At 47.0% G+C, this 57,033-nt stretch carries 56 protein-coding genes and 1 pseudogene (1 of these 57 running past the window's edge); 31 read left to right on the top strand and 26 right to left on the bottom strand.

Annotated elements, in window-relative coordinates; translation table 11 throughout:
* Positions 1-442 precede the first annotated feature (442 nt).
* From QZ367_RS09230 to QZ367_RS09220, 3 genes are read left to right on the top strand one after another with little or no spacing between them, the layout of a single operon-like run.
* Positions 443-649 carry a DUF4492 domain-containing protein gene (locus tag QZ367_RS09230; protein WP_291940147.1) on the top strand — a complete coding sequence of 69 codons (207 nt, stop codon included), beginning with the start codon at positions 443-445 and terminating at the stop codon, positions 647-649.
* Between the two features lie 2 nt (positions 650-651).
* Positions 652-2,175 (top strand): cytochrome ubiquinol oxidase subunit I, encoded by a 1,524-nt coding sequence (locus tag QZ367_RS09225; protein WP_291939976.1) that lies wholly within the window; start codon positions 652-654, stop codon positions 2,173-2,175.
* A 1-nt stretch (position 2,176) separates the two neighbouring features.
* Positions 2,177-3,283, top strand: coding sequence for a cytochrome d ubiquinol oxidase subunit II (locus QZ367_RS09220; RefSeq protein WP_291939974.1), 1,107 nt, complete (start codon positions 2,177-2,179; stop codon positions 3,281-3,283).
* Between the two features lie 344 nt (positions 3,284-3,627).
* On the opposite strand, the gene QZ367_RS09215 is transcribed toward QZ367_RS09220, so the two are convergent.
* The 3 genes from QZ367_RS09215 to QZ367_RS09205 all read right to left on the bottom strand — a co-directional run bounded on the left by QZ367_RS09215 (position 3,628) and on the right by QZ367_RS09205 (position 8,250).
* Positions 3,628-4,596, bottom strand: a complete 969-nt coding sequence (locus tag QZ367_RS09215) for a putative transporter (RefSeq protein WP_291939972.1) — start codon at positions 4,594-4,596, stop codon at positions 3,628-3,630.
* Positions 4,596-7,337 (bottom strand): pitrilysin family protein, encoded by a 2,742-nt coding sequence (locus QZ367_RS09210; RefSeq protein ID WP_291939970.1) that lies wholly within the window; start codon positions 7,335-7,337, stop codon positions 4,596-4,598. Before QZ367_RS09210 ends, QZ367_RS09215 begins: the two co-directional genes overlap by 1 nt.
* Positions 7,338-7,653: 316 nt before the next feature.
* Positions 7,654-8,250, bottom strand: a complete 597-nt coding sequence (locus QZ367_RS09205; RefSeq protein ID WP_291939968.1) for a peroxiredoxin — start codon at positions 8,248-8,250, stop codon at positions 7,654-7,656.
* Between the two features lie 179 nt (positions 8,251-8,429).
* On the opposite strand from QZ367_RS09205, the gene QZ367_RS09200 reads away from it, so the two are divergent.
* From QZ367_RS09200 to QZ367_RS09175, 6 genes are all read left to right on the top strand, one after another.
* Positions 8,430-8,714, top strand: a complete 285-nt coding sequence (locus QZ367_RS09200) for a DUF362 domain-containing protein (protein ID WP_005871245.1) — start codon at positions 8,430-8,432, stop codon at positions 8,712-8,714.
* A gap of 107 nt (positions 8,715-8,821) precedes the next feature.
* Positions 8,822-9,235, top strand: a complete 414-nt coding sequence (gene ndk, locus QZ367_RS09195) for a nucleoside-diphosphate kinase (RefSeq protein ID WP_177388469.1) — start codon at positions 8,822-8,824, stop codon at positions 9,233-9,235.
* A gap of 9 nt (positions 9,236-9,244) precedes the next feature.
* Positions 9,245-9,598 carry a hypothetical protein gene (locus QZ367_RS09190; RefSeq protein ID WP_291939964.1) on the top strand — a complete coding sequence of 118 codons (354 nt, stop codon included), beginning with the start codon at positions 9,245-9,247 and terminating at the stop codon, positions 9,596-9,598.
* Positions 9,599-9,616: 18 nt separating this feature from the next.
* Positions 9,617-9,763, top strand: coding sequence for a 50S ribosomal protein L32 (gene rpmF, locus QZ367_RS09185; RefSeq protein ID WP_005871250.1), 147 nt, complete (start codon positions 9,617-9,619; stop codon positions 9,761-9,763).
* Between the two features lie 4 nt (positions 9,764-9,767).
* A complete protein-coding gene (gene plsX, locus QZ367_RS09180) occupies positions 9,768-10,760 on the top strand; it encodes a phosphate acyltransferase PlsX (RefSeq protein ID WP_291939962.1) in 993 nt (330 codons plus the stop codon).
* Positions 10,761-10,768: 8 nt separating this feature from the next.
* Positions 10,769-11,767, top strand: a complete 999-nt coding sequence (locus QZ367_RS09175) for a beta-ketoacyl-ACP synthase III (RefSeq protein WP_291939960.1) — start codon at positions 10,769-10,771, stop codon at positions 11,765-11,767.
* A 973-nt stretch (positions 11,768-12,740) separates the two neighbouring features.
* Here the strand turns inward: QZ367_RS09175 and QZ367_RS09170 are convergent.
* Entirely contained in the window at positions 12,741-13,664 is a 924-nt protein-coding gene (locus QZ367_RS09170) for a methylenetetrahydrofolate reductase (RefSeq protein ID WP_291939958.1), read from the bottom strand.
* A gap of 94 nt (positions 13,665-13,758) precedes the next feature.
* Between QZ367_RS09170 and QZ367_RS09165 the strand changes: the two genes are divergently transcribed.
* The 7 genes from QZ367_RS09165 (at position 13,759) to QZ367_RS09135 (ending at position 20,892) form a co-directional block, all read left to right on the top strand.
* The gene (locus QZ367_RS09165; protein WP_291939957.1) at positions 13,759-16,050 is read left to right on the top strand and encodes a DUF87 domain-containing protein; all 2,292 of its coding nucleotides are present in this window, start codon (positions 13,759-13,761) and stop codon (positions 16,048-16,050) included.
* Positions 16,051-16,062: 12 nt separating this feature from the next.
* On the top strand, positions 16,063-16,806 hold the full coding sequence (plsY, locus tag QZ367_RS09160; protein WP_291939956.1) for a glycerol-3-phosphate 1-O-acyltransferase PlsY: 744 nt from the start codon (positions 16,063-16,065) through the stop codon (positions 16,804-16,806).
* A complete protein-coding gene (locus QZ367_RS09155) occupies positions 16,803-17,120 on the top strand; it encodes a dihydroneopterin aldolase (RefSeq protein ID WP_291939954.1) in 318 nt (105 codons plus the stop codon). Before plsY ends, QZ367_RS09155 begins: the two co-directional genes overlap by 4 nt.
* Before the next feature lie 76 nt (positions 17,121-17,196).
* Entirely contained in the window at positions 17,197-17,868 is a 672-nt protein-coding gene (hsrA, locus tag QZ367_RS09150; RefSeq protein ID WP_005871260.1) for a homeostatic response regulator transcription factor HsrA, read from the top strand.
* Between the two features lie 77 nt (positions 17,869-17,945).
* Positions 17,946-19,154, top strand: a complete 1,209-nt coding sequence (locus QZ367_RS09145) for a sensor histidine kinase (protein ID WP_367116689.1) — start codon at positions 17,946-17,948, stop codon at positions 19,152-19,154.
* A 49-nt stretch (positions 19,155-19,203) separates the two neighbouring features.
* Positions 19,204-19,449 carry a YfhL family 4Fe-4S dicluster ferredoxin gene (locus QZ367_RS09140; protein WP_005871264.1) on the top strand — a complete coding sequence of 82 codons (246 nt, stop codon included), beginning with the start codon at positions 19,204-19,206 and terminating at the stop codon, positions 19,447-19,449.
* Positions 19,450-20,892, top strand: coding sequence for a Ppx/GppA phosphatase family protein (locus QZ367_RS09135; RefSeq protein ID WP_291939948.1), 1,443 nt, complete (start codon positions 19,450-19,452; stop codon positions 20,890-20,892).
* A gap of 62 nt (positions 20,893-20,954) precedes the next feature.
* Here the strand turns inward: QZ367_RS09135 and QZ367_RS09130 are convergent, their stop codons facing one another.
* The 4 genes from QZ367_RS09130 to QZ367_RS09115 all read right to left on the bottom strand — a co-directional run bounded on the left by QZ367_RS09130 (position 20,955) and on the right by QZ367_RS09115 (position 23,958).
* Positions 20,955-22,043 carry a hypothetical protein gene (locus tag QZ367_RS09130; RefSeq protein WP_291939946.1) on the bottom strand — a complete coding sequence of 363 codons (1,089 nt, stop codon included), beginning with the start codon at positions 22,041-22,043 and terminating at the stop codon, positions 20,955-20,957.
* Between the two features lie 75 nt (positions 22,044-22,118).
* Positions 22,119-22,424: a metal-sulfur cluster assembly factor gene (locus QZ367_RS09125; protein ID WP_291939944.1), complete on the bottom strand. Its 306-nt coding sequence runs from the start codon at positions 22,422-22,424 to the stop codon at positions 22,119-22,121.
* Positions 22,421-23,596, bottom strand: coding sequence for a peptidase M50 (locus tag QZ367_RS09120; protein ID WP_291939942.1), 1,176 nt, complete (start codon positions 23,594-23,596; stop codon positions 22,421-22,423). The genes QZ367_RS09125 and QZ367_RS09120 overlap by 4 nt, the downstream gene beginning before the upstream one ends.
* A 17-nt stretch (positions 23,597-23,613) precedes the next feature.
* Entirely contained in the window at positions 23,614-23,958 is a 345-nt protein-coding gene (locus QZ367_RS09115) for a hypothetical protein (RefSeq protein ID WP_291939940.1), read from the bottom strand.
* A 144-nt stretch (positions 23,959-24,102) separates the two neighbouring features.
* Here QZ367_RS09115 and polA point away from each other — a divergent pair, with 144 nt between their 5' ends.
* The 4 genes from polA (at position 24,103) to QZ367_RS09095 (ending at position 29,917) form a co-directional block, all read left to right on the top strand.
* Positions 24,103-26,919, top strand: coding sequence for a DNA polymerase I (gene polA / locus QZ367_RS09110; RefSeq protein WP_291939938.1), 2,817 nt, complete (start codon positions 24,103-24,105; stop codon positions 26,917-26,919).
* 96 nt (positions 26,920-27,015) lie between these two features.
* The gene (locus QZ367_RS09105; RefSeq protein ID WP_291939935.1) at positions 27,016-27,807 is read left to right on the top strand and encodes a DNA methyltransferase; all 792 of its coding nucleotides are present in this window, start codon (positions 27,016-27,018) and stop codon (positions 27,805-27,807) included.
* Positions 27,807-28,928, top strand: a complete 1,122-nt coding sequence (locus QZ367_RS09100) for a DUF91 domain-containing protein (RefSeq protein WP_291939932.1) — start codon at positions 27,807-27,809, stop codon at positions 28,926-28,928. The genes QZ367_RS09105 and QZ367_RS09100 overlap by 1 nt, the downstream gene beginning before the upstream one ends.
* Positions 28,928-29,917, top strand: coding sequence for a DNA adenine methylase (locus tag QZ367_RS09095; protein WP_291939927.1), 990 nt, complete (start codon positions 28,928-28,930; stop codon positions 29,915-29,917). Before QZ367_RS09100 ends, QZ367_RS09095 begins: the two co-directional genes overlap by 1 nt.
* Positions 29,918-30,265: 348 nt before the next feature.
* On the opposite strand, the gene QZ367_RS09090 is transcribed toward QZ367_RS09095, so the two are convergent.
* The 13 genes from QZ367_RS09090 to QZ367_RS09030 all read right to left on the bottom strand — a co-directional run bounded on the left by QZ367_RS09090 (position 30,266) and on the right by QZ367_RS09030 (position 42,229).
* Entirely contained in the window at positions 30,266-31,402 is a 1,137-nt protein-coding gene (locus QZ367_RS09090; RefSeq protein ID WP_291939925.1) for a PLP-dependent aspartate aminotransferase family protein, read from the bottom strand.
* A gap of 25 nt (positions 31,403-31,427) precedes the next feature.
* A complete protein-coding gene (locus QZ367_RS09085) occupies positions 31,428-32,162 on the bottom strand; it encodes an amino acid ABC transporter ATP-binding protein (RefSeq protein ID WP_291939922.1) in 735 nt (244 codons plus the stop codon).
* Positions 32,162-32,830 carry an amino acid ABC transporter permease gene (locus QZ367_RS09080; protein ID WP_291939919.1) on the bottom strand — a complete coding sequence of 223 codons (669 nt, stop codon included), beginning with the start codon at positions 32,828-32,830 and terminating at the stop codon, positions 32,162-32,164. Before QZ367_RS09080 ends, QZ367_RS09085 begins: the two co-directional genes overlap by 1 nt.
* Positions 32,827-33,576, bottom strand: a complete 750-nt coding sequence (locus QZ367_RS09075; protein ID WP_291939916.1) for an amino acid ABC transporter substrate-binding protein — start codon at positions 33,574-33,576, stop codon at positions 32,827-32,829. The genes QZ367_RS09080 and QZ367_RS09075 overlap by 4 nt, the downstream gene beginning before the upstream one ends.
* A 93-nt stretch (positions 33,577-33,669) precedes the next feature.
* On the bottom strand, positions 33,670-34,413 hold the full coding sequence (locus QZ367_RS09070; protein ID WP_291939914.1) for an amino acid ABC transporter substrate-binding protein: 744 nt from the start codon (positions 34,411-34,413) through the stop codon (positions 33,670-33,672).
* A gap of 662 nt (positions 34,414-35,075) precedes the next feature.
* A complete protein-coding gene (locus QZ367_RS09065) occupies positions 35,076-36,626 on the bottom strand; it encodes a flavocytochrome c (protein ID WP_291939912.1) in 1,551 nt (516 codons plus the stop codon).
* A gap of 261 nt (positions 36,627-36,887) precedes the next feature.
* Positions 36,888-37,715: a radical SAM protein gene (locus QZ367_RS09060; protein WP_291940146.1), complete on the bottom strand. Its 828-nt coding sequence runs from the start codon at positions 37,713-37,715 to the stop codon at positions 36,888-36,890.
* Positions 37,715-38,488, bottom strand: coding sequence for a 4Fe-4S binding protein (locus QZ367_RS09055; protein WP_291939909.1), 774 nt, complete (start codon positions 38,486-38,488; stop codon positions 37,715-37,717). The genes QZ367_RS09060 and QZ367_RS09055 overlap by 1 nt, the downstream gene beginning before the upstream one ends.
* Positions 38,481-39,341 carry a substrate-binding domain-containing protein gene (locus QZ367_RS09050; protein WP_291939906.1) on the bottom strand — a complete coding sequence of 287 codons (861 nt, stop codon included), beginning with the start codon at positions 39,339-39,341 and terminating at the stop codon, positions 38,481-38,483. The genes QZ367_RS09055 and QZ367_RS09050 overlap by 8 nt, the downstream gene beginning before the upstream one ends.
* A 72-nt stretch (positions 39,342-39,413) precedes the next feature.
* Positions 39,414-39,716 carry a 2-hydroxyacyl-CoA dehydratase family protein gene (locus QZ367_RS09045; RefSeq protein ID WP_291939901.1) on the bottom strand — a complete coding sequence of 101 codons (303 nt, stop codon included), beginning with the start codon at positions 39,714-39,716 and terminating at the stop codon, positions 39,414-39,416.
* Between the two features lie 15 nt (positions 39,717-39,731).
* Complete coding sequence (locus QZ367_RS09040; RefSeq protein WP_291939898.1) at positions 39,732-40,223, bottom strand: BadF/BadG/BcrA/BcrD ATPase family protein; 492 nt, start codon at positions 40,221-40,223, stop codon at positions 39,732-39,734.
* A gap of 161 nt (positions 40,224-40,384) precedes the next feature.
* Entirely contained in the window at positions 40,385-41,317 is a 933-nt protein-coding gene (locus QZ367_RS09035; protein ID WP_291939895.1) for a DMT family transporter, read from the bottom strand.
* Between the two features lie 6 nt (positions 41,318-41,323).
* Positions 41,324-42,229, bottom strand: a complete 906-nt coding sequence (locus tag QZ367_RS09030) for a DMT family transporter (protein WP_291939892.1) — start codon at positions 42,227-42,229, stop codon at positions 41,324-41,326.
* Positions 42,230-42,697: 468 nt separating this feature from the next.
* Here QZ367_RS09030 and der point away from each other — a divergent pair, with 468 nt between their 5' ends.
* The 8 genes and pseudogenes from der to QZ367_RS08990 all read left to right on the top strand — a co-directional run bounded on the left by der (position 42,698) and on the right by QZ367_RS08990 (position 49,578).
* Entirely contained in the window at positions 42,698-44,083 is a 1,386-nt protein-coding gene (gene der / locus QZ367_RS09025) for a ribosome biogenesis GTPase Der (protein WP_291939889.1), read from the top strand.
* Positions 44,070-44,564: pseudogene (locus tag QZ367_RS09020) on the top strand (shikimate kinase); the annotation flags it as partial. The gene der and the pseudogene QZ367_RS09020, both read left to right, overlap by 14 nt.
* A 487-nt stretch (positions 44,565-45,051) precedes the next feature.
* Complete coding sequence (gene trpS / locus QZ367_RS09015; RefSeq protein ID WP_291939886.1) at positions 45,052-46,023, top strand: tryptophan--tRNA ligase; 972 nt, start codon at positions 45,052-45,054, stop codon at positions 46,021-46,023.
* Between the two features lie 10 nt (positions 46,024-46,033).
* On the top strand, positions 46,034-46,531 hold the full coding sequence (locus QZ367_RS09010; protein WP_291939882.1) for a DUF2628 domain-containing protein: 498 nt from the start codon (positions 46,034-46,036) through the stop codon (positions 46,529-46,531).
* Positions 46,532-46,589: 58 nt separating this feature from the next.
* Positions 46,590-46,856, top strand: coding sequence for an ACT domain-containing protein (locus QZ367_RS09005; RefSeq protein ID WP_005871308.1), 267 nt, complete (start codon positions 46,590-46,592; stop codon positions 46,854-46,856).
* Between the two features lie 9 nt (positions 46,857-46,865).
* Positions 46,866-48,203: a PFL family protein gene (locus QZ367_RS09000; RefSeq protein ID WP_291939878.1), complete on the top strand. Its 1,338-nt coding sequence runs from the start codon at positions 46,866-46,868 to the stop codon at positions 48,201-48,203.
* Between the two features lie 24 nt (positions 48,204-48,227).
* The gene (locus QZ367_RS08995; RefSeq protein ID WP_291939876.1) at positions 48,228-48,641 is read left to right on the top strand and encodes a hypothetical protein; all 414 of its coding nucleotides are present in this window, start codon (positions 48,228-48,230) and stop codon (positions 48,639-48,641) included.
* Positions 48,642-49,116: 475 nt separating this feature from the next.
* Positions 49,117-49,578, top strand: coding sequence for a hypothetical protein (locus tag QZ367_RS08990; protein WP_291939874.1), 462 nt, complete (start codon positions 49,117-49,119; stop codon positions 49,576-49,578).
* A gap of 1,219 nt (positions 49,579-50,797) precedes the next feature.
* Here QZ367_RS08990 and uvrB read toward each other — a convergent pair.
* Positions 50,798-52,816: an excinuclease ABC subunit UvrB gene (gene uvrB, locus QZ367_RS08985; protein ID WP_291939872.1), complete on the bottom strand. Its 2,019-nt coding sequence runs from the start codon at positions 52,814-52,816 to the stop codon at positions 50,798-50,800.
* 27 nt (positions 52,817-52,843) lie between these two features.
* On the opposite strand from uvrB, the gene QZ367_RS08980 reads away from it, so the two are divergent.
* The 3 genes from QZ367_RS08980 to QZ367_RS08970 are packed head-to-tail and all read left to right on the top strand — an operon-like array spanning position 52,844 to position 53,801.
* Complete coding sequence (locus QZ367_RS08980; protein ID WP_005871316.1) at positions 52,844-53,104, top strand: hypothetical protein; 261 nt, start codon at positions 52,844-52,846, stop codon at positions 53,102-53,104.
* Complete coding sequence (locus QZ367_RS08975) at positions 53,101-53,337, top strand: hypothetical protein (RefSeq protein ID WP_005871317.1); 237 nt, start codon at positions 53,101-53,103, stop codon at positions 53,335-53,337. The genes QZ367_RS08980 and QZ367_RS08975 overlap by 4 nt, the downstream gene beginning before the upstream one ends.
* Complete coding sequence (locus QZ367_RS08970) at positions 53,334-53,801, top strand: hypothetical protein (RefSeq protein WP_291939866.1); 468 nt, start codon at positions 53,334-53,336, stop codon at positions 53,799-53,801. The genes QZ367_RS08975 and QZ367_RS08970 overlap by 4 nt, the downstream gene beginning before the upstream one ends.
* A 476-nt stretch (positions 53,802-54,277) precedes the next feature.
* On the opposite strand, the gene QZ367_RS08965 is transcribed toward QZ367_RS08970, so the two are convergent.
* From QZ367_RS08965 to QZ367_RS08950, 4 genes are all read right to left on the bottom strand, one after another.
* Positions 54,278-54,490 carry a hypothetical protein gene (locus tag QZ367_RS08965; RefSeq protein ID WP_291939863.1) on the bottom strand — a complete coding sequence of 71 codons (213 nt, stop codon included), beginning with the start codon at positions 54,488-54,490 and terminating at the stop codon, positions 54,278-54,280.
* A complete protein-coding gene (locus QZ367_RS08960; RefSeq protein WP_291939860.1) occupies positions 54,487-54,984 on the bottom strand; it encodes an alpha/beta hydrolase in 498 nt (165 codons plus the stop codon). The genes QZ367_RS08965 and QZ367_RS08960 overlap by 4 nt, the downstream gene beginning before the upstream one ends.
* A gap of 600 nt (positions 54,985-55,584) precedes the next feature.
* Positions 55,585-56,121, bottom strand: coding sequence for a phosphatidylglycerophosphatase A (locus QZ367_RS08955; RefSeq protein WP_291939857.1), 537 nt, complete (start codon positions 56,119-56,121; stop codon positions 55,585-55,587).
* A gap of 643 nt (positions 56,122-56,764) precedes the next feature.
* Positions 56,765-57,033: the 3' end of a hypothetical protein gene (locus QZ367_RS08950; RefSeq protein ID WP_291939855.1), read on the bottom strand. Its footprint extends 1,639 nt past the window's final position; only the last 269 of its 1,908 coding nucleotides appear in the window; the start codon falls outside the window, past its right edge — the gene reads right to left on this strand; its stop codon occupies positions 56,765-56,767.

The following is a 57,033-nucleotide window of genomic DNA, read 5'->3' as shown; positions in this document are numbered from 1 at the left end:
CTTTTCAATTATCCGCCCAGCCCAACGAAATGCTTTAAATTTTGCGTCGAGTTAATTATCCGTTCTTAAATTTTATATCGTGTAGCTTTGGGCGTTTGATTTTAAAATTCTTACGTCTGCTTTCAGCCGAGCCGTGTTAATTTGCCTACAAAAAATTCTATTAAAAATCGCTACGAATTAGGCACAAAGATGCTTGGCAAAACCTCGCATATTTTTCTACTTGCTTCTTGATATGTTCTATTCTAAAATTTTGTGCAGTTTAAGTAAAATGTGATTGTTTGTGAATTATACCATAAAACTTACTTGAGCAAGATCGCGCAAGACCGAGGCGTTTATTAAAAAGATAAAATTGCTACCAAAATTTCAAAATTTAAAGCTAAATTTTAATTAATTATTATACAATAAAAAATATAAACTAATAATTGCTAAAGGTTAAAATTTGATGTTTTTCGGCAAAATTTTAAAATTTTACGCGCAGGGATTTGCTTCGATGAAGCTTGGTAAAACGCTATGGGCGGTGATTTTGATCAAGCTATTTATAATTTTTGTGCTACTGAAATTTTTCATTTTCGACGAAAACTTGGATTCTAAATTTAAAACCGATCAAGAAAAAATCGATTTCATCTATAAAAATTTGACTAAGGAGTAGGAATGCAAGAGCTTGCTAGCGTGGATTGGTCGAGGGCGCAGTTTGCGCTCACGGCGCTTTATCACTTTCTTTTCGTGCCCCTAACGCTGGGGCTTAGCTTTATCGTGGCGTTTATGGAGAGCCTGTATGTCGCGACCGGTAAGCAGGAGTGGCTCAAGATCACTAAATTTTGGCTGCGCCTTTTCGGTATAAATTTTGCCATCGGCGTCGCGACCGGCATCATAATGGAGTTTGAATTCGGCACCAACTGGGCGAATTACAGCTGGTTCGTAGGCGACATCTTCGGCGCGCCGCTTGCGATCGAGGGCTTGCTCGCGTTTTTCTTAGAAGCTACCTTCTTTGCGGTAATGTTCTTCGGCTGGGGCCGCGTAAGCAAGAAATTTCATCTTCTTTCAACCTGGCTCGTGGCGATCGGATCAAATTTAAGCGCGTATTGGATCTTAATTGCGAACGCTTGGATGCAAAACCCGGTGGGTACGAGCTTTAATCCCGATACGATGCGCAACGAGATGAGTAATTTTTTAGATATCGCGCTATCTCACTTCGGAGTGGCTAAATTTTTGCATACCGTCGGCGGCGGTTATATTACGGCGGCGCTTTTCGTACTTGGAATTTCGGCGTTTTATATGCTAAAAGACAAAGACTTCGCGCTTGCTAAAAAAAGCTTCATAGTAGCGGCAAGCTTCGGTATGCTAAGCTCGCTTTTCGTGCTATTTAGCGGCGATGAGAGCGCCTATCAGGTTGCGCAAAAGCAGCCGATGAAGCTTGCGGCGATGGAGGGTCTGTATAAAGGCAAAGTAAATGCAGGCATCGTCGCGGCGGGAGTTTTAAATCCGAGCAAAACCCCGGGAGACGATAAACAGCCGTTTTTGTTTGAGATTAAAGCGCCTTATGCGCTAGGGCTGATGGCTACGAGAGGACTTAATAATTTCACTCCGGGCATCGATGATCTGGTATTCGGAAATGAAAAATTCGGTATCGAAGGCGCGGATAAAAAGATCGAAAAAGGCAAAATCGCTCTGCAAGCGTTAAAGGATTATAAGACCGCCAAAGACGCCAATAATACCGCAGCGATGCAGCAGGCGCGCGAAATTTTATTCGGCGATCAAAATATGCAAAATTTAGGCTACGGCTACCTTGACGACGCGAAGCAGATCGTCCCTCCCGTGGCGCTTACCTTTTACAGCTTCCACGTGATGGTGGCTTTGGGAAGCTATTTTATCTTGCTATTTTTCGTGACGCTATTTTTGGCGATGCGAAAAAACCTCGCCGAATACAAGAAAATTCTGTGGCTTTGCGTCTTTAGCATTCCTCTGGGATACGTCGCGTGCGAGGCGGGCTGGATCGTAGCCGAAGTAGGGCGCCAGCCGTGGGCGATACAAGATCTTATGCCGGTGGGCGTCGCGGCTACGAGCCTGGCGGGAACGAACATAATGATCTCGTTTGCGCTCTTTGCGGTTTTATTTACGGTTTTATTCATAGCCGAGATAAAGATCATGCTAAAACAGATAAAGATAGGATTTTAAGATGCACGAAATTTTTCAAATTTATTGGTGGTGTGTGGTTTCGCTTCTGGGCGGAATTTTAGTTTTTATGCTCTTCGTGCAGGGCGGTCAGACGCTGCTTTTTACGCTGGCGAAAAATGAGACCGAGAAGGATTTTATAATAAATTCCATCGGCAAGAAATGGGAGCTTACGTTTACTACGCTCGTTATGTTCGGCGGAGCGTGCTTTGCGGCGTTTCCGCTATTTTATGCGACCAGCTTCGGCGGTGCGTATTGGGCGTGGATGGCTCTGCTTTTTTGCTTCATAATCCAAGCCGTCGCTTACGAATACAGAAAAAAGCCCGATAATTTCTTGGGCGCTAAAACTTATGAAGCCTTTCTTTTCATAAACGGCTCGCTGGGCACGATCCTGCTTGGCATCATCGTCTCGACGCTTTTTAGCGGCAGCGAGTTTGCGCTGGGGCAGAATAATTTCGTGCAGTGGAAAAACCCGGCTCGCGGACTTGAGGCGCTAGCAAATCCGTTTAATTACATCTTGGGAATTGCGCTATTTTTCTGCGCCAGAACTGGAGCGAGCTTATATTTGATGAACAATATCGCCGAGCCTGAAATGATCGCCAAGCTCAAAGCCTCGCTTAAATTTAACGCTAGCGCGTTTTTGGTTTTTTTCATCGCGTTTTTGGCGTGGGTCTTGCTAAAGCAGGGCTACGCGATCGGCGCCGGCGGCGTAGTAAGCCTTGAGAGCTTTAAGTATCTGCATAACTACCTAAGCCTGCCTGCGGCGCTAGTCTTGCTGCTGCTGGGCGTCGTGCTGGTGCTGGTGGGGATATTCAAAGGCGCATTTACAAGCAGCGTGCGCGGGATATTTTTCTACGGCGTAGGCATCGTATGCGCGGTAACGAGCGTATTTTTGATCCTAGGGCTAAACAATACGGCGTTTTATCCGTCAAATTTCGACCTGCAAAGCTCGCTTTCGATAAGTAACGCAAGCTCGAGCCTCTATACGCTTAAGACGATGTTTTACGTGTCGTTTCTAGTGCCTTTCGTGCTGGGTTATATCAGCTATGTTTGGCGCGCGATGGATGCTAAGAAGCTTGATAAAGATGGGCTTTCAAACGAGCATTATTAGGCGCGCCCGCTCTAGCGCGGCTTCCGCGCGCCGTGTGGCGGCGAGGCTGTACTTTTTTGCTCGGCACTGCGTGCTTTTGCGCTTAGTTAAATTTCATATCGGCGGCGCTTTTTATGCGACGCATTATAAAAATTTTAAGGATTAAAAATGATCAAATCTTTAGTTTTCATCGCGATTTGGATGATCTTGCTAGTCGCGAGCTATAAATTTATAAAGCTAAACATTACTCATCAAGAAAAAAGAGAGCAGTAAAAGCGTAGAAATTTTAAAAGCTAGCGGCCCGGGATTTTGTTTTAAATTTATAAAGCGAAATCTAGAGCCGCAAGATGCGGGCGAAATTTTATCTAGCCCTTGTAATCGATATTTTTTTCAAACTCTTTAAGTCGCATATGGATTGAGCGCAGCTCCGTAATCGTCGTCCAGTTATCGATAAAAACGCTAAAGCTGCCGCGTACTTGGTTAAAAGCATTACCCACTTGAATCATCACTCCAAGCGTAATCGCCTTAGTAAAAAGCCCCGGTCCCATTATGAGATAAGGCACGATAACCAGGATTTGCGAGAAAGAATTTAGCCATAAATCAAAGTAGCAGTAGTGCAAAAATAGCCTGTAATAGTTGTGCTTTAGTTTGCCAAATAGCGTCTTTGTGGTCTCTTCGCTCGCATATTCCGCCTTATTCTCCTCGGCATAAACCAGCTCTTTGCGAAACGCAGCTTCCGCCTTTTGATTGTTGTATTCAAGCCTAGGCAGAAACCAACCTACTAGCCAAGAAATTATCAGTCCGCCGATGCTTACTGCAAGTGCGATCCACACGAGAGAGCCGGGAATTTTTTTGAGCGCCTCAAAAGGTACTTTCTCGCTAAGGCTCCACAAAACAGGGATAAACGCAAAAAGAATCATCGCCGCCGAAAGTACGCGCGTGCCGATATCTTCGATGATTTTTGAGAAGCGGTAGATGTCTTCTTGGATACGCTGCGAGCTTCCTTCGATATCTTTACTTACCTTTTTCCAGTATGAAAAATAGGAAAAGGTCATCGCCTCTCGCCATTTAAACGCCCAAATTCGCGCCACGTATCGCTCCGAAATCGCCGCCGCTACGGCAGGCATCGCTATCCATAAAAAGACCCTCATCTGCGCGTAAAAATCGTTTAACGTATGACGATCTACGTTTTGACACAAATCATAAAATACGCGATACCATTCGTTGAAACGCACGCTCAGCGTAGTTTGATACCAATTAATCGCGATCAAAAATACTAGCCCTGTATATGCTAAAAGTGCCCATTTTTTGCTTTTAAAAAATGAAACGAACATTAGCGTTTCTCGGAGCTTTTTGGATTTAAAATCGCCGTAAATAGCCTATCGCTTAGCATTTGCGCGGCTTCTTGCACATCCGCGCTTTTTACCGCATTTATGCTTGCCGCGTAGCTTTTTTCGTCATAGAGCGGATAGCCGTAAAGCTCGTGCGCAGTGATATTAGCAAGCCAAAAATCATTCGTCTGTGCAGCTCTTTTGGTCGATAAAATTTGCGCTTTTTTGAAATTTGCCAGCTCGCTATCTTTTGCGCCGGAGCTTTCGATCTGTTTTAAAATTTCACTCACGCTTGCTGCAACCGCACGGGCGTCTTTCGGCTCGGTAGAAAACGATACATTCAAGCTCGCTGCGATTTGTGGCTCACGCACATAGGCGCTATGCACCATCGCCGAGTAAATTTGTCCGCGCGCCTCGCGAATCTGCTCGACGATGCGATTGCTTAGTACGCTTTTTAACGCTTGAAATTTATAAGTGTCTGCAAAGTCGAAATTTTGCAGCTCATAGTTTGAAAAAATCATCCGAACTTCGCTTTTATCACTATCGCCGTAATCTTGCACAATCTCTCCGCTAGAAGTATTTAGCATCAAAGTTTTAGGCGTAGCGCTGCTTGTGCCGGGCTTTAGATTGCCGATATATTTGGCTAGAATTTGTTTTGCGCGCGCAGGCTCGAAATCGCCGCTAAGCACAAAGATAAAATTTCCAGCACCTGAAAAAATTTCATCCGCATCGCGCTGCAAATCGGCAAGATTTGCGCTCTTTACGTCATCTACGCTAAGCGGCTGCTTGCGAGCCGTATCTCCCGAATATAGAGATTTTAAAATTTGCTCGCCGAATTTAAATTCCGCCGTCTCGTCTCGTAGCGCAATCGCCGAAAGCGCGTCGGTTTTGTATTTTGTAAGCGAGCTTGCATGAATTAGCGGCTCGCTAAATCTTGCGTAAAGCTCGTGTGTCATCGCCTCCAGATCCGCTCCTGCGCCTCTAAAACCGCAGTCTGCGTCGTCCATCCTAAATCTTAGCTTATAATCAAATTTTGAGGTCAAGCGTCCCGCCTCATATTCGTTTAGCTCGCCTATGGTGCCTGAGTTGAGCAGCGCAGTTAAAATTTCGCCACGAGCCTTGCCAAAATGTGCGTAGCCGCCTTTTTTAACGGCTGCGAGGGCGATTTTATTTTTCTCGCTTTTAAGGGGTTTTAAAATTACGCGAGCGCCGTTTTTAAACTCCAAAATTTCAGTGCCGCTAGCGCCTTTTTGCGTTTTAAATTCCGTCTCTTTTAAATCTGCTCCCGCAAGCTGCTTGGAAGCAAGCTTCGAAGCAGCGAAATTAAACGGCAGCGCTTTTTCGTAGAGCAGCTTCGCGTCTTTTTGGCTAATGCCCAAATCCTTTGCCGAGATAATCTCCGTAAATCTCGCTCCATCCGTTATCTGAGAGAAAAATTTATTAACATCTGCTAGCGTTATTTCTTCTAACGCCTTGAGGCTTAGATCGTGCTCGTCTTGCTTACTAAGCTTTACATTGCCGTTTTGTACGAAATCAAGTAGTGCCCCTATTTGCGCACTTTGTGTATCGTTTTTAAGCAGATCGGCTTGCACTTGATGTTTAAATTCCGCCTTAACGCTATCAAAATCGTCATTGTTAAATCCGTGTTCGCGTACCCCTTTGATCGCGCTAAAAAGACTATTTAATGTGGCGTTGGCGTCGAAATTAAAAATATTCGCGCTTATGCTGTATAGTCTGCGGTTTTTAAACAAATCGTCCGAGCCGAAATAGGCTTTAAGCGGAATTTTGGCATTTACATTCATCGCGTCGTATCCAAGCTCCATCAGCCTCGATACGTAGGCTTGCAGCCACTCATTTTTAAGCGCACTGTAGCTTCTTAGCGGCTCATATTTGCCTGCGTAAAGCACGCTAGCGACATTGGCGCCGAGCTCGGGCTCTACGGTGCTTGCTAGCCCGCCTTCAAATGGGCGTAGACTAAGATCGCGCGGGATTTTTTCGCCGTGCGCAGAAAGAGAGCTAAAATTTTGCTTGATTAGGTTTTTAATCTGCTCAATGTTTACGTCGCCCACGACTATGATGCTAATGGCGCTAGGAAGGTAGTTGCGCGCATAGAATTTTTTTAGTTGCTCGCCGGTGGCGCCTTTGATGATTTCATTTTGTCCGATCGGAAAGCGTCTGGAAAATATGGAATTAGGGTATAAATATGTGGCGCGCTTTTCATAAAAGCGCCTCTCAAAGCCTTTTTTTGCTTCCTCTAAGATGACGCCTTTTTCCTTTTGTGTTTCGTTCTCGTCAAATTTTACGCCGCCTGCATAGTCGCGCAATACCAAAAATACGTCCTTCAGCGTCTCGTCGCTTACTTGGGACTGGATGTTGTAGGTGGTATTTTCAAAGCCTGTTTGCGCATTGAGATCCGCGCCGAATTTTACTCCCAAGCGCTGCAGGGTATGGACTAGTTCGTTTTTATCAAAATGTTCGCTGCCATTGAACGCCATGTGTTCAACGAAGTGCGCTAAGCCCTGCTCGTCATCATTTTCATCGACACTGCCCGCAGCTACGTTGAGGTAAAAAAGCGCGCTATTTTTCGGCACATCGTTTTTGAGGATATAAAATTTCACGCCATTTGCCAGCTCGCCGTGCACGACGCTAGGATCGAGCTTAAGCGGCGCGTCCGGGTTAGCGTCTGCGGAGTAAAGGCTCAAAGAGCAAAGCAGGGCGGAGATAAAAAATATAAGCTTTTTCATAATTGTCCTTGGATTTAAAAACTTGCGATTGTAACAAAAGCTAGTTTAAAGTATGATTTTGCGAGCTTTGTTACAGATGGAATTTTACCAAGGATTTGGGATTTTACTTGCGGTTTTGAAATTTTACTTGTAGAATTTCAAGAAACGGAATTTTTGGGATTTTTGGGATTTTTGGGATTTTTGGGATTCCGCCGCCGCGACTCAAAATTTTGGCAGCGGAATTTAGAAAGCTTTGCTAGCTTTAATAGCCCGTGCAAGGCTAAATTTAAACCTTACGCGGTTAGAATTTGTACGCCAGCGCGAAGAATTTCACGAATTATAGTTTGCTCGCGTTTTTGTCTAGATACTCTGCGACGCCCTTAGGATCTGCTTTCATCCCTGCGTCACCTTTGTGCCAGCCTGCAGGGCAGACCTCGCCGTGCTCGTTTGTAAATAGCATCGTATCGACCATTCTTAACATCTCGTCGATATTTCTGCCAAGCGGTAGGTCGTTGATGACGGCGTGGCGGACTGTGCCGTCTTTGTCAAGTAGGAAGCTGCCGCGAAGCGCTACGGCGTTGCCGAACAGCACGTCGAAGCTGCGCGCGATGTCTTTCGTGATGTCTGAGACGAGTGGGAACTGCACTTTGCCGATACCGCCTGCGTTTACCGGAGTATTTTTCCATGCAAGGTGGGTAAACTCGCTATCGCAGCTAACGCCGATAACTTCGATACCCTTAGATTTGAAATCTTGATATCTGTGATCGAATGCGATGATCTCGCTCGGGCAGACGAAGGTAAAATCTTTTGGATAAAAGAATACGACCGCGCCTTTTTCGCCGATATTTTTATAGAGGTTGAAATCCTCGACTATTTCGTTGTTGCCTAAAACCGCAGTTGCCGTAAAATCAACGGCTTTGTTGGTTACTATCATTTGTTTCTCCTTGTTAATAAAATTTATGGTGGCGATTATACATTTTAAAACTTTAGATTTGCTGAAATTTGATGAAAATTTTTATATAATAAATTTTATTTATCAAATAATATTACTTTTATCATTTTTTAAATTTAGTATGTTATCATCGCGCTTCATTTTTTGATAAAGGAGAAACAATGGCTGTAAAAATCACCGATATTTGCATCAGCTGCGGCTCATGCATCGACGAATGCCCGGTAAATGCGATCGTGGACGATAGCGATAACCCAAGCGGCGAGGATAGCTACTACGTATATGCTGATAAATGCGTCGAGTGTGTCGGTTACAACGACGAGCCTGCGTGCGCTAGTGCCTGTCCGACTGATGGCTGTATCGTCTGGAGCGACATCGTAGCGGGCCAACCTAGTAGGGATAGTATAGGCGCGGATCTACGCAGCGGAGATACCCCGGTATTTGCTTAGCAGATAAAATTCCGCGATCAAATGCGCGGAATTTTAATTCATTTAATCCTTAAATAAATTTTAACCTATTTTTCGATACAATCCGCCTTTCACTTTAAGGAGATTATATGCAGCAAACGCTTTCTATTATTAAGCCTGATGCCGTTAAAAAGGGCGTTATCGGCAAAATTATCGATCGTTTCGAAAGCCACGGACTAAGAATCGCAGCGGCTAAAAAATTATGCCTAAGCGCCGAAGATGCGGGTAAATTTTATGAAATTCACAAGGATCGCCCTTTTTATAAGGATCTGATTGAGTTTATGACTAGCGGTCCGGTGGTCGTAATGGTGCTAGAAGGCGATGATGCCGTAGCTAAAAATCGCGCGCTAATGGGCGCTACCGATCCGAAAAAAGCCGATAAAGGCACGATCAGAGCGGACTTTGCAGACAGCATCGACGCTAACGCCGTTCACGGTAGCGACAGCCTAGAAAACGCAAAAACCGAGATCGCATTTTTCTTTGCAAAAAGAGAAATTTGCTAAGAGTGCCGCGTGAAGATCGCTTTTGCTAAAATTTCCGCATCGCCCGTGCCGTTTGAAATTTCTAGGGATGGACTTAAGCTTAGCGGAAATTTAAAACGAAAGGACTCTAAGTTTGTAGAGTGCAAGGGCGAAATTAAAGGCAAAATTCCATACATTTGCGACCGCTGCGGCAAAGAATTTGATCTTGACGTAAACGAGAGCGTAAATTTGCTTTTAAGCGAAGGCGTTTTTAACGACGAAAGGCACGAGAGCTTGGACGTTATGGAGTTTTTCGGCACCGAAGTTGATCTGGATGAAATTTTAAGAAGCGAAACGGAAGCTTTCAAAAGCGACTATTTTTATTGCGAAGAATGCAAGAACTAAATTTATAAAGGAGAAAAAATGGCAGTTCCAAAGCGAAGAGTTAGTAAAACTCGTGCGGCAAAAAGACGCACTCACTACAAAGTGACCCTTCCGATCCCCGTCAAAGATAAAGACGGAAGCTGGAAAATTCCGCATAGAATAAACAAAACTACGGGCGAATATTAATCCGATGATTTCCGTTGCTATAGACGCGATGGGCGGTGATTTCGGCTGCGAGCCGATAATAAACGGAGTCGTAGATGCGCTGCGAGAGCGTAAATTTAATGCGTTTTTGGTAGGCGACGAAGCGCAAATCAAGCCTTTTATTCCACAAGATCAAGGCTTTGAGAAATATATCACTTACGTAGCTGCAAGCGAAGTTTTCGAGATGAAAGAGGGCGCAACCGACGCTCTCAAACGCAAAGAGAGTAGTATCTTTAAAGCGGTCGATCTGGTAAAAAGCGGCACATGCAAAGCCGTGGTATCGGCAGGACATAGCGGCGCTACGATGAGCCTTGCTACGCTTCGTATAGGAAGGCTCAAAGGCATTTTACGCCCGGCGATTGCTACGCTGATGCCAAATTCCATAGGCGGTCGCACGCTGGTGCTGGATGTGGGCGCTTATGTGGATTGTAAGCCAGAGAATTTGTTTCAATTCGCGATTATGGGCGAAGCATATGCCAAGGAGATTATGGGTTTAAACGCGCCACGCATCGGCTTATTATCCAACGGCGAGGAGGATAGTAAAGGCAACGAGGTAACAAAAGAAACCTTTCATATGCTTAAGAAGATGCAAAATTTTATCGGTAATGTAGAAGGCAATCAAATTTTTGACGGCTCGGTAGACGTGGTCGTGTGCGACGGATTTATCGGTAACATTATGCTAAAATCCAGCGAAGGCGTCGCGAGCGCTATCGGCAAACTTATTAAAAACGAAACTAAAAAATCTCCGATTGCTATCGCTGGCTCCATTTTGATGAAGCGCGTCTTTAAAATTATCAAAAAAAGCACGGACTACGACGAATACGGCGGCGCGCCGCTTTTGGGCGTCAAAGAGTGCGTCATCATAAGCCACGGCAAAAGTACCCCGAAAGCCGTTAAAAACGCGATCTTTCAAGCGCTTAAATTTGCAGACTCCAAAATCAACTCCGCGATAGAAAGCGAAATTTCTTCAAACGAATAGGAAAACGAATGCAAAAAGCCTCGATGATCTCAATCGCAGCATACGCGCCGAGCGAAATTTTAACCAATTTCGATCTTGAAAAGATGGTTGAAACGAGCGATGAATGGATCGTCAAGCGAACGGGCATTCATGAGCGCCGTATCGCGAAGGGCGAGAGTACTAGTGATCTAGGCGCGAAAGCGGCGTTAAAGGCGATCGAGCGTAGCGGCTTACAAAAAAATGAGATCGATGCGATAATTTGCGCCACGATCTCGCCCGATTATTTCTGCATGCCCTCGACTGCGTGTGTCATCGCAGATAAACTGGGCTTAAATTTCGGCATCACGGCATTTGATATAAATGCCGCCTGTACGGGCTTTATTTATCTTTTGGAGCTCGCAAAATCCCTCATCGAAAGCGGTGCCAAAAAACACGTGCTGATAATCGGCACGGAAAAACTAAGCTCGATAGTCGATTGGAGTGACCGTGCTACGTGCATACTTTTCGGCGACGGCGCGGGCGCTGCGGTTATCGCGGCGCGTGACGATAACGAAATCATCGACATTCATACCGCTAGCGACGGCAGCAAGGGTGATCTTCTCATTACCGCAGCCCCAGGCAGCGTCAATCCACTCAGCCAAAAAATTATCGACGAAAAGCTAGGCTTCATGCAGATGGCCGGGCGCGAGGTCTTTAAAATCGCGGTACCGACGCTTAGTAACGACGTCGTGGAGATTTTGGCGAAAAATAAAATTTTGCCCGAGCAGATCGATCTTTTCATCCCGCATCAGGCAAATTTACGCATCATCGAGGCGGTTAAGGCGAGACTAGAATTTAGCGACGAGCAGTGCGTGCTTACGATCGGCAAATACGGCAACACGAGCTCGGCGTCGATTCCGATGGCAATAAATGACGCTTACGAGAGTGGCAGGCTCAAAAACGGCTCGCTTATGCTACTTGATGCGTTCGGCGGCGGTTTTACGTGGGGTAGTGCGCTTTTGAAATTCGGTGGTAAGAACACAAACTAGCGCTTTTTAAATTTTATTATCTTTGAATTTCGCTATATTTAAGAGTTAAAATTTCAAGCTTATTTATAAAACTAATTTCAAATTTATATTTATTCCGAGTTAGGTTTCAAAATTTTAAAATGAAGCGTTTGCGATTGAAAGCATATTATAATTTTGCGCAGTTTGCATATCGGCTTCTGCGTGAGATAGTAAAACGACGTTAGTCTTAGGTCTGCTGCTTTTTGGTGGCGGGCTTTTAGAATATAAAAGAAATCAAATATGCAATAGCTTAAATGGGTGTTAATTTCAGCTGATTCTATACATTAACGGCTTGTAATTAGCTGCGAAGCTCGGCAAGTATTTTTACGGCGGCGTATGGTGGATCTTTTTAGCGACTTACATATAGGCTGTAGAATAAAATTCAAATACCAAAACGCTTACAACAGCAAGCAACAAATTGCCTTAGATTTGAAATTTAGCATAAATGCTGGTAAATTTAAATCAAATACTACGAATGGAGCAATAAAGGACGCTATGTTATGAGTGCAGGAGCGTCGTATCTATATTGGGTTCGTTAAAACCTCCAGCTATCCCATCTCTCCGCTATACAATATGCTCTAAAAAAGGATAGGATATTAAAATTATCCCTGTGTAGATAGCGGCAAGCCGGAAGGTGCGGTCGCGTCGGCTGCAGACTAAAGGCGGTTAATGCACTTAGTTTTAGTGCGAAAACTACAGCGATTTATAGGTTTGATGATATGCCTAACTCAATGCCATTGCAAGCATTTAAAAATTTTAGCACGAAATATCATCTTGCAGTTATGGACGACAGTTATTAAAGCATATTATTGGGGCAATTTTTTATAAATTTTAAGTTCAAATTCCATTCGGATAAAATTTCGATTTATTTTTCAGAAAGCGATCTAAAATTATTTAAAATTCCTCCGCTAGCTTGGACTATCTAGCGTTTTGTTCGTGCGCCCGGTTTAAAATTTTAAATAACGTAAAATCCCAAATTCTCGTGCTTAAGGATAATTTTTCTGATCTCTTTTAGTAAGCTGAGCGAGGCTTCGATTTCGACGCGGCGGGTGCTGACACTCTCGACGTTTGCGCCCACGCTCACCCCTTTTGCGAGGGCGTATTTGTAGATGAAATCAAACATCTCTGCGCACAGTGCTGTTGAACTTTGCAAGATATCGACGCTGCTTTGCAGTCGCTGCTGCAGAAAATCTGGCACCGAGATGCCAAGCCATTTCATAAACTCAAGCGTCTTTAGGCTACCGCACGGCGTAAAAGTAAAGATTATCGGCACCTTTTTGCACTCCAAAGCGGCGTAATCGTCGATGAAATCTTTGGCATTTTGCACATTATAAACCGCCTGAGTGATAAAAAATTCGCACCCGTCCGCAGTCTTCTCCGCGATTTTTAGGTGCTCGTCGTGGCTCTTTTCATGGCGTTCAGGAATGCAGATGCCGCCTAGGCAAAGATGCGGCGCCACGAGTCGCTTGATCTCATAGGCGCGGCTTAGATGCAGTTTGCATTCTTCGTTTTTAGAGCTCGCCCCCACGAAAACGCCCAGCCTGCTTGCGGCATGCCTTAGAATTTCGCAAAATTCCGCTTCATCGTATTTGCCTACTGCGCGGTAGATGATCGCTTCTTTATCAGTGTGTAGATACTGCGTGTAATAGCGCGCAGGATCGATCGTATGCACAAAAGGAAAGGTCCGCTCATCTTTCGTGCGCGCGCTTTCATCTTGTAGATCGTAGATGACGATGCCGTCGCATTCGCATTCGCCTAGGCGCTGCGACCACGCCGTACCTAGGCGCTCGAGCTCGTCTTGAGAGGACGTGATTTTAGGCGGAACGATGCCGTAGAGTAGAATTCCGCTTTTTCCATTTCTAATTTTTTCTTTTAACACTTGCCATTCCTTGATTTTTCGCACATTTTAGCAAATTTAAATTTAAAAATTTAAATGATATAATGCCGCACAAATTGCAAATTTAAGGAACGCAATGAAAACGCTTCAAGAAAATTTAAAGCTTTTTTATCTGGGGCTTGAAAACGGTGAGCCGTTTTTTTATAAAAACAAGGACCTGACGACCCACGCGCTTATCATCGGAATGACGGGTAGCGGTAAAACTGGACTTGGCATCACGCTGCTAGAGGAAGCCGCGATCGATAATATCCCATCCATCATCATCGATCCGAAGGGCGATCTAACGAATTTAGCTCTTACTTTCCCGCAGATGAGGGCTGAGGATTTTGAGCCTTATATCGATGAGGCTGAGGCGCAAAACAAAGGTCTTAGCGTGCGCGAGTACGCCGAGCAAACCGCAAATACCTGGCGCGAAGGGATCGAGGGCTCGTATCAAGATCTGGCGCGGGTGGAGCTTTTGAAAAACAGCGCCGATTTTAGAATTTATACGCCCAAATCAAGCGCAGGGCTTGGGATCAGCCTGCTAAGCGACTTTGAAGCGCCGAAGGGCTTAAACGAAGAGGATCTGAACAACTACGTCGGCGGCATCGCCATTAGCGTGCTAAGCCTTGCAGGGATCGGCAGCGATAATCTCAGCTCGCCGGAATTTTTACTAATCAGCCAAATTCTGACCTATCATTTTAACAAAGGCGAGGGGGTGAGCGTGGTGGATCTCATCGCGCAGATCGGCAACCCGCCTTTCGATAAGATCGGCGTTTTCGACGTTAATACCTTCTTTCCGAGCGATAAGCGAATGGCGCTTGCGATGAAGATTAATGCGCTCATCGCAAGCCCGAGTTTTAAGCTTTGGTGCGAGGGCGAGCGGCTAAATATCGCCAAGATGCTCTTTGATGAAAACGGCAGGGCGAGAGCGAATATATTTTCCATCGCGCATCTAAACGACGATGAAAGGATGTTTTTTGTCACGCTGCTTTTGGGCGAGATGATCAAATGGATGCGCACCACCAGCGGCACTAGCTCGCTACGCGCAGTACTTTATATGGATGAAATTTACGGCTTTTTTCCGCCAAACGGCAATCCGCCGAGCAAAACCCCGATGCTTACGCTACTAAAACAGGCTCGCGCGTTCGGTCTTGGTTGCGTTCTATCGACGCAAAACCCGGTCGATCTCGATTATAAGGGGCTTAGCAACATCGGTACGTGGTTTATCGGGCGCTTGCAGACCGCGCAGGATAAAGAGCGCGTCATCAGCGGTCTAAGCGGCATCGGCTCAAATCCGATCGACAAAAGCGTGCTGATGGAGAAAATTTCAAACCTCAAAAAGCGAAATTTTTTGGTAAAAAACATCAACGAGGACGTGCTGCGAGTGATCGAGACGCGCTTTGCGCTAAGCTATCTAAAGGGTCCTTTAAGCAACGAGCAAATTTCAAATTTAATGAAGGATAAAAAGGCTGAAATTTCGTCCGTGTCGGGCGCCGCGCAAGGCGTCAAATCCGCCGGCGCCGCCAAACCCGTAGTTTCTGCTGAAATTTCGCAGCTTTACAGCTATGGCGCGAGCCTTGAGCTAAGCCCGTATCTTTATGCAAGCGCAAAGATGCGATTTTGCGACAAAGGAGTCGATTTTACGCAGCAGCACTCCTTTTTGCTTTCGCTTTCGGACGTAAGCGAAATAGATTGGAGCGAGGCGAGCACGCGAGAAGTTGCAAATTTAAGTGGACAGGAGCAGGCGGGCTCGCTCTACGGCGCGCTTCCTAGCTTCATCGCGGGAGCAAAAAATTTAAACGCTCAGCTTAAAAACTTTAAGGAGTGGCTCTACCGCAACGAAAAGTTAGAACTTTTTAGCGCGCTTGATCTGCTCTCAAAACCGGGCGAGAGCAAGGAGGAGTTTTTCGTGCGCCTAGGCGATAAGGCAAACGAAATTTTAGAGGCCAAAACCGATGAAATCGCGGCTAAATTTGAAAAGGAAAAAGCGCGCCTTGAGGATAAAATTTCGCGCGCTAGCGAAAAATACGAGAAGGAAAAGGGCGACGTGCTAAGTCGCGGGGTGGATGCGGCGCTAAACATAGGTGGAGCGATCTTAGGCGCGTTTTTAGGCCGCTCGCGCAGCGCTAGCAATATCTCTAAAGCGATCAGCGGCGCCAAGAGCGCGCATAAAATTTTAAATGAACGAAGCGAAGCCAAAAATGCCGAAAATAGCCTAAGCGCGCTACAAGAGGAGCTGGAGGTGCTTACGCAGAAATTTGAAGCTGAAGTGGACGCGCTAAAACAGAGCCTGGATCTAAAAAATATTAAACTCGAAACGAAAGAAATTTCGCCGAAGAAAACCGACATCTACGACGAGAAAATTTCGCTACTTTGGAAGAGCTAAAGGGAGAATTTTATGGATAAACTTAGTGAAATTTTAAATATCATATACGCCGCTCTCTGCGATCCTAGCTCAAAATATTTTCTAGGAGATGAGCATGGAATTCTAGGAAGCGGAATTCTTGGAATTTTATATAGGACATTTACGGCGCCGAATTTTTGGTGCTACTTTGCTGCGTATCTGATCGCTGCGATCCCCTTTGGGCTTTTGATCGGCAGATACCTCGGTGGCGTGGATATCAAAAGCGAAGGCAGCGGCTCCATAGGCGCCACCAACGTCCTTCGCGTCTTAAAAACTCGCGATCCGCAAAAAGCAAAAAAGCTCGCGATCCTCACCGTCGCCTGCGACGCGCTAAAGGGCGTCCTGCCGATACTGATCGCGCGGGCTTTGGGCTTTGATGAAAATGTGCTATGGAGCATGGCTGTCTTTGCAGTGCTTGGGCATTGTTTTAGCCCGTATCTGAAATTTAACGGCGGCAAGGGCATTGCGACGGGAGCCGGCGTGCTTGCTTGCTTTATCCCTATCGAGATCATAATCGCGCTTGCAGTTTGGTTTGTAGTCGGCAAGACGGTTAAAATTTCATCCGTAGCCTCGCTTGCAGCGGCGCTTGCGCTAGTCGTAGCAAGCTACGTGATCCATCCGCAGATGCCAGCGATCAACACTCATGCGCCGATCTTTCTGATAGTTTTCATCGTATTTTACAAACACGCGCCGAATATCGCTAGGCTGCTTAAGGGCGAGGAAAAGCGCGTAGTATGATTAAAATTTTAATCGAAAAGCTGGAATTTGGCACGATAATCGGGACGCTGGATTTTGAGCGCAAGCGCGAGCAGCGCGTCTGGGTGTGGGCGAAGTTCGGAGCGGAGGAATTTATCGACTATGCGCGGGTTTGCGAATATATCAAAGCAGAATTCCGCGAGAAAAAATTTCGCCTCGTAGAGGACGCGCTAAAATACTTCGCGCAGGAGTTTCACTCAAAATTTCGATCGATGGATTATTTTTATATGAAAATTTTAAAGCCCGAAATTTTACAAGACGCGAGCGTCGGCGCAGAAATAGAGATAAAATTTTAAAATTTCTTTAAAAAATCTTGAAATTTTGCTTAAAATATGTTAAAATCGCCGCAAAATTTTAAGGCAAGGAAATTAAATGAGAATTTTAATAGTCGAGGACGAGGTGACTTTAAACAAGACGATAGCGGAGGGCTTGATGGAGTTCGGCTATCAGACGGATACTTCCGAGAGCTTTAAGGACGCAGAGTATTATATCGGCATTAGAAATTATGATTTGGTGCTAACCGATTGGATGCTAGCTGACGGCAACGGCATCGATCTCATCGCATTAGTTAAGCAAAAATCCGCGCGCACCTCTGTCGTCGTGCTATCTGCAAAAGACGATAAAGAAAGCGAGATCAAAGCGCTTCGCGCTGGCGCGGACGATTTTATCAAAAAACCTTTCGACTTTGATGTTTTAGTAGCACGCCTCGAGGCTAGACTTCGCTTTGGCGGCTCAAATATCATCAAAATCGACGATCTCATCATCGATCCGGATGAGGAAAAGATCACATATCTAGGTCAAGAGATCGAGCTTAAGGGCAAGCCGTTTGAGGTGCTAACTCACTTGGCGCGCCACAGCGATCAGATCGTCAGTAAAGAGCAGCTATTAGATGCCATCTGGGAGGAGCCTGAGCTCGTTACGCCAAACGTCATCGAAGTCGCGATCAATCAAATCCGCCAGAAAATGGATAAGCCTCTAAATATCTCTACGATCGAGACCGTTCGCAGACGCGGATATAGATTTTGCTTTCCACAAAAAGCCTAAGAGTCCGCTTTGTAATACAATTAGCATCCGCTTCGTTGATGCTAATTGTCATTTTTTCGGTAATGCTCTATAATTATATGAGAATTACCATCTTCGAAACTCCCGTTCAAAATTTAATCCAAAGAGCACAAAAAATCGTAGAGGTCTCCGTGCCGCCTGAGAAAATTTCATCTTTTTTACAAGACGCATCCGGTGAATACGAAAGCAAAATCATCGAAAACGAAAGTATCAATAAACCTAAATTTATCGAAAGCTCCGAGGATGGTAGGAGCTATTTACAGCTGCACTATCCCTACGACAAGGATAAAATTTTAAGCATCAAAGCAGACGTGAGCGTCTATGCAAACATCGTAAATCAAATACTCATCGACATCATTTTGGTAAATTTGACGATGATATTTTTGGTGGTGTTTTACGCGATGTTTCTTTCGCGCATGCTACTAATGCCGATTAAGCTGATCAGCCAAAGGCTCGCTTCGGTGGATGAAAAATTTCTAAAGCCGATCGACGCAGCGGAAATTCCAAGCGAATTTAGCCCGCTTTCAAACAGCATAAACCGCCTACTTGAGCGCATTGAAACTTTCATTTTGTATCAAAAAGAGCTTTTTATCGGCATCGCGCACGAGCTTAAGACTCCGCTGGCGGTGATGAAAACCAAAAACGAAGTCACGCTAATTAAGCCGCGCGAGAGCGAGAAATATATCGAGGCGCTTAAAAATAACAACGATTCGATCGATAGTATGAATAAGATGATCAGCTCCATTCTGGAGATTGGACGGCAGGAGGGGGCGCAGTTTGAGGCACCCGAGCAGACCGATATGATCGCGTATCTACGGGAGCTATGCGTGGGCTTTAAAATTTTAGCGCGTACGGCGGGCAAGGACTTGACGATGGATCTTAAGCCCGAACAGCTTGAAATTTCGGTGCAGAAAAGTCTCTTTATGCACGTGATTCAAAATTTTATCCAAAACGCTATAAAATTTTCTCCGGACGGCGAAAAGGTACTGATCGAGAGCGAAATTTCGGACGGAAATTTCATAGTGCGGGTCGCAAACAAAGGCGAGCCGCTTAACGAAGAGATCGATTATTTTGCTCCTTTTAAACGCTACGGCGGCAAACCGGGAGCCGGGCTCGGGCTATTCTTAGCCAAAAATGCTGCTCAAGCGATGGGTGCGCAAGTAGATCTTAAAAACGATGAAGCGCGCTTGCTAATCGTCGCAATTTTCAAGCTTCCGCTAAAAAATTTAAGAAATAGCCCGAAATTCCGCTATTTTAAAACAAAATGAAGCTTTTTATGGTATAAACGCCATAAATTTTTTCGTAAGGTAAAATTATATGTCATTGTTGATTACAAAAGAATGCATCAGTTGCGACGCGTGCCGCGAGGAGTGCCCTAATGAAGCTATTTTTGAGGATGAGCCGATATACATCATAGATGCCGATCGATGCTGCGAGTGCGTAGATGATTATTCAGAGCCCGCTTGCATCGTGGTCTGCCCGGTCGAGTGTATCATCACCGATCCCGATAATATCGAGACGGCAGACGAGCTGAAATACAAACACGTCCATATGGAAATTTAAATGCCCAAGCGCGTCGCCGTCATAGATCTGGGCTCAAATTCCGCCAGAGCCGTGATTTTCGAGCGCACGAGTAGGCTCGGATTTTTTATCTTAGCAGAGCACAAGATCAAGATCCGCCTAGGCGAGGGCGCTTACGAAAACGGCGGAATTTTAACCAGCGAAGCGATGCAAAAATGCCTGCTGGCGTTTAAAAAATTTAAAACCCTCGTATGCAATTACAAGGCTAAACGCGTGCTTTGTATCGGCACCTCCGCGCTTCGCGATGCACCGAACGGGACCGAGTTTATAAATCTCGTCCGCAAGCAAACGGGCATTGCGATCCGCAAGATAGACGGGCAGATGGAGGCCTATCTGGGTGCCTATGCGGCGCAAAATTTGCTTAGCGACTTTTCCGAGGGCGTTACGCTGGACATCGGCGGCGGCTCGACCGAGCTTGCTTACATCAAAAACGGCAGGATAGAAAATAAAATTTCTTTAAATTTAGGCACGGTGCGGCTAAAGGAGCTGTTTTTCGACCGCGGTGACACAAAGGGGCTAGAAAAATACGTAAACAGCGCGATATCTCAGGTCGGCGCCGAGTTTCGCACGCAAAATTTAATCGTAATGGGTGGCTCTGCGCGAGCGCTTTCCGGCGCCGTGATGAGCCTGCAAAACCATCCGCTAAAGATCGTGCATAATTTCAGCTACGATTATGAAAAATATGCACCGTTTTTTGCCAAGCTGATGAGCGCAAAGACGCTTGATTTGGCAAAATTCCCGATCAAAAAAGACCGCTACGACACAATCAGAGAGGGCGCCATCATCTTTGATAAGATCGTAAGGCGCCTAGGGGTGAAAAAGATCATCACCAGCGGCGTGGGAGTGCGAGAGGGGGCGTTTTTAAGCTCGATTTTGCGCGGCGCAAACCTGCCTAGAGGCTTTAATCCGAGCCTAAGAAGCCTTAAAGATCGCTTTGCCTCCGAGCCTAGCGAGGCCCCGAAGTTCGCAAAGGCGCTGTTTTGCACGCTATCGCCGCTACACGGCTTGAATGAAAAATATATTAAAATTCTTCAGACCGCGGCATCGCTTTGCGAGATCGGGCGGGCGATCGGCTTTTACGCCAAGCATGAAACCAGTGCGGATATGGTGCTCGGCGGGCTGAACTACCGCACGACGCACAAAGAAAAAGCGCTCATAGCCGCGATCATCTCGATGCACGGCAAGCGCGAGCTGGGCGCTACGTTCGCGCCTTTGAGCGCGATTTTGCCCGATGCCGCCAAGCTTGCCTGGCTCAGCTACATTCTGGAGCTCGCGCGCCTTCTAAGCGAAAATGCGCTGAAAAATTTAGAATTTAGCTTTGAAAATTCCACTCTTAAAATCTCCGGCGCCGATAATTTGATAATGCTTAAAGGAAGCCTTAAAAAGCTCGCAAAACCCGCAATTTTTGCGATAAAATTCCTTTAAATAGCGCCCCTACTTGTCGCGCAAGTTTAAGGCGGGCGATAAATCTCTATCAATAGCGCTTTTTAAATTTTAATTCCATTCTCGGCTAAAGAATAAATGCTAAAAAATCCATAGTCGGTGCGGACGTAAAGGCGCTCGCTCGAGATTTCAATAGCAGCAGTTTTGACGCAGTGCTCGCATTCAAACTCGCCTAAGAGGCGAAAATCCTCCAAGCTGAATGCTTTAAACCTACCGTAAAAATACGTAAGAAAAATTTGATCGTTTGCGGCAAACCTCATCACGCTTCTTGGCAAGGTTTTTGGTACGCTTAGACGCTTTTTGCTTGCGACGTCCCAAAAATACAGCTCATCAAAGCCGTTATTTACGACTAAAATCGCATCATTCTTGATGAGCCCCACGTTTAGGGAGTGGATATAGCCCACGTCGCATTCGATACGGCAAAGCTCGGCGAAGTCTTTTAGGCGGTAGAGCCTGGCGATATTTTTGCCGCCTTCATCCCCACAGGCTGCGCAAATTTTATTGCCGAAGCCTATTGCTTTTGCCGAAAAATCCGTTTTAAAATTTAGCTTCTTGTCGCTTCCGAAAGCTAAAATTCCATCCGTGCCGCAGGCTAGAATTTCGCCGTTGCCGCTTAGAGCAGAGCTAAAGCCTCCTCCTGTGATACCCCAGGCTTCAAAAAGCCTGCTGAATTTCTCTCCATCAAAAAGAAAGAATTCGTGGTCCAAATCAAGCACTAAAGCTTTTTTGGTAGCGGTCATTTTCCACGCTAAAATTTTTGGTAGCTTAATTTGCGCAAGAGTTCTTAGCTCGTCGTCCAGCACGATTAAATAATCGCAGCCATGCTCGTCAAAATTACATTTATAGACGTAAAATTTATCCTCAAACTCGGCAAATCCAAGCGCTCCGCTGTATCCGCCGCCGATATAGGCATGCGCTAGTGCCTCGCCGAATTCCGCTTTTTTGTTTTCATAGATGAAGCCCTTTTTTAGGGCATCAACTTGCTTTTTTACAAAAGCTTTTTGCAGAGCATCGCAATTTGCGAATTCTTTAGAGCTTAGCCTTTCTTTGCCGTTTTGTAGCGTCTTTGAAATCAAACTAAGCCCTTGCGTTTGAAGTAGAATTTCTTTCTTGCCGTCGGTAAATTTTTTCATAGCAGCCCCTAGGTATAAATTTGAAATCTAATTTTATAATTTCAAAGCTTAAACTACTGGGCGCGGCAAAGCTGCTTAAAATCTACCGAGCGCTTCTTTGACGTGATCCTCCGCCATGTCGATATTCCACATCGGCTCAAAGACGAGATCGATCTCCACCTCGCCGATGCCCTCCACGCTCTCGGCACCTGCGCGCACCCATTCCACCATCATCTCATGTAGCGGGCACGACTGAGTCGATAGCGTCATTGTGACTTTAGCGTTGTTCGCCTCATCTACCGCTACGTCGTAGATGAGCCCCAGCGACACGACGTCAAAGCCCACCTCAGGGTCCACCACGGCGCGAAGCGCGTCGTAAACTTGCTCTTTCGTTACTTTCATTTTTCCTCTCCAAATTTTATGTAGTTAAAGATATTTACGATGTTGATTAGCACCAAAATTATGCTTGCCGCTTGCAAGATCACCGCAGGCGTTAGCGCTCCAAAGCTCGCGCATGCAAGCGCTAAGACGTTCGGCACGCAGGCTGCGTAGGCGATCTTTTTGATTATCATATCATCTAGCATAGGGATTTTGCGCTTGCCGACGAAGGGCGAGACGTAGTGGTACCAGATGAGAAAGGGCGCGATTTTATAAAGGTGCGCGACGATGAAGGCGAACAAAAAGCCGTATAGCAGCCAAAACGCCGCCAAATCCGCGCGACCCATGAGCCAAAACGCCGCGCTAAATCCCAAAGCCGCCAGCGAGATGTAGACGTTTAAATTCCAATAATCGATCGCTTTTCGCACGCGCCTAGCCAGGATATAGATCGCCTGAGCCGCAAAGCTCGCAAGCGCGGCAAATGCGATGAAAATTCCAAAGTCTTTTAGCAAAAACAGCCCCGCGAGCAGATACAGCGCCAGTGAAGTTTTTGCTAGTGCGAAGCTTAGATCGTGCGCCAAGCTAAACATCGGCAGCAGTACGCACGCAGCGCCTACGATGACGAAAAATACAAAGCCCAGCACGAAGTATATGTGATAGGATAAAATTTCTGAAAAATACACTCCAAAAATCTCCACGCCGCTAAGCGCTAACACGAGCGCGAAGCCAAGGCTGATCCCTACCGCCAAAAACGCAGCCGAGATCGCAAGCGCTACGGCAGGGAAGCTCCATTTGGGCGTGCCGATGAAGCTTAGCGCGTAGCAGATCGTAAAATAAAATAGGCTAAGCAGTAAAATGCCGCCGCCTGCGTGCATCAAAGGGATGCTTGAAAGCAGCAATCCCGCGCTTAGCAGAGCCACGCCCGCAGCGTAAGCAAAGAGATTTAAAAACACAAATTTGACGGTGAAAAATTCCTTTTGGATGATGACGGAGGTAAGCTGATAGAGCGCTCCGATGATTATGCTGATTACGAATCCGAGCAAAAATACGTGAAAAAAGCTCGCCGTCTGCGGCGCTTGGATCGCGCCGAAATCGGCCTTTAAAAAGCTCGCCGCGCTTAGAAGCAAAAAGATAAACCCGCAGATGAAATAGCCGCCTACGATCCGAAACGGCGGCGAAAATGTCGTGATATTCATCTAAATTTTAAAGCCCTTTAGCCGTGGCACTTCGCGTCGGTGTCGAAGCCCTCATTGACCGCACCCGGTTTTAGGCTGATGGTGAGCTTGACCGCGTCGCCGTCCAGATCCTCGCGTGCAATGTCAAATTTAGACTCGATCTTCGGGATTAGCCCCATCGGAAATTTATGATTGACCATGACGACCTTTTTGGTTTCGTCTTTTACGAAATTTAGCGCCACCAGCGCATTTACCATAGGCTCTGGTGGGACGCATTTGCGCGAATCAAAGCCGATGTATTCTATGCCGCCTTGCGATTTTTTATAAAATTTCACCGTAGCGCCCGCTGCGTCAAACTCCTGCCAGTCTGTGAAAAAATCCATATCTGATCCTTTTTTAAAATTTCGCGCGATTATATAGCAAATTTTAAAATTTTGAAATGAGGTAGGTCAAGTCCTATTTGGAATTTGTAAATTTAGCCGAATTTTAATACACTACGCGTTAAAATTTTAAATCCGAGGACCATTATGCAGACCATCACGATCATCGATACGTTCGGCTTTTTTTTCAGGCTCTACTACGCTATGAGCGGGCTTAAGACCAAAGACGGCAAACCCAGCGGCATGGTGAGCGGATTTGCGAGCTTTATCGCAAATCTTTCGAAGGAATTTAAGAGCGATTATATAATTTTCGCTCTGGATAGCAAAGGCAAGACCTTCCGCTCGGATATCGATCCGAATTACAAAACCAACCGCCAAGCCCCGCCGCCTGCGCTTTTGCAGCAGCTGCCCGTCTGCATCGAGATGATCGAAAAGATGGGGCTTTACTCTCTCGGGCGCGAGGGCTACGAGGCGGACGATCTCATCGCAAGCGTCGTTAAAAAGCACGGCGCCACGCATAAAATCAACATCGTTACCTCCGACAAGGACCTGTATCAGCTCATCGGCGAAAACGTTAAAATTTACAGCCACGGCAAAAAGATGCTTTATGGCAGAGAGGAGTGCTTGCAGCGCTACGGCGTCTATCCCGAGCAGATCGTGGATTTTTTGGCGATCTGCGGCGACAGCGCCGATAATATCCCGGGCGTGCGGGGCATCGGCGACAAGGGGGCGAAGAAGCTTTTAGACGAATGGGGCTCGCTCGATGGGATCTATTCAAATTTAGACCGCCTGCCGCAAAACAAACAGCGCGAGTATCTGATAGAAGGTAAGCAGAGCGCCTACATAAGCAAGCGCCTGGCTACGCTTTACGATGAGCTGGAAATCCCGCCTTTGGAGGACGCAAAATTTCCGCAGCAAAATCCACTTTTTAAAATCCGCGAAATTTTAAAAGATTACGCGCTAAATAGGCTTCTTTCGGCGTTAAGCCTGCAGGAGCAGAACGGACTTGATCTTTGGGGCGAGGGCAAAGGCGCAAGCGCAAAAAGCTCCGTTTTGGGCGCGGGCGGGAAGGGTTCCGCCGCAGAGCCGTCTCGCGGCGGATCTATCTTGGACGCTGCCGTAGGGGGGATAGACGGGCAAAATTCTATCCCGGGCGGCTCCTCTTCAATCGGACAAAATTCCGAGCGCGCTTTTAAAACGCCATTTGAGCCTGTTTGTATCACCGATGCCGCGGAGCTTGCGAAGTTGTGCGAGGGCGTGGGCGCCGAGACATTAGTGAGCTTCGATACGGAAACCACTAGCATCGACAGCAAAAGTGCCAAGATCGTGGGCTTTTCGTTTGCGTTTAACGAGGAGCGCGCCTACTACGTCCCGCTCGCGCACAGCTATTTGGGCGCTCCTGCTCAAATTTCTTCGGACGCGGCAAAGGCTGCGATTGGCTCGCTGTTTCGCGGATATGTAGTGGGGCAAAATTTAAAATACGATTTTGAGATCGTGAAAAATAATTTTAACATTGAGCCGCCTGCGCGCTTTGCCGATACGATGGTGCTAGCGTGGCTTCTCGATCCCGCAAACGCCGTGGGGATGGACTCTATCTCGCCGCGGTATCTGGGCTATGAGACTGTGCATTTCGGCGACGTCGTCAAAAAGGGCGAGACCTTCGCCTCCGTGGAGCTGGACGCCGCCACGATCTATGCGAGCGAGGATGCGTGGGTGACGCTGAGGCTGTATTTTAAGCTCAAGGGACTGTTAGAGCCCGCGCTTTTTAAGCTCGCGCAGGAGCTTGAGTTTCCGTTCGTGCGGGTGCTTTGGCAGATGCAAAGATGCGGCATCAAGATAGACACGGAGATGATAAGGCGCCTTATCGCGCGCAACGAAAAGTCCCTGCGAGCGCTCACGGATGAAATTTACGAGCTTTGCGGCGAGCAGTTTAACATCAACTCTCCCGCTCAGCTCGGCGCCGTGCTTTTCGAGCGGCTTGGGCTACCTGCGGCGAAGCGCACGAAGACGGGCTATAGCACCGACGAAAGCGTGCTGAAAGATCTTACGGCGCTGCATCCTGCGGTGGGTAAAATTTTAGACTACCGCGAGCTGTTTAAGCTGCAAAGCACCTACTGCGAGCCGCTGCTGCAGCTTGCTCTGGCCGATGCGCAAAACCGCGTCAGATCGAATTTCTTGCAGACTGGCACGGCCACCGGGCGGCTAGCGAGCAAAAATCCGAACCTGCAAAATATCCCCGCGCGCGGCACCTTTGCGAAGGACGTGCGGGACTGCTTTCTGGCAGACGAAGGCTACTCGCTGATCTCGCTTGATTACTCGCAGATCGAGCTGCGCCTGCTAGCGCACTTTTCGTGCGATCCTGCGCTTTTGGCGGCGTTTAGGGCAGATGAGGACATTCACGCTCGCACGGCGATCAGCATCTTCGGCGACGCACAGCCCGCGCACCGCACGATCGCAAAGAGCATAAATTTCGGCCTCATCTACGGCATGGGCGCGGGTAAGCTAAGCGATAGCCTAGGTATCGCGCGCGCCGAGGCGAAAGGCTATATCGAGCGCTATTTCGCGGCGTTTTCCACGATTAAAGAGTTTTTGCAAAGCATAAAATCGGACGCGAAAGCGGACGGCTACGTAAGCACGCTTTTTGGGCGCAGGCGCTACTTCGACTTCGCAAACGCGCGCAACAATATGGTCTACGCAAGCTACGAGCGCGAGGCGGTGAATACGAAATTTCAAGGCTCCGCCGCCGACATCATCAAAAAGGCGATGGTTGAGATTTCGCCGCTGCTAAACGACGAAGCGCGGCTAATATTGCAGATCCACGACGAGCTGATCTTCGAGGTGCGGGACGATTTGGCGCAGAGCTTCGGCGAGCGCGCGCAGGAGATAATGCAAAGCGCGGCGAGCCTGAACGTGCCCTTAAAGACGAGCCTAAACATCGCCAAGCGCTGGGGCGAGCTGAAGTAACTCCGCTAAATTTAAAGTGCAGAGAAATTTTGCCCTGGATGATTAGTAAAAATTTCAGCGCGATTTAGGTATATTGTGAAAAATTTAAGGTAAAAGATGAAATTTAACGATATTGATTTATCAAACTGGCACGAAAGCGATGTTTGGACGGATGATCTGTGGCTAATCAAAAGCCGCGAAAAAAGTGGAAAACATGAAAATGTCTATCATGGAAATTTTGTGCCGCAAGTAGCGTATCAGTTGATTTCTCGTTATACTAAAAAAGGCGAAACGGTTCTGGATCCGTTTTGCGGTAGTGGAACAAGTCTTTTTGAATGCGAAAAGTTAGGACGAAAGTTCATCGGACTTGATATAAATGAGCAAATTTTAAACTATGTAAAGGCTAAAATGAGCAGTAGCCCACAAGATTTTTTTGCTTTAAATTTATGCGACAATGCCAGTATCTCAGCTAAAATCTGTATACAAAATTCGCTTGATTTCTTAGGGCAAAAGCAAGTAGCATTCGCGATTTTTCATCCGCCGTATTATGATATTGTCAGATTTACCCAAAATCCGGCGGACTTATCAAACTGTAAAAGCATAGATGAGTTTTTGATTGGATTTAGGAAAAGTTGCGAAAATTCTTTAAATTTTCTAGCTAAAGATAGATACTTTGCCGTTATTATCGGTGATATTTACAAAAATAGCGAGGTTGTACCGCTATCGTTTTTATGTCTTGATATGATAAAAAGAAATTTTAAAACTAGACTAAAAGGTGTAATCGTAAAAAATATCGAGGGTAATCGCGGAAAACTTGGAGCGGGCGGAATTTGGCGGTATCGTGCATTAAAAAATGACTATTATATTTTTAAGCATGAGTATATTTTAGTTTTCAAAAAGGAATATTGATGACTACACATGTTTTTATAGTTGATTATAATACATTTAAATATCACCTTGAATATATGTTTGCGGGAACTGGTGCTGGGGATAATTTTATAGATTTTAATAACGTTGGTACTACAAATTTACACTATGCGACTGAAAACAATTTGCTTGGAATGATTGCAGATATAAGCAGAATTCGTATTGGTGATAATGTTATTTTCTATTTGCAACAGAATTATTTCAAAGGTATCAATGAGGGTAAATTTTATGGCATTTTTAGAGTAAAGAGCCTTGGCTTTTTAGATAATAATGATGGATTGCAATTTTTGATGGATAGATTACAAAAATCGCTTATCTTTAGAATTTTAATTGAACCTTTGGAGGTCTATACAAATGGTGTTACTGAATGGGAGGCGCTTGATGAGATAAAAAATATACATTCGCCGAATCAAATGCTTTGGAGTTTGATATATAGGAAATTAAAAGGTAACCGTGGAAATACGATGATTACTATTTATGAATTTGAGCGTTTGCGACAGCTTATTAGAGAAAGAAGTAATTGTGTTCCCCTTATCGGTTCAAATTTTACCTTTAATTTGCATACACAGCAAATCGTTCAAACTCAACAATGCAATATTTATAGTGGTAGAATCGAGCCTATCCGTATTTTGTCACGACTTTTAGCAAAATACAAGAAAGGGCAACAGTTCGAGGCTCATCTGCAGGCTTACATTTTACAGAATATAGAGAAAATTTTTAATTCAGATTCAGATTTTGAATGGATAGGCAATGAAGTCTCTTGCGGAGTAGGTATGCAACGAATAGATATTATGTTATCAAAAATAAACGGTATTAACAAAATTTGTATACCTATAGAATTGAAATCAAGCGAAGCCTATCACGGTATAACTCATCAAATTCAAAGATATGTTGATTGGATTAAACAATATTATCTTCCGAATCGTCCGTCCGATTTAGTATCAGTATTAGTATCTAGGCAAATTTTAAATAAGAATTCTTCAAGTTACAATAAATTAATATCAGAGTTTATGGATTTTAATATCAAAAATAGTTTGAAATTAAGATATATAGAATTTACTATCTTAAATGATCAAATATCTTTTAATGAGATAGCTTATTAATGAACTATATTGGCTCAAAATTTTCATTGCTCGGTTTTTTGGATGAGAGTATAAGCTCGGTCGTGGGTGGCGATTTATCTAATTTAACGTTTTGTGATATGTTCGCGGGTACGGGCGTAGTCGGTACATACTTTAAAAATTGTGTTAAAAAGTTAATCGCAAACGATATAGAGCCTTATAGCTACGCTTTAAATAACCACTATATAAAAAATGACTTAGACGAAAACAACTTAGAAAATTTAGTAAATAAATACGCTAATTTACCACCTAAAAAAGGTAAAATTTTTGAATTTTATGCACCTGGCGGCGGCAATGGACGACAATATTTTAGTGATGAAAACGCATGCAGAATCGATGCAATTAGACAAGGAATTTCAGAGCTTAAGCCTGACTCAAATGAGTATTTCGCTATGATTGCGAGCCTGCTTGAAAGCGCCGATATGGTGGCGAATACGGCGTCCGTTTACGGTGCATTTTTAAAAATTTTTAAAAAAACGGCCATAAAACCTCTAAATTTTCGTTTGGCAAAATTTACGCCACCATTGCGGCAAAATGAAGTGTATATGGCAGATGCAAATAAACTAATCGAGAAAATTTCTGGCGATATTTTATATCTTGACCCTCCGTATAATCATCGCGAATACGGAGCAAATTACCATTTGCTAAATACGATTACGCTCTATGACGACTTCGTGCCGCGCGGTAAAACGGGATTAAGAGAGTATCAAAAATCACTTTGGTGCAAAAAGCGAACGGCGATTATGGTATTTGAGGATTTGATCAAAAAAGCAAATTTTAAATATATTTTTTTAAGCTACAACAATGAAGGTCTTATGAGCGAGGTGCAGATTCGAGAAATTTTAAGCAGATATGGCAGATATGATTTAGTAAAGAGGCAGTACCAAAGGTTTCGTGCCGATAAGGAGCAAAACCGCAATCATAAGGCAAACTCTACTCTAGAATATCTGCATATTTTAGAGAAATTTTAAAATTTTAGGACGTATAAATTCGGTAAATTTTAATAGTAGAATTCTGCCTCCAAGGGGAATTTGTATGAAATTTTACTTACTCTAAAATTTTAAAGACTAGGCAAAGTTAGAAAATTTTTTATGTTTTTATAAAAATTCAGCGAGCTTTATAAATTATAATTTCCATTCACGATAGGTGAAAAGCCTAGAATTTTACTTGCCGCAAGCTCAAAATCGAAATTTTAAAATTACAAGCTTACGGTTTTTGGCTTATAAATCCAAAAAATCCTTACTGAGTAAAATTCTAGACAAAGAATATCAAGCTCGCGCTAGCGCAAATTTTGCAAGCTTGCGCAAATTTCGCGCCGCCTATTTTTTAGATTTTTCTAGCGCGGTGGCAAGATCTGTTATGAGATCGTCCGCGTTTTCGATACCTATGGCTAGGCGCAGCAAATTTTGACTGATGCCGATGCGCTCTTGCAGCTCGCGCGGATAGCTCTCGTGCGTCATCGACGCAGGATGGCAGATCAGGCTTTCTACGCCGCCCAGACTAACCGCCAGATCGAATAGCTCAAGGCTGCGCGCAAAGGTTTTATAGTCGTATTGCGGCTTAAGCACCAGTGAGATGACCGCTCCGATGCCGCCAGCTTGGCGATTTTGTATCTCTTTTTCGTTAGCCGAATGCGAGCCTGCAAAATTTACCGCCTCTACCGCAGGATTGCCGCGTAAAAATTCTATTATCTTTAGCGTATTTTCGCTCTGGCGGTCGAAGCGCACGCTTAACGTTTTAAGTCCGCGTATTAGAGAATACGCGTCGGTAGGCGATAGCGTCGCGCCCAGAGTGTTTTTCATAAACTGAATTCTTGCGGCAAGCTCGTCGTCATTCGTCGTAACGATGCCGGCGATCAGATCGGCATGCCCGCCTATGTATTTGGTCGCGCTATAAACCACGACGTCTGCGCCGTGCTCTAGCGGGCGCTGATAATATGGGGTCAAAAAGGTATTATCCATCACCACAAGCGCGCCGTTTTTATGCGCGAGCTCGCTGATGCGCTCAATATCGGTTACGCGCAAAAGCGGATTTGACGGCGTTTCGATGAAGACCATTTTGACGTCGCTCGGAATTTCGGTGATCAAATTTAGATCGTCCACTAAGTCGTAATTGACCCCTTGATTTTTAAAAATCCCGCTTACGTATCGATAGGTGCCGCCGTAAACGTTATTATTTAACAGCACGCGATCGCCGCTTTTAAGCAGCGCAAATGCAGCGCTCGTAGCCGCCATACCCGAGGCTAGCGCGAAGGCGTATTTGCTGCCTTCAAATTTTGCGAAAAGTTCCTCGAAGGCGTTGCGCGTAGGATTTGCGCCGCGCGAATAGGCGTATTTGCCGAAATCATCCAGGCTTTCTTGCACGAAGGTGCTGGCTAGATATATCGGCGGAATCACCGCGTTATGGGGGTTGGACTTAGCCTCTATGCCCTTTACGATTAGGGTATCTATTTTCATCTTTTCTCCTTAAAATTTAATGGATTTAAAAGCTCATCGCTCCGATAAATTTAGCTATGCGCTCATCGCTGCTACCGAAGAATTCCTCTGCGTCGCCGTCGAATGCGATAACTCCGCCGTCTAAGAATAAAATTCTATCTGCGATCTTGCGCGCAAAGCCCATATTGTGCGTGACGATGATAAGCGAGCGATCCTCTGCGGCAAGCTCTGCGATAGTCTTTAGCACCTGCGCCTCAAGCTCGGGATCAAGCGCGCTCGTAGGCTCGTCCAGCAGCAAAAACTCAGGCTGCATCGCAAGTGCCCGCGCGATCGCCACGCGCTGGCTCTGACCGCCGGAGAGGCGAGCCGGATACGCGCCAGCTTTATCCGCCATACCGACTTTTTTTAGCAGCGCCATTGCATTTGCCTCGGCAAGCTCGCGTGGCTGCTTTAGCACGTGTACGGGCGCTTCGATGACGTTTTGCAAGACGTTGAGGTGCGGAAAGAGATTGAAGCTTTGAAAAACCATGCCCGTATGAGCGCGGAACGGATGATACTCGCTTGTTTTATGCGGAGCATCGAAATTTATCTTAAACTCGCCTAGCCGTAGCTCGCCGCCGCTTGGAATTTCGAGCAGATTTATGCAACGCAGCATCGTGGATTTGCCGGAGCCGGAGCTTCCTAAAATCACTGTCGTTTGCCCATCGCGAAATTCTAAGCTTAGCTCGTTTAGCACGACGTGATCGCCGAAGCACTTAGTTAAGTTCGTAAATTTTATCATCACACGAACCTTGAAAATCGTCGCTCTAGCTTGGATTGTAAGAACGTAAGAAGGGTGCAGACTGCTAGATAAAATAGTGCCGCCAGTACGTATAACGTAAGCGGATCGAATGCCCGTGCAGCGATACGTTGAGCGACCATAAACATATCAACCATCGTAATCGAGGCTACGAGCGAGGTGTCTTTAAGCGTAGAGATAAATATATTTGATAGCGGCGGCAGCGATATGCGCGCTGCTTGCGGAGCGATAATGCGGCGCAGAATTTGAGCGTAGCTCATGCCTAGCGAGGTAGCCGCCTCCCATTGTCCTTTTGGCACCGATAGGATCGCAGCTCGCACCGCCTCTGAAGCGTAAGCGCCGATATTTAGGCTAAAGGTAATGATCGCAGCAGCCCAAACATCAAGCGTGATCCCGATGATTGGAAGCCCGAAATAGACGATAAAAAGCTGCACCAAAAGCGGAGTGCCGCGAAAAATCCAAATATAAATTTCGCTTAGCTGTTTTAAAATTTTAAAATTTGCGATGCGTGCGACCGCCGTCAGCACCGCAAGCACGAGCCCGAGCAGAAATGAGATTATCGTAAGCGGGATCGTAACTTGTAACAGGGCTAGCGCCATCGGCTCTAGCGAGCTGCTAACAAGCTCTAGAATTCTGCTTGTTTCGTTCATTCACTCACATCTTTGCCGAAATATTTAAGCGAAATTTCTTTTAGCTTACCTTCGGCTTTGAGTTCGTTTAAGGCTTTGCTGATTTGATCTGCGAGCTCTTTATTGCCCTTCTGCACGATTGCAGCGCTATAATCGACATCTTTTAGCTTTGCAGCGATCTTAATCGGAGCATCCGGACGTTGTTTTAAAAAGTCGTAAAATACGGTATTGTCGCGCACGACGGTATCTACGCGGCGAGCGATCAGCAGCTCCATACTTTTAGCGAAACTATCGACGGTTACGTTTTGCGCGCCGTATTTTTTAGCGACTTGCGCCCAGTTGCTGGTAGCGGAGTCTGCATTTTTCTTGCCTTTTAAATCCTCGAAGCTTTTAATGTCGTTGTTATCTTTATGCACGATGATAGCTCCGTAAACGACGGTGTAGGGCACAGAATACTCATATTTTTTCTTGCGCTCATCAGTGATGCTTACTTGATTAAACACAGCGTCTGCCTTGCCTGCATCAAATGCTGCAAGCATCGCATCCCAAGGCGCGGTTAGAAATTCTATTTTTAGACCAAGTTTTTCGGCGACTGCGCGCGCGACATCTACGTCGTATCCTACGAGCTCATTTTTGTCGTTATAATACGAAAATGGCGAAAAGGTGCCTTCCGTAGCTACTTTAAGCGTGCCTTCGCGTAGTGTTTTAGCGTTTGCGCCGCATATTAAAAGCGCGCACGCAAGCAAAGTTTTTATTAAATTTTTCATAATTCCTCCAAAATTTTATGAGCGAAATTTAAAATGCGAAATTCCGCCCAACCAAGTTTAAAATCCCACGCTTCAACTAAGCGGTTGTAGAATTTACTCCGTAATGTCTTTGCCAAAATATTTAAGTGAAATTTCTTTCAGAACGCCTTTTTGCTTTAGCGATTTTAGCGCGGAATTTATCTGCGCCGTCAGCTCGTCGTCCTTTTTAAGTAGCACGGCGGAATAGATCGGCTCATTACCTTGAGCTGCGATCTTTAGCGGGGCGTTTGGGCGCTGCTTCATATAGTCGAAAAATGTGATATTGTCGTTGATCGTAGCGTCTGCGCGACGAGCTATGATGAGCTCCACGCCCTTGCTAAATCCGTCTGCTGTGACGATATCAGCGCCATAGCTGCGCGCCATGTCCGCCCAGTTACTGGTAGCGGAGTGGACGCTTTTTTTGCCTTTAAGATCCGCAAAACTCTTAATCCCTTCGTTATCAGCTCGTACTACCAGCGCAGCATAAGCCACGGTATAAGGCTCGCTGAAATTATATTTTTTCTTGCGCTCCTGCGTGATGCTTACTTGATTCATCGCTATGTCCGCTTTGCCTGCGTCAAATGCCGCGAGCATCGCATCCCACGGCGCGGTTAAAAATTCCGCCTTTAGCCCTAGCTCTTTTGCCAGTGCGCGAGCGATATCGACATCAAAGCCGGTAAGATTATTTTTCTCGTCATAGAAAGAATACGGCGAGTAAGTCCCCTCCGTAGCTATTACGAGCGTGCCCTCTTTAAGCGTCTTAGCGCTTAGGGTGGCGGTGATTAGCGCTGTTGCGAGCAGGGCTTTAAATATTTTCATTACATCTCCTTGAAATTTAGCTATCGCTCGCGCTGCGAGCAGATGCGCGATTATATCGTGCGGAATATATAATTTTTATTAAAAATTTTAAATTTTAGTAAGACGTGATACAAAATTTCGCCTGCATGACAAAACTTTAGCTCATATATTTTTAAAATTTTGACAGAGGTGATTTATAAAATTTCAAGTTTATTAGGTAAAAGTATCACAGACCAAATTCGGCCTGCGATTAAAATAAAATTTGCAAGTATTTCGAGGCGATTTTTTGAGTTAGAAGCTAAAAATTGCGCAAGCTAGACTTCTGCTTGCAGTTGTGAGTGAAACGAAGCAAAATAGCCTGTCGGGCAAAATTTTAGCAAACTCCGTAAAAGCACTCAAAAAATGCAAATTTAAAACGAATTATCGCGAGCTTTAGGCGAGGCGGATCTAAATTTTAGAGTGCAGATAGAACATTTCGTTCATCAAGCGATAAAATTTAATGAAGTACCGCAAGCCGAATTTTCAAATTTAACTTTAAATTCAGCCTGCGATTAAAATAAAATTTGCAAGTGTTTCGAGGCTGATTTTAGGTTTGAAGTTAAAATTTGACGAAGATAAGGCATGTAGCCTATCGAGTCAAATTTTAACAAAATCCGCAAAAAGCGTCCGAAAGACGCCGCAAATTAGCCTATATTCTCACCCGCAATCATACCAAACGTTAAGCAGTCTGCGATCGCCACGCTACCTAAGCGGCTAGCTCCGTGTACGCCGCCGGTGATCTCGCCTGCTGCAAATAATCTTGGGATAGGCATCTCGGTTTGTAAAGAGATGACCTGCGCTTTGGTATTGATGTCGATACCGCCCATGGTGTGGTGGAGTTTTGGCGTACCGCGCATAGCGTAGAAAGGAGCTTTAGAGATATCTACGCCGTTTGTAGTGGTTTTATCCATAGGTTTGCCAAAGTCCTCGTCTTTGCCTGATTTAACGAAGCTATTGTATCTCTCGACTGTCTTTTTTAGCTCTGCAGCAGGGATTTTATAAGCTGCCGCTAGTTCGTCTAGAGTTTCAAATTTCTTTAGTACGCCGGACTCTAGCGGTTTAGTGTAGTGCTCAGGTATGACCATGTTTTTTACGCCCTCGCTATCGCAGAAGTTGATAGGATAGATATCGGCTTTTGCGTCGATTACTTTAAACATAGCTTGAGAGCGTGTGCGGCGGTCTGCTAGTTCGTTCATATAGCGTTTGCCGGTTCTTGGATCGACTGAAATTCCGTAGCGGAAGCTTCCGTTTACGTTAAACATAGAGCCTACGCCAAATCCCTTTTCGTCAGGGCATGCCCATGGACCAAACTGTATCCAGCTTAGCTGCACCGGAGTTGCGCCGATCCTAAATGCCTCTTTCATAGCGCCTGCTGTTGCGCCCGGGTGATTGGTGCTATCTGTGGTAGGTAGGATAGACGGGTCTTGAACCTGTCTAAAGAATACGTCGCGGCAAAATCCGCCCGCAGCTAGTACTACGCCTTTTTTAGCTTTTATAGTCTTTTTAGTTCCGGTAGTGTTTTCGGCGTCGTCTTTTTGGCTCTTTGAGTCGAATTTATAATCCTCTCTGATGATCACGCCGTCTACGCCGCCGTCTTCGCCTAGGACGAATTCGTCAAATTTAGCTCTTTGTCTTAGCTCGCAGCCTTGTAGGTTTTTAAAGTATTCTACCATCGGCTGAACGATACCTGAGCCTGAGCCGTTAGCTGTTTGAAGCGATCTAGGTACGCTGTGTCCGCCTGCGTGAGTAACTTTATCTATGTATTTAGCGCCGCATTTTAGAGTTAGTTTATATGCGTCTTGCGCGCGAGTAGCGATAGTGTCGATTAGATCTACGTGGTTTAGTCCGCGGCCGGCTTTTAGGCAGTCTTTGATAAATAGCTCGTTACTATCTTTGATGCCTTCTGCTTTTTGTTTGTCGCTGTTTGGAACGGCAAAAATTCCGCCGTTAATAACGGAGTTGCCGCCGACGCGTCCCATCTTTTCTAGGATTAGGACTTTGTTGCCCTTTTCGGCTGCGGTGATACCAGCTGCAAGTCCTGCAAAACCAGAGCCCACGATAACTACGTCCCACTCTTCGTCAAATTTGACGTCTTTAGCGTTTACCGCAGCATTTGCGTTTACGGAGCCGAGCGCTAAAGCTCCCGCGCCAACTAGGCTCATTTTGAGCAGATCACGTCTTGAAACTTTTTCCATGATGTCTCCTTTATTTTACCGTTATACGGTTTTTTGATGCCTAATTTTGCGAGTATTATAGCCAAAGTTAAATAAAAACAAAATAATATTATTTAAAAATTGTTTTTAAATTTTAAAAAACCGCCGCAGCCAAAAAGCCGCTTATCGGCTGCTTGCTAGTTCTGAATTTAGACAAATTCTAAATTTAAATCTTTTCATAAAATTTTGTGCGCTATGGGAGTGTATTCTGCACCGGATAAAAGACCCGCTAAAAGCAGGTCTTTATCTCTCGCAAAGCTTACCGCATGCGTCGGCGCGGCACCTGCTGCAGTGAGTCATCTGCGCCATTGAGCCGCCGATTAACTTTCGCATGCTGCGAATTTCTTCGTTAGAGGGCGATTTGATATTTGCAAAAGGGGTATCATGCACGGGGATCATCGCCATACAGTTCATGATATCGGCTCGCCACTCCTTAGCTTTTTCCGCGATTTGCGGGACGTGAGCCATATTTACGCCAGGGATTACGACCGTATTGATCTTTACGATCATGCGGGCTTCTTTTAGTTTGCGGATCCCTTCCTCTTGGCGCGCCCCAAGAATTCTAGCGCCCTCTTCGCCGCGGTAAATTCTATTTCCGTGGCGCACCCACGCATAAATTTTGCCGCCTACGCCCGGCGTTACGGCATTGACCGTTACCGTCACGTGGCTCACGCCGATTCGCACGATATCGTCCACGTGCTCGGGCAGAGCTAGGCCGTTTGTGGATAGGCAAAGCAGGGCGTGAGGGAAGCGGGCTTTGCATTTTTCAAAGATCGCTAGGGTCTTGTCGGCATCACACATAGGATCTCCTGGCCCTGCGATGCCGATGACCGAGATATCTTGTCTAAATTTAAATAGATTTTCCACGTATAGCGCGGCTTCATCCGGGCTCTGCACCCTCCCTGTTACGCCGGGGCGATTTTCGTTGGCGCAGTCGTAGATGCGGTTGCAAAAATTGCACTGGATATTGCAATGCGGCGCTACGGGAAGATGCACGCGCCCGTAGGCGGCGGACGCTTTTTTGCTAAAGCAGGGGTGGTTGTCGAAAGAGGGCTTGGCGAAAAAATTCATCAATCTTTTTTCCTTCCGAATTTGATGGCGTCCGCGTGGCAAACATCCATACAATCGCCGCAGTTTGTGCAGTTCATCTCGTCCGGTCTCGTGCCCATTTCGCATTTGCGCAAACAAGCATTGCAGTTATCGCAGGCGTCTGTTTTGTAAACGCGAAATATTGAAATTTTACGCAGTAGCTCCATTATGCCGCCGCTAGGACAGGCGAAGCGACACCATAAATTTGCGACGATCAAGGACGCGGCGATAAGAGCTACGACGACGGCAGTGCGAACTGCCCAGTACCAGTCGGAAAATTTAAAAGACATGATAACGGCGTTGAGATACTCGTCGCTGGTGCGGATAGGGATCATGACGCGAGGATTGCCGTAGATAAAATATACGCCCGCGCTAAGCAATACGGCTAGAACCATGCCTATCTGCGCAAATCTAAGCTTTTTATTGCGAATTTTAAGCTTAAAAATAGCAAATTTACCTAGCATTTGATTTACGAATCCGCCTGGGCAAAGCCAGCCGCAAAACGCGCGCCCAAGGAAAATAACAAGCACGGGGATAAATAGCCAAAAGCCGAAAAACACGGTCGCGATCCGCCCCCAGCACGTGACGATCGGACAGGATTGGCAGTTTACGAAAGGCGCGATAAAAGGGCATCTAAAAATCCCGTAGTATGCCCACTGCCCGATCGCGCCGATAAAAATCAGCTGCACCAAGCGACGAATTTTAGTTAGCCTAGAGACTTTTTTCATCTTTGCCATATTTACTATACTAAACATCTTTTACACCAAACCTTTCTATGAGTTCGAGCCCGCGCGCCGAATGGATGGAGGTAAAGCCGTGACGCTCGAAAATTTCCTGCCCCTCCACGGAGCAGACGAAGTCTGCAAAGTCATCGGCAAGCTTCTCGTCTTTTACGTATTTCATGATATTTAGCGTAAAGGTAAGCGGCCCGGGCGGGATGAGTTTCTCGTCGATAGGCATGTATTCGATTTTGTCTTTAAATCTATCGTGCGTCGTTAGGCGCTTTTCGATGATGGACGCATCACCCTTGCCATCTACCAGATCGCACATCATCTGGATGACGCATGAACCGTTGGCGATCATATTTTTCATAACAGGCTCGGTAAGGCCGGAATTTTTCAAAATTCCCTTTACCGGTCCGCTGCCCGGAGGCGAAGCCCTTAGCGGCAGCATCACACGCACGCCGGGTTCTGCTAGATCCTTTAGATCGCGAATGCCCGCGGGATTTCCCTTCGGCACTACTAAAACGTAGTCGGTAAAACATAGCGGTCTAAAGCGAAGGCTAAGGCCAGCCTTGCGTAGTTTTTGGCTTAGCTCCAAAACGCGAGCGCCGAAAACCTCCGTCTTGCCCTGCAAGGCCAGTAGCGACTTTCCGAGCGCACCTGCAAAGGCGCCAGTGTACTGGATATTATGCCCCGTTTTGGACTCGTACACTGCGTTTATCTGCGCAAAAGCCTCAGATAAACCTCCGCACGACCAAACCTGCAGCGAATCAGGCTTAAACGGCGTGAAGCCGGCGAGCATCGATTCGGGTCCGGCGATGGCTGCCGCCGCCAAAGCTCCTTTTAAAAAGCCGCGACGAGATTCGTCTATCTCTTTAAATTTCATGCAACTTCTCCTTTCTTTGGTTTGTTTTTAAATTTAGAAAATTCTTCATTTCAAAATTTCAAGTAAGACTCGCTAAAGTAGCTCGATAAACGCTTCCGAGCGCGTGCGAATTTGCCTGACGCCCTGTTTTGAATAATCAGTCTTTAGCGACATATAGTTCGCTCCTGCTTCGCGGCTCGCCTCTTTGATCCTGTTTGTCAGGGTCGCGTAGGTGTGGCAGCCGCTTAGCACGACGTCGATGACGCCGTCTGCTTGATACTCGCGGATAAATTCCTTGATAATATCGCCTCTGGCATCGTTTTGATACATCACCGAGCATGGAATTTTGAAGTAGCGCTCGGCGATATTTGCTACCGGATCGCCCTTCGTTTGCACTTAGCGAGGACAGTCTCAGCAAAAACCATGCATGGGGGGGCTTAGTTTGATCGCGGGATTTTTGCGGGCGGTTTTGTAAATTTCGCTTAGTTCTAGCCCCAGGCGGCCCGCGCTGATCTCTAAAAATTTGCCCGTGCCCGCCGAGCATTTGTCGTTCATGATAAAATCCGCAGGCTTGCCGTTTAGGGTCTTGATCGCCTTCGTATCCTGCCCGCCCATGCCCTCTACGGTGCAGTCTTGCTCAAACAAAAAGTGCGCCCCAAGGCCGTGGCATAAAATTTCGCTCATGCTAAGCTGTGCGTACTCCACGCTAATGCGCCCGTAGCCCGTAGCCGTCACGAAGCCATCGCCGTAGCCTTTTTGCTCCAAATTTTGCTTGATCTGGCGCGCGACCTTGACCGCGCTAAAGCCGCTTGGCAGCAAAAACAGCTCGCAAAATTCGCCGCGTTCGTCCATAACGGAGAGCTTTGACGACGCCCCGCCGATGTTGGTACCGATAAAATGCATAAAATTTTAAATCCATCGAAAAATATTTCTACACCGTAGAACTTTATCGCAATCTTAGCTTTTTAAGACTTTTATATCACTGAAATTTATCGCAGGCGGGCGACGCGGATGAAATTTAGCCCCTCGGCGCGTTTGAATTAGTTTTAAATTTAGATTTAAATTTAGCGCTCGCGGGCGATTAAAATTCCGCTTAAAATCACCACCGCAATGCCTGCTAGCACGATCGGACCGGGCAGATGATCGCCTAGCATAATGCCGAGTGCCATGCTAAATAGGATGTCGCTGTAGCTGATCGCGGCGACTATGCCCGCTTTGCGTGAAGCGGCGTAGGCGCGCGTCATGTAAATTTGAAAGTAGATACCGCTGACACCCAGAAGCGCCACGAGCACCCAGTCAAAAAGGCTTGGCGGGTTGAAGTAAGCGAGCTTCGCTAAATCCGCGCCGCTGAAAAGTCCTAAAATTTTAACCTCGCTACCTTCAAGCGCCCAGCCCGCAACCATCATCATCGCGCTTAGAAAGGTAGCGGACGAGACGAAAACCAGCACGATGAGGTTGGTGGCGTAGTGTTTGCGGAGCTCGCGCACGCTCGTGTATGCAAGCCCCGCGCACATGCCGCCGAAGATTCCCACCGCGTCGGTTACGCTGATGCCGATGTGCGGGCGCACGACGAGTAAAATTCCGCCAAAGCCCAGCAGTATCGCAAACCAGCCCTTAGAGCTTAGCTTTTCGCCTAAGAAAAACGCCGAAAATAGCGCGGTGAAAATGGGTGCCGTCTTTTGGAAGGTAAAAGCGGTGCCAAGATCGATGTGAGCGATATTGTAAAAGGTCGCTAAGATACCGCAGCTGCCGATAAAACCGCGAAACGCGAGCAGCCACGGCTTGCCGCCCGGGCCCAGATTTTTTACCCGCCTTAGCGAAAACAGCACGATCGCGATGCCTACGACGTTGCGGAAAAACACGATCTCAGCGCTACTCATCCGCTCCGCCATGACCTTGGCTAGCGCGCCGTTTAGCGCGAAATAAAAGCTTGCTACGAGCATGTAGTAAACGCCCAGATGTTTTAGCCAAAACGCGGAGTAGAATTTTTGTTTCATCGCGCGCTACTTTCGGTTCGCCACGAGCCTGCCCGCGACGATGATGAGCGCCATGCCCGAAAGTGCCATTAAACCGGGCAGGGCGTCGCCTAGCAGCAGCCCAAATAGCGTCGAAAAGATGATGTCTGCGTAGCTGATCGTAGCTACTATGCCCGCTTTTCGCGTCGCGGCGTAGGCCTTGGTGACGTAGGTTTGATAAAATAGCCCCAGCAGCCCCAAAAGCACGGCAAAGAGCCAGCCCTGCGCGTTTGGAATTTTAAATTTGCAAAGCATAAAGCTAAGCGCGGGCGCATCTATAAATTCCGCCGCTATCATAAGCGCTGCGGGCATTAGCGTGCCGGCAAGAAGCGCAGAGAGGATGATCGTATCGGAGCTATAGTATTTACGTAGCCCGCGCACGGAGGTAAGCGCCATCGCGGCGAATAATCCGCTTAAAATTCCAAAAACATCGCTCGGCTGCAAGCCAAACTGCGGCTGAATTACCAAAACGATGCCCGCAAATCCGAGACAGACCGAGAACCAGCCCATCGCGCCGAATTTTTCGCCGAGGGTAAAGTATGCGATTATCGCCGTCCAAATGGGCGCCGTTTTTTGAAAGGTAAATGCCTCGCCGAGGCTGATGTTTACGACGTTATAAAAAAACACCATTAGCCCCAAAATCCCGATAATACCGCGAAACGCAAGCGTAAAAGGATGACCGCCTTTGTTTGCGAAGCGCGCCGCGCGGGGACGCGCCTTGATTTTATAAAGCAGGATCAGAAGTCCTGGCAGATTGCGAAAGAGCACGACCTCAAGCGATGAAATTTGCGCGCCCAAAAGCTTGGCGAAAACGCCCGTAAGAGAGTTGTAAAAGCACGCCATCAGCATATAATACACGCTTAGATGGTGCAGCAAGAAGTTGTTGTATTTCATCGCGACCCTTTAAATTTGCGAAATTATACACGCATAATGATTAAATTTTAATATTCCGCCGTTTTAATATTTCGCCGCGCCTCCTGCTTTCGCGCGCCTGGCGCGACGGCTCGTTTTTGCAATTCGGCGCTTGAATGCGCAAAGCAGCCAAATTTGCGTAGCTGCGGGTTTATATGCTTTCGCGCAGTTGCGCCCGTTTCACGCTTTGGTTGCTAGTTTTCTCGCCAGGCTTCGGTATTTAAATTTTATGAAATTTACGCACAGTCCCGCCTCGGCGATATATTCGGCGATGGCTCGCGCCTTGGTGACTTTTTACGAGCGGCGTTTTGCTAGTGTCGCGATAAAATTTCGCTAAATTTAGCGCCTAAATTTCATAAAATTTTGTCGCTTAGCTCCGCGAGCGAGCGCGTAGAATTTGGCTTTAATCTATTTTTGGTTATAATCGCGCCAAAAATTACAAGGACGAACGTGAAAAGTTTGATCATCATCGGGCGCCCCAACGTCGGCAAGTCGAGCCTTTTTAACCGCTTAGCGGGCGCTCGCATCGCCATTACTAGCGACGTTGCGGGCACTACGCGCGATACCAATAGAGCAGAAGCCGAAATTTTCGATCGCCGCGTGCGCGTGATCGATTCGGGCGGCCTGGACGACACCTCCGAGCTGTTTACGCGCGTGCAAGCTAAGACGCTAAGCGAAGCCAAGAGCACGGATTTGATAATCTTTATGACGGATGGCAAGCTGCTTCCAAGCGATGATGAGCGGCGGATATTTTTCTCGCTGCAAAGGCTTGGCAAGCCCATCGCCTTGGCGGTCAATAAGATCGACGGCAAGCGCGACGAGGAGCGCAGCTGGGAGTTTAACGAATTCGGCGTTAAATTTTTCCCGATCTCCGTCTCGCACAACAGCGGTATCGACGAGCTAAAAGAGTGGATCTACGGCTTTTTGGATCCTGCGCCCGCGAGGCAGGATGAGGATGAAATTTTTGATGATTTTATAGAGGGCTTTAACGACGAGGGCGAGCCGAAAGAGGGGCGCGACGAGGAATTTTACGCTAGTAAAACCATCGGCGTGGGTATCATCGGGCGGGTAAACGTCGGCAAATCAAGCCTTCTAAATGCGCTTGTGGGCTCGCAGCGCTCGGTCGTGAGCGATTATGCGGGCACGACGATCGATCCGGTGAACGAAAGCACGGAATTTGGGGGGCGTACGCTAGAGTTTATCGACACAGCGGGCATTCGCCGTCGCGGTAAGATCGAAGGCATCGAGCGCTTCGCGCTAAATCGCACCGAAAAAATTTTACAAAACTCCGACATCGCGCTTTTGGTGCTTGACGCAAGCGAGCCGCTAAACGAGCTGGACGAGCGCATCGCGGGGCTTGCGGCTAAATTTGAACTAGGTCTAATCATAATTTTAAACAAATGGGATCTTTGCGAGCGCGATTACGACGAGTTTTGCCGCGATTTGAGAGATAGGTTTAAATTTCTTTCCTACGCGCCGATCATCAGCGTCAGCGCGACGGACAGGAAGCGGATCCATAAAATTTACCCGCTCATTTTGGAGGTTTATTCAAATTTTACGCGTAAGCTCGGCACCGCAAAGATCAATGAAGCGGTAGAAGCCGCGATAAAGGCGCATCCGATACCTCGCGAGCGGGGCAAATCGGTTAAAATTTACTACGCCGCGCAGATCGGTTTTGCGCCGCCGAAGATCGCTCTTGTGATGAACCGCCCGCAAGCGCTGCATTTTAGCTACAAGCGCTATTTGATGAACAGACTGCGCGCGAGCTTTGCTCTTTCGGGAAGTCCGCTAGTGCTGCTGCCGCGCAAAAAAGGGGAGAGCGATGAAGAGCGGTAACATCGTGCTCATCGGCTTTATGGGGGTCGGTAAGGGCACGGTGGCACGGGCGCTGGCTGTGCAAAGCGGGATGTTTGCGCTTGATTGCGACGATATGATCGAAAGCTACGCCAATAAAAAGATCGGGCAAATTTTTAAAGAGCAGGGCGAGCAGAGCTTTAGAAAGATGGAAGAGGGCCTTGCGAAATTTTTAGAAAAGTCCGTCCGCTGCGCCGTGATCTCTACAGGCGGCGGCTTTTACGCCGTGAAAAATTTAAACAAAATCGGCACCGTCGTGTATCTGAAATCAAGCTTTGAAGGGATAATCGAGCGCTTAAAAAACAGCGAGAACGCGGAGAAAAAATTTGCCAAGCGCCCGCTGCTAGCCGATCTGCAAAAGGCCGCGGCGCTGCACGCTCAAAGAGACGGGGCTTATGAAAAAAAGGCCGACATAGTAATCGACGTGGAAAATAAAAGCGTAAAAAAGATCGTAAAAGAAATTTGCTCCGCCTGCGACGGGCTAGGCTTGAAAGGAAAAAAGATGTCTAAACAAAAGTGCTCTGGCGGCGGCAAAAATTCCAAGCCGCACGGTAAAGAGGACAAAAGCGATAAGCTTGAAAAGAAAGAGGCGCTAAAGCAAAAGCTGCGCGAGCTACTAGAGGGCTTAGAGCGCGAGCAAATTCCAAAGCGCGTAATCGCGTGGCACTTCGATCTTTACGAGCCTTACGCGCTACAGCTGGCGGGATCGAGCAGTTATGACGCGGATGACGACGACTGGGCGTGCGAGGACGAGGATGAGTTTTATCCGCAAAGCTCGCGCTTGCAGCTTGATTTTTTAAGCGAACTTTCGTGGCGGCAGGTTTTAAAAATGCTCGTGCAGGCTTTGCGCGAGCTGCGAGAGCAGATGCCAGATGCAAAAATTTTTAAGTACGAGCACGTTGCCGCAGGCTTCGTAGACGGCGATTTGATTTTGATTTAAAGGAGCAACGATGAGAATTTTAACGGGTCTTCAGCCCAGCGGCAAGCTGCATTTGGGCAACTACTTCGCGAGCATCAAGCAGATGGTGGATGCGCAAAACGCGGGAGAGCAGATGTTTATGTTTATCGCAAACTACCATGCGCTCACGTCCGTAAGCGACGGCGCAAAGCTTAAAAGCTCAACCTACGAGGCCGCCGCGGCGTTTTTGTCGCTGGGGATCGATCCGAAAAAGACGGTGTTTTGGGTGCAAAGCGACGTAAAAGAGGTGCTGGAACTTTACTGGATTTTAAGCGGGTATACGCCGATGGGGCTACTCGAGCGAGCGCACGCGTACAAAGACAAGATCGCCAAGGGCTTTGAGAGCAAGCACGATCTGTTTAGCTACCCCGTGCTGATGGCGGCGGACATCCTGCTATACAGCGCGGAGGTCGTGCCCGTGGGCAAGGATCAGATTCAGCACGTCGAGATCGCCCGCGACATCGCGCTTAAATTTAACAACGCCCACGGCGAAATTTTAACTATTCCGCAAGCGCGCGTAAATGATGAAGTGGCGATCGTGCCGGGCACGGACGGTGCCAAGATGAGCAAAAGCTACGGCAATACGATCGATATTTTTGCAGATGCCGCGACGCTAAAGAAGCAAATTTCAAGTATCGTAACGACCTCCGAGCCGCTGGAGGCACCTAAGCAGTGGCGCGGATGTAATGTCTATAATATCGCGAAGCTGTTTTTAAGCGAGGCGGCAGAACAAGCGGCGCTGCGGGCTCGCTACGAGCGCGGAGGCGAGGGGCACGGGCACTTTAAGGCGTATCTAAACGAGCTAGTACTCGGCTACTTCAAAGACGCGCGAGATAAATTCGAATACTATCAAAGCCACCGCGAAATTTTAGACGAGATGCTAAGACAGGGCGCGCAAAGAGCGGCTGCGACGGCTGCTTCATTGATGCAAAAGGTTCGCGCCGCCGTGGGGATTTATCGCTAAGGAGGGTGAGATGACGGATTACGCTAGAGAAATTTTATCTGACGGTAAGCTGCTTCGACAGAAGTTGGAAATTTTCTTGCAAACCCCTAGCAAGGTTGAAATTTACGCACGCACCTGCGAGAAATTTTTCGGCGCCGGCAAGCAGCGCGAACTAACTTACGTAAGCACGTGGAGTTGGTGGGCCTTTTTCGGTACGCTGTTCTTTTTTCTGTACCGCAAGGAGTACAAAATTGCTGCAGCCCTATTTGCCGTTGTGGTGGCTACCTGCTTTATTCCGTTTTTGGATGAATATGATAGAAGTATAGGAATGGCGATTAGCGTCAGTAGCGGAACTATGGCGAAATATTTCGTTTGCTATAGTTTTGTTTCATTGCTGGATAAACAGGACGATGAAGCCCTAAGAAAGGGCGGCGGCGTGAATAGATGGGCGATATGGCTCGCGGTAATATTTTACGCTTTGGTCGCAATCGTGTTTGCGCTGATAATTTCAAACGGCGGCAAGGCTTAGTCGTTTTAAAGGGCTTCCGCACTTAAAACGGCTAAATAAATTTTAAAAAGGAGTAAGAATGAAAGCGATCGTAACGGTGATCGGTAAGGACAAGGTTGGCATTGTGGCGGGCGTTTCGGCCAAGCTCGCGCAGCTTGGGCTAAACATAGACGACATCAGCCAGACGGTTTTGGACGAGTTTTTTACGATGATGGCGGTGGTTTCAAGCGAGGAAAAGCAGGACTTCACGGCACTAAGAGAGGAGCTAAACGAGCTTGGCGAAAAGCTAAAAGTAAAGATCAACATCCAAAGCTCGGCGATATTTGACGCCATGCACAACATCTAAGGCGCACAGATGGACATCAAAAACGTAACCGAAACGATCGCGATGATCGAGGAGCAAAATTTCGACATCCGCACGATCACGATGGGCATCAGCTTGCTTGACTGCATCGATCCCGATATGGGCAAAGCCGCGGAGAAAATTTACGCCAAGATCACAGACAAGGCGCGCGATCTGGTAAAGGTCGGCAATGAAATTTCAGCAGAACTCGGCATCCCGATCGTAAATAAACGCGTCTGCGTAACGCCTATCGCCATCATCGGCGCGACGACGAACGCCACTGACTACGTCCCGCTTGCTAGAGCGATGGACGAGGCGGCGCAAAAGGTCGGTATCGACTTTATCGGCGGCTTTTCGGCGCTCGTGCAAAAGGGCTACGCAAAGGGCGATAAAATTTTAATCGACTCCATCCCTGCCGCGCTCGCCGCGACGCAGAAGGTCTGCTCGTCGGTAAATATCGGCTCGACCAAGACGGGCATAAATATGAGCGCGGTCGCCGATATGGGGCGCGTGATCAAAGAGACGGCGCGGCTTTCAGATCTGGGCGCGGCAAAGCTCGTCGTATTTGCCAACGCCGTCGAGGATAATCCCTTCATGGCGGGCGCATTTCACGGCGTGGGCGAGGCCGAGGTCGTCATAAACGTGGGCGTCAGCGGCCCCGGCGTCGTTAAGCGCGCGCTTGAGAAGGTGCGCGGGGCGAGCTTTGACGTGGTCGCCGAGACCGTAAAAAAGACGGCGTTTAAGATCACGCGCATCGGACAGCTCGTCGGCCAAATGGCGTCTGAGCGCCTAGGCGTGAAATTTGGCATCGTCGATCTATCACTAGCCCCAACCCCTGCGGTGGGCGATTCAGTCGCGCGCGTGCTTGAGGAGATGGGGCTGGAGCGCGTCGGTACGCATGGCACGACGGCTGCGCTTGCGCTACTAAACGACGCGGTCAAAAAGGGCGGAGTGATGGCGTGCAACCAAGTAGGCGGGCTCAGCGGCGCGTTTATCCCTGTTTCCGAAGACGAGGGCATGATCGCCGCAGTGCGCGCAGGATCGCTAAATTTGGAAAAGCTCGAAGCGATGACCGCGATCTGCTCGGTGGGGCTCGATATGATCGCGATCCCACAGGATACGCCCGAGCAGACGATCGCGGCGATCATAGCCGACGAGGCCGCGATCGGCGTGATAAATCAAAAAACGACCGCCGTGCGCATCATCCCAAAAGGCAAAGAGGGCGACACGCTGGAGTTTGGCGGGCTTCTAGGCAGCGCGCCCGTGATGAGCGTAAATAAAAACTCATCTGCCGATTTCATCGCCCGCGGCGGCCAGATCCCCGCGCCTATTCATAGTTTTAAGAACTAAATTTAACCGACCTAAGGAGGAAAGATGAGAGCGTTTGCGTTATTTGCGGCGGCTTTGCTTTTTAGCGGCTGCTCTATAATCTCGGCATTTTATAACAAAGAGAAAAAATTTGAGCTGGCGGGCTTGGGGCAAGACGGGGTCTATAGGACCTCGGACGGCAGCACTGACACGCTAATAAAAATAATGTCCGCCCGCACAAAAGAGGGCGAGCCGTATCGTATAATCCACACGCTGGAAATTCCTAAAAATTCTACCCAAACGGATTTTGATAGCAATGATAAAGAGGTATTTAAAATAGACTGCTCAAAGAATTATTGCGAGCCAAAATACGACGAGGAGCCGAAAAGAATTGCCATTTCTTGGCCTGCGCCGAATGGAGGCGGCGTTTTTGACGGCGTCATATACCTAAAAAATTTACGGCTCGTAAAGGCGTATTAAATTTGCGGATTTAAAAGCGCATAAAATTCGTAAAATTTAACGAGTAAAATTCTAAGTCGCCGCGATGGAATTTTTCGGGCTTTAAATTCTGTGCTACGGGCGTGGAATTTTGAATTAGAATTTCGGCGCGGAATTTCGCTTTTAAATTTTACGGCGTGAAATTTTACGGTGCACTGTCTCTACGGCGCGCGATCCCCGCGGCGCGCTAAAATTTTAAAATTTCGTTGTAAGGCGAGGCGTTAAAATTTCATTACCGCTCGCGGCGGACAAGCGGCGGGTCTTTTAAAATTTTAAATTTTAAAGCGGCTTGCATTGAAATTTTAAAATTTAAAAGCAACCTGTTTCGTTATCATTGCTCGTCCGCTTAAAAAGCGAGCGGGATTCTATTTCGGCGGCGGATTTAAACACAGCGCGCAAAAACAGGTGCAGCATCGAAATTTTAAAAAACGACGCGAAAATATGAGGCGGAAATAAAATGCAAAAAATGGCTTGGAAATTTGGCGAGCTTGAAAAGGTCGCAACGGACGAGGGCTTCATTTGGTACGCGGAGCTGAAGCTAAAAAGCGAAAGCTTCGGTGAGGTGCCGTTTTGCCTCGTGTCTGCAGATACGGCGGATGTGGGCGATGAGACGATTTCGCTTGCTCGGCGCATCGCCCGAGACATTGATCGGTACGTAAAAGACGCCCTCGCCTTCCTACGAGACGAGCTTAGGCGCGAGTATCGTTTGGGCGAGGATGAGCTTAGACTGCTTGACGCGCCCGTTTGCGATCTGCCGTTTGAGCTTCCGCAATGCACGTTTTACGCGCGCGATACGCAGTGGCTGATGAGATTTGCCGAGGGCGCGCTTGATATTTGCGAGCCTTTCGGCATCGGGGTGATTTTCGAGGGCGAAAGACCGCTGCGCGTGGAAAATTTAGAGCTTAGCAGAGAGTATTAACCGCGGATAAAATTTTAAATTTAGAGGCGATTTTAAAATTTACGTAGCGCGCAGATCGGCACACTATGGCGCACTCCCGCGGATAAATTTAAATCGCGGCTCGTTGCCGTTTTGAAATTTTGTGGCGCACTGCGGCGGCTAAGATGCGCTTTGACAAGGCAGCGTCTAAATTTCATTTCCCGCGCTGTGTCGCGCAAATCCCTCTTTCGTGCCCTTAAAAGCGAGCGTTTATGACCGCGGCGCGAATGTAGGTGCAGGCAGTCTTGGAATTCTACGTAAAATTTTGAAAGTATCCGCGCACAACGGCGCGTAAAAAGTACGCGCAAACTCGGCGTCTGGGTGCATGTCCGCTCATAGCCGCTACGGATTGAGCGAGCGAAGCAACAGAATTTAACGCAGGGCGCGCGCGGGAAAAAGTCGAATATGGGTGCGGAGAGATGCAAAAAAAAGCGAGAAAAAAGCGTAAAGGCGCGCGGCGGTATAGAGTGCGATAGCACGGACTGCCGTAAATCGGGCTCGTAAATTACGGATCGAAAGCGAGCTGAAACAAAAAGTTCGGCGCGTAAATTTACGGATCGGGCGTCTAGGAAAGGACGGGACGTGCGTCGCGAATTTAGCGATTTGGCGCGCAGAACGCGAATCAAAAAGCGCCATAAGCAAAGAGGCGCGCAGCGAAATTTTGCATTCTTTGAAATTTTATGAAATTTTGCCGTAAAATTCACGCCTTTTTGAAATTCTATAAAATTTCGCTCGCAGAGCTTGCCCGTGAAATTTTAAAGCTCTTGGCGGTCTGTTTTGAAACTTATAAAGCAGATCGCCGCGCAGGCGCCGCCGCGTAAAATTTGAGATCAAAGTAATCTGAAAGCGGAAATTTAAAGCGCGGGTAAATTTGGCTTGCAAATTACGGATCGGGCGTCTGCGATGGCAACGGCGCGGAGTGCAAATTTGGCGAGAAAATCGATCTATAAATTTCGCGCGCAGACTATCTTAAATTTAACGAGTAAATTTTAAAACTCGCCTCGCAGAGTTTGCGCGCCCAAATTTACGCTCTACCTCGCGGCATTTGCCGCGCATATCGTGCAAATTTAATGCTCTGCATGGACGGCATTTGGCGCGTGAATTTCGCTCTGTGTTGCGCGCGCAAATTTTACGCTCCGCCAGGTGGAATTTAACGTGCAAATTTCACGACGAAATTTCAGGGCGTTTCGAGTCTCGCGATTTACAGCTTCCTAAGTTTTGCGATCTCATCGCGTAGTGCAGCGGCCTTTTCAAACTCCAGCGCTGCCGCGGCATCGAGCATCTGCTTGCGAAGCTCTTTTACGATCTTGGCGCGCTCGGCGGCGGGCATCTTCTCTAAATTGGCACCCTTTCTTAAAATTTCGGTGCCGTCCTCGATCTTTAGGCTCTCCTCGATATTGCGGCTCGCAGAATGCGGGGTTATGCCGTGGGCGCGGTTGTATTCATCTTGAAATTTGCGGCGCTTTTGGGTAATGTCGATCGCCTCTTGCATCGAAGCGGTGATCTTTTTGCAAAACATCACGACCTGCCCGTGCACGTTTCGCGCAGCCCGCCCCATCGTCTGAATTAGGCTCGTGCGCGAGCGCAAAAAGCCCTCTTTGTCGGCATCCATGATCGCGATAAGGCTTACTTCGGGCAGATCGAGCCCCTCGCGGAGCAAATTTATACCGATTAGCATATCGTATTCGCCGCTGCGTAGGCCGCGGATGAGTTCGTTGCGCTCGATCGCATCTATATCCGAGTGCATATATTTGACCTTAAGCCCAAGCTCCAGATAGTATTTGCTCAGCTCCTCCGCCATCTTTTTGGTTAGCACGGTAACCAAAATTCGCTCGTCGCGCGCGATGACCTCCTTTGCCATATCGTGTAAAATTTCGACCTGGTTGTCGCTGTCTTTTAAAATAATTTGCGGATCGAGCAGTCCCGTCGGGCGCAGTATCTGCTCATATACGGCTCCGCGGCTAAGACCAAGCTCGTAATCATTTGGCGTTGCGGAGACGAATAGAAATTTAGCCTTTTTATTGATAAACTCATCAAACATCAGCGGGCGGTTATCAAGTGCGCTAGGCAGGCGGAAGCCGTATTCTACGAGCGTTTCTTTTCGGCTGCGATCTCCTGCGAACATCCCGCGAAACTGCGGCAAGCTCACGTGGCTTTCATCGACGATGACGAGATAGTCCTTGCCCTTGCTCTCGTAGTAATCAAAGAGCGAATAGGGCGTCTCGCCCGGCTTTTGACCGGTCAGATAACGCGCGTAGTTTTCGATCCCCTTGCACATCCCCGTAGCGCCCAGCATCTCAAGGTCAAATTCCACTCGCCCTTTCAGCCGCTGCGCCTCGACGAGCTTGCCCGCGTTCTCGAAAAATTTCAGCCTCTGCTCAAGCTCCTCCTCGATCCCTTTGATCGTCGATTTCAGGCGCTGCTCGCCTACGATGAACTGGCTCGTCGGGTAGAGAATAAATTTTTTGACGCTCTGCGTCTTTTTGTTTTCTAGCACGTCCAGATGATACATCGCCTCTATCTCGTCGCCGAAAAACTCGATCCTAAACGCCTCGTCGTTAAAATATGCGGGGTAGATGTCGATCACGTCGCCGTTTACGCGAAAATTCCCGCGATCAAAAAAATCGTCGTTGCGTTTGTAGCCCATATCGACAAGCTTGCGAAGCAAAAATTTAGTGCTAAATTTTGATCCGATCTCAAAAAATAGCACCATGCCTTTGTATTCGGCGGGATCGCCCAGGCCGTAGTTTGCCGAAACCGATGCCACGGTGATGACGTCGTCGAAGCTTAGCAAGCTCGCAGTGGCGCTTAGCCGCAAGCGCTCGAGCTCTTGGTTTACGTCGCTGTCCTTTTCGATGAAAAGATCCTGTCTTGGGATGTAGGCCTCGGGCTGATAATAATCGTAGTAGCTGATGAAGTACTCGACGTGATTTTGCGGGAAAAAGCCCTTGAACTCGCTATAAAGCTGCGCCGCGAGAGATTTATTATGTGTCATTACGAGCGCTGGAATTTCAAGACGCTTGATGATATTTGCCATGGTAAAAGTTTTACCCGAGCCGGTAACGCCGAGAAGAGTTTGGTATTTATTGCCGCTTTGAAAGCCCGCGACGATGCCCTCGATCGCTTTTTCTTGATCCTCGCTTGGGGAGAATTTGCTCTCGATTTTAAAATTTTGCAAAATTTTTCCTTTTTTAAAGCCAAAATTGGGTAATATTTTCATTTAAATTATATCAGAAAAGGCGAAATAATGGAATCAATCTTTGACGAAGAGAAAAAGGTCGAGGGCTTAAGCAATAAAGTAGCTGAGCTGATTAGACGATACACCGAGGCTAGAGACGAAAACGAAAAGCTACGCACAGAGCTAGCGACGGTCAAGGCGCAAAACGAGGCTTTGGGAATGCAGCTTGGCACGCTTGAAAACGATCTGGCATATCGCAAGATGAGCGATGAGGATCTAAGCAAGCAGATTGACGATATTTTGGCGGGCGATAATTTAGGCGAGAAATGAAAGAAATTTCAGTTCAGCTAACGAGTAAGTCTTTGACGAAAAAATACGCGATAAGCCTGGATGATGACTTTGCGAAGGTCTTCGGCAGGGACTGGCGGATTTTAACTCGTGGCAGCGATCATCTGGATGCGGGCGAACTGCTTGAAGCCTATATCCAAAAAAGCTACGAAAATTTCATGCTTAATAAAAAAATAGATGCCTTGGTAAAAGACATCGATGAAGGAGTAAAATGATGAAAATGAGAAAAGGTGCGGCAGTAGGCGGCGGCGTAAGCGGGATAATATTTTTAGCTATTATAATCTTCGTGATAGTAAAAATAATATATCCTAAATTAAGCGGTGCTAAGGATGAGGTTTTAGTAAAAGCTTATGCAGTCGAGCTTGAAGGCGTCTTTAAAGATATACAACGCGACTACTTAAATCAAGGAAATTTTCGCGAGCTAAAGAGTATGACGGGCTCCAGACAGTTTAGCGATAGCGATCTGGCACGTAGCTTAGCAGTCAATCAAAGCTTTACCTATGGCGTAGGACCGAAACTGAAAAACGATATGATCTTTTGTGCGACGATCACCTTGCGTCAAGATAGTGATGGATATTTTTTCGAGACCTCGAATATCAACCGCAACAGGGAGCGCTGCGAAGCATTTCATAAAGATACGACCTATATGAAGCTAAACGGCTTTAGGATAGGCAAATAATTTTTAAAATTTAATCGCGCGACTGCTATGGATTCGTAAAGCGTACGTGTAGCATGAGCGCGATAGTGCTAGTGAAGTGTGATAAGCCGTACATCGGCTCGCACCTCGTGCCAAAAACATGCTAATATTTCAAGAATTCATCTTTATAGGCATTTTTTAAAATTTAGCTTTAAAATCGGCATTTTTGCATTTGTATTGACAGCTTATTGGTTAAATTTTAATCATATTTTAGTTTGCAATTCATATCGGTCATGATTTATGCTATTGCGGTTAAATTTATGAAATGTGTGCTTTGAAGCTATGCCCCTCGCGTGACGCGATATGAGCTGAGATTTACGAAAAGCGCCTTATAAAACAAGCGTATTAAAGCAAAATATCAAGATCATCTTAAATTTATTGAAATTCGCACTCCAAAAGCGCGCAGAATTTTATCGGCGCGGGTTTGGGCATGAGTTTTAAAAATCTCTCATAGAATTTTATCGCCGATTCTCAACCGCCGATTTGATCCATCTGCGTAAATAATCTAGCTGCTGCGGCGTATAGAACCAATGCTCGCCGTTTTTCATAACGCTTAAGGTGCAGCCGAACTTCTGCGCGAAATTTCTAACGATACAAAGAGGCGTCATATCGTCGTTTTCTGCATATAGAATCCTGCTGGGCGTTTCCCACTTAGTGATCGGATTATTCAAAACAAAACTCCAATATTCCCAAAAAAGCGGTTGCCGGGCAGGGGCAAAATCATCCGCTCTTGCTTCAATCGCTCTTCGCTAACGCCGGCCCTACGCATAATATTTGAAATAACGTATTTCATATCAAGTATCGGCGAGAGGAAGAGGCAGTCGCTAAGCTTTTCGTTGCGGAAGCTTTGCAGGCCGAGCCATGCTCCTAGGCTAACAGCAAACAGCGCGACCTCGTCCCAGCGCTTCTTTGCGTACGATAAAATTTCACGAAATTCCAAAATAGCGCGCCGCGGATCGCAAGAAGCGGGCTCGTGCCGCCTCTGTCCGTGCCCGGGCAAGTCAAAGCTAATAACCTGCCAGCCTTGCTCGCAAACGACGGAAGCTAAAAGCTCCGCATCATCTTTACTTCCGCCCTGTCCGTGAGCGTAGATATAAACCTTTTTCGAGCGGCTTCCCCAAACGGCAGCGGGAATGCCACGTATCTCAATCGCGCTCTTTTGCATTTTTCGTTCCTTTAAATTTTTTGCGTCGATACCCGCATTTGCGGCAATGCTACAAGCAAAACCATAAATATTGCCAAAAATTTAATAGCGCGCCCTGCTAGACTGCCTGCGATTAGCGATAAATTTTAAAATTTTACGCGCGAGCTGCGCCTGCCGCTTTGTTTTAAAATTTAGCCGCACGAAATTTCAGGCGGCATGATTTTGATTCTTGCAGCACAATTAAAATTCTATATCGTAGAAATTTTGCGCTGTCAGGCTGCAAAAATTCTTGCTACGAAATTCTGTATCGCAATTGCACGCGCCGTGAAATTTGCGTATTAAAATTTTCACGCCGTAGAATTCTGCAAGCTGCGAAATTTAAAATTTAAGGCCACGCAAATTTTATCGCGACTCGTGCAAAATTTTAAAATTTTACGTTTGCTTTATTTGCAGGCTGCGCGAATAAATACCGCTTAAATTTTAAATTCCAAGCGGGCTCGCGCCTCAGAAGTTAAAATTTGCGCTAATTCATAAGCCCCGCTCAAGATGCGGCTTTTAAAATTTCAGTGCTTGATAGCGCCCGCAATCGCGCTGTGTTTGCCATGAGCACATCCAAAAAGCTTAAAAAATCAATCCCGCGGCGCCGAGCTTGACCCCTAAAGAGATAACTATCAAAACCCCAAGCCCCGCAAAAAAGCCCGCCAGCACGTCATCTAGCATCACGCCGAGCCCGCCCTTTACGTCGCGATCCACGCGCCCGATGATCGAGGGTTTGCAGATGTCAAACGCCCTGAAAAACAATAGTGCCAAAATCATCGCGACGATCGAGATCCTGCTGCTCTCAAAGCCCGCGATCAGCTCCCGCAGCGGCAGCGAAAAGATCTCGCCCGCGGGCGCTGCGACGCACATCGCGATCCACACCCCCACGACTTCGTCGATGACGATCTCGCTGTTATCGTGCGCGCCTACCCGCCTTTCGTAATCGCTTACGATCTTAAGCGAGACGAAAAAGACGAGAGCGGCGCACAAAAACAGCGTCACCTCGCCCGCTAGCATCAAAATCGCAAGACCTACTATCCAGCCTGCGATGCTGCCCCAGGTGCCCGGTGCGGGCTTTAGTAGCCCCGCGCCGAAAAATGTAACGAAAATTTTATCCATAATTGTCCTTTTAAATTTTACTTTTTAAAATTTTACCGCTTATTTTAATTAGAGCATCTGCTCACGCGCAAAAATTTTAAATTTCGTTTGCGCGTGCGAGGAAATTTTAAATTTTGTTCGTGCATATAGAATTTAAATTTCGCCCGCTTACACGAAATCAGTTCTACTCGCTCGCCACGAATTTTGCTCACTAACGTAGGAATTTTAAAATTCTACTCATTTGCGTAAAAATTTTAAAATTTTGCTCGCTTGCGCGGAGTTTTCAAACACGTCCGCAAACGCAAGGCATTTTGCGCGAGCGAGCAGTCGTTGCGCTGCATCCGAGTTTTGCGCTGTAACTCGCAGCAACCGCTTAATTTTAAAATTTTAGGTTCGCTTGCCGAAAACTTAAAATTTAGATCCGCCGCACTTCTAATTTACACATCCACCGCGCCTTAAAATTTTAAATTCGCTTCGCCACAAAATTTTACGCCAAATCTGCGTCCGCCGCTCTTTATGCTATAAAATTCCGCGCAGTCCTTTCTTTTCGCACTATGAAATTTTACTTTACGTCTAGCCGCCGTAAATTCTAACGTCGCGAAATTTTACCCTCTGCCTAGCTTCCGCAAATTCCACGTCATTTTTTGCGTTGCGCCCTCAAACGCTACGTCTTTAGCGCGCTGGTTTGATACAGCTGCATCAGCTGCTCGTAAAACTCGCTCTCGCCGTGGCTCTGTAAGATCCCGCTGTTTGGAAAAAGCTCGTCGTAGAGCTTTTGCAGATCTGAAAATCGCGCGGGAAAAAGCTCGCTTAAAATCATCGCCGAGATCTCTTTACGCATAAAAATCGCGGGTGGCAAAATCCCCGCGCGCAGCAGTGCTTTTAGATTTTGCGTGCGGTAATGCACGTGATGATGAGCGCCGTGAGGGCAGT

Source organism: Campylobacter sp., assembly GCF_019423325.1.
Classification (GTDB): domain Bacteria; phylum Campylobacterota; class Campylobacteria; order Campylobacterales; family Campylobacteraceae; genus Campylobacter_B.
The sequence above is the reverse complement of the archived record's forward strand: the minus strand, read 5'-3'. Positions and strand labels throughout refer to the sequence as shown.

Coding starts and splice junctions, on each gene's coding strand:
- QZ367_RS09030 (WP_291939892.1), bottom strand. CDS start 42,229: ATGAAATACAACAACTTCTTGCTGCACCATCTAAGCGTGTATTATATG.
- QZ367_RS09175 (WP_291939960.1), top strand. CDS start 10,769: ATGCAAAAAGCCTCGATGATCTCAATCGCAGCATACGCGCCGAGCGAA.
- QZ367_RS09060 (WP_291940146.1), bottom strand. CDS start 37,715: ATGAATTTTTTCGCCAAGCCCTCTTTCGACAACCACCCCTGCTTTAGC.
- QZ367_RS09055 (WP_291939909.1), bottom strand. CDS start 38,488: ATGTTTAGTATAGTAAATATGGCAAAGATGAAAAAAGTCTCTAGGCTA.
- QZ367_RS09040 (WP_291939898.1), bottom strand. CDS start 40,223: ATGCATTTTATCGGTACCAACATCGGCGGGGCGTCGTCAAAGCTCTCC.
- hsrA (WP_005871260.1), top strand. CDS start 17,197: ATGAGAATTTTAATAGTCGAGGACGAGGTGACTTTAAACAAGACGATA.
- QZ367_RS08960 (WP_291939860.1), bottom strand. CDS start 54,984: ATGCAAAAGAGCGCGATTGAGATACGTGGCATTCCCGCTGCCGTTTGG.
- QZ367_RS09230 (WP_291940147.1), top strand. CDS start 443: ATGTTTTTCGGCAAAATTTTAAAATTTTACGCGCAGGGATTTGCTTCG.
- QZ367_RS09140 (WP_005871264.1), top strand. CDS start 19,204: ATGTCATTGTTGATTACAAAAGAATGCATCAGTTGCGACGCGTGCCGC.
- QZ367_RS09100 (WP_291939932.1), top strand. CDS start 27,807: ATGACTACACATGTTTTTATAGTTGATTATAATACATTTAAATATCAC.
- QZ367_RS09135 (WP_291939948.1), top strand. CDS start 19,450: ATGCCCAAGCGCGTCGCCGTCATAGATCTGGGCTCAAATTCCGCCAGA.
- QZ367_RS09215 (WP_291939972.1), bottom strand. CDS start 4,596: ATGTTCGTTTCATTTTTTAAAAGCAAAAAATGGGCACTTTTAGCATAT.
- QZ367_RS09010 (WP_291939882.1), top strand. CDS start 46,034: ATGACGGATTACGCTAGAGAAATTTTATCTGACGGTAAGCTGCTTCGA.
- QZ367_RS08995 (WP_291939876.1), top strand. CDS start 48,228: ATGAGAGCGTTTGCGTTATTTGCGGCGGCTTTGCTTTTTAGCGGCTGC.
- QZ367_RS09145 (WP_367116689.1), top strand. CDS start 17,946: ATGAGAATTACCATCTTCGAAACTCCCGTTCAAAATTTAATCCAAAGA.
- QZ367_RS09035 (WP_291939895.1), bottom strand. CDS start 41,317: ATGAAACAAAAATTCTACTCCGCGTTTTGGCTAAAACATCTGGGCGTT.
- QZ367_RS09050 (WP_291939906.1), bottom strand. CDS start 39,341: ATGAAATTTAAAGAGATAGACGAATCTCGTCGCGGCTTTTTAAAAGGA.
- QZ367_RS09225 (WP_291939976.1), top strand. CDS start 652: ATGCAAGAGCTTGCTAGCGTGGATTGGTCGAGGGCGCAGTTTGCGCTC.
- QZ367_RS09130 (WP_291939946.1), bottom strand. CDS start 22,043: ATGAAAAAATTTACCGACGGCAAGAAAGAAATTCTACTTCAAACGCAA.
- plsX (WP_291939962.1), top strand. CDS start 9,768: ATGATTTCCGTTGCTATAGACGCGATGGGCGGTGATTTCGGCTGCGAG.
- QZ367_RS09165 (WP_291939957.1), top strand. CDS start 13,759: ATGAAAACGCTTCAAGAAAATTTAAAGCTTTTTTATCTGGGGCTTGAA.
- QZ367_RS08980 (WP_005871316.1), top strand. CDS start 52,844: ATGGAATCAATCTTTGACGAAGAGAAAAAGGTCGAGGGCTTAAGCAAT.
- QZ367_RS09120 (WP_291939942.1), bottom strand. CDS start 23,596: ATGAATATCACGACATTTTCGCCGCCGTTTCGGATCGTAGGCGGCTAT.
- QZ367_RS09155 (WP_291939954.1), top strand. CDS start 16,803: ATGATTAAAATTTTAATCGAAAAGCTGGAATTTGGCACGATAATCGGG.
- QZ367_RS09220 (WP_291939974.1), top strand. CDS start 2,177: ATGCACGAAATTTTTCAAATTTATTGGTGGTGTGTGGTTTCGCTTCTG.
- polA (WP_291939938.1), top strand. CDS start 24,103: ATGCAGACCATCACGATCATCGATACGTTCGGCTTTTTTTTCAGGCTC.
- uvrB (WP_291939872.1), bottom strand. CDS start 52,816: ATGAAAATATTACCCAATTTTGGCTTTAAAAAAGGAAAAATTTTGCAA.
- QZ367_RS09105 (WP_291939935.1), top strand. CDS start 27,016: ATGAAATTTAACGATATTGATTTATCAAACTGGCACGAAAGCGATGTT.
- QZ367_RS09000 (WP_291939878.1), top strand. CDS start 46,866: ATGGACATCAAAAACGTAACCGAAACGATCGCGATGATCGAGGAGCAA.
- QZ367_RS09125 (WP_291939944.1), bottom strand. CDS start 22,424: ATGAAAGTAACGAAAGAGCAAGTTTACGACGCGCTTCGCGCCGTGGTG.
- QZ367_RS09095 (WP_291939927.1), top strand. CDS start 28,928: ATGAACTATATTGGCTCAAAATTTTCATTGCTCGGTTTTTTGGATGAG.
- QZ367_RS09065 (WP_291939912.1), bottom strand. CDS start 36,626: ATGGAAAAAGTTTCAAGACGTGATCTGCTCAAAATGAGCCTAGTTGGC.
- QZ367_RS08990 (WP_291939874.1), top strand. CDS start 49,117: ATGCAAAAAATGGCTTGGAAATTTGGCGAGCTTGAAAAGGTCGCAACG.
- ndk (WP_177388469.1), top strand. CDS start 8,822: ATGCAGCAAACGCTTTCTATTATTAAGCCTGATGCCGTTAAAAAGGGC.
- QZ367_RS08970 (WP_291939866.1), top strand. CDS start 53,334: ATGATGAAAATGAGAAAAGGTGCGGCAGTAGGCGGCGGCGTAAGCGGG.
- QZ367_RS09090 (WP_291939925.1), bottom strand. CDS start 31,402: ATGAAAATAGATACCCTAATCGTAAAGGGCATAGAGGCTAAGTCCAAC.
- QZ367_RS09075 (WP_291939916.1), bottom strand. CDS start 33,576: ATGAAAAATTTAATAAAAACTTTGCTTGCGTGCGCGCTTTTAATATGC.
- QZ367_RS09005 (WP_005871308.1), top strand. CDS start 46,590: ATGAAAGCGATCGTAACGGTGATCGGTAAGGACAAGGTTGGCATTGTG.
- QZ367_RS09080 (WP_291939919.1), bottom strand. CDS start 32,830: ATGAACGAAACAAGCAGAATTCTAGAGCTTGTTAGCAGCTCGCTAGAG.
- rpmF (WP_005871250.1), top strand. CDS start 9,617: ATGGCAGTTCCAAAGCGAAGAGTTAGTAAAACTCGTGCGGCAAAAAGA.
- QZ367_RS08955 (WP_291939857.1), bottom strand. CDS start 56,121: ATGGATAAAATTTTCGTTACATTTTTCGGCGCGGGGCTACTAAAGCCC.
- QZ367_RS09210 (WP_291939970.1), bottom strand. CDS start 7,337: ATGAAAAAGCTTATATTTTTTATCTCCGCCCTGCTTTGCTCTTTGAGC.
- QZ367_RS09200 (WP_005871245.1), top strand. CDS start 8,430: ATGGCTGTAAAAATCACCGATATTTGCATCAGCTGCGGCTCATGCATC.
- QZ367_RS09205 (WP_291939968.1), bottom strand. CDS start 8,250: ATGATAGTAACCAACAAAGCCGTTGATTTTACGGCAACTGCGGTTTTA.
- QZ367_RS08975 (WP_005871317.1), top strand. CDS start 53,101: ATGAAAGAAATTTCAGTTCAGCTAACGAGTAAGTCTTTGACGAAAAAA.
- QZ367_RS09085 (WP_291939922.1), bottom strand. CDS start 32,162: ATGATAAAATTTACGAACTTAACTAAGTGCTTCGGCGATCACGTCGTG.
- plsY (WP_291939956.1), top strand. CDS start 16,063: ATGGATAAACTTAGTGAAATTTTAAATATCATATACGCCGCTCTCTGC.
- QZ367_RS09070 (WP_291939914.1), bottom strand. CDS start 34,413: ATGAAAATATTTAAAGCCCTGCTCGCAACAGCGCTAATCACCGCCACC.
- QZ367_RS09115 (WP_291939940.1), bottom strand. CDS start 23,958: ATGGATTTTTTCACAGACTGGCAGGAGTTTGACGCAGCGGGCGCTACG.
- trpS (WP_291939886.1), top strand. CDS start 45,052: ATGAGAATTTTAACGGGTCTTCAGCCCAGCGGCAAGCTGCATTTGGGC.